This is a genomic window from Microcoleus sp. w2-18bC1 (assembly GCF_036700365.1).
Classification (GTDB): Bacteria; Cyanobacteriota; Cyanobacteriia; order Cyanobacteriales; family Microcoleaceae; genus Microcoleus.
On sequence record NZ_JAUBOS010000019.1, the window covers coordinates 59,616 to 100,789 of the forward strand.

Sequence of the window (41,174 nt, forward strand, 5' to 3'; positions counted from 1 at the left end):
AACACGAGTTTCAGCAACAGCTAGCCGAAAAATCCAGTGCTTTGGAATCTTTGCAGCAACAGCTAGGCGAAAAATCCAGCGCTCTGGAATCTTTGCAGCAGCAATTGGCCCAAAGAGAACACCGGGAACACGAGTTTCAGCAACAGCTAGCCGAAAAATCCAGTGCTTTGGAATCTTTGCAGCAACAGCTAGGCGAAAAATCCGGTGCTCTGGAATCTTTGCAGCAGCAATTCGCCACCGAAAAGCAAAATCTCGAAAGCCAATTCCAGGAAACCGTGTCAAAGTCGAGTTACGAATCTTTACAGCACGAGTTAGCAGAAAAGTCAAGTGCGATCGGCGACTTCCAAGTTCAACGAAGCAAGTTGCAATCTCTAGAAAATCAATTGAGCCAGAGTGCGGCGATACAGCGAAATTACGACGCTTTGCAACAACAGTCTCAAGAACAGCTAAGAACCATCAAAGCTTTACGGGAACAGTTAGCTCAAATGCAGGCTGTGGCTGGGATTGGCGAAGCTTATCTCAACAAGTGGCGCCGTCCCTGATTTTCTCATCAGCACGGCACAGTCTAACGCTCCGGGTGCGCCCGGATCACTTTATCCCTAAAAAGTCCTCTAAACTCGGTCTCCTTCCTCTTGTAGCGATAGATTTCAACCTGTCGCTACAAGAGCTTTTTATTGCAAAATATGAGCATACTATTAAGAAATATTACAATAAATAAATTTATGACAGGCGATCGCACCCCTGAGAGCAAATCCAATCCAGCAGACACTAAGGGCCGCGTCACGGTAATTGGAGGCGGAATCGGCGGGCTAACAGCAGCAGCCCTGCTAGCCCGCAGAGGATACAAAGTGCTAGTCTTAGACCAGGCGATCGTCCCCGGAGGATGCGCTTCCACCTTCAAACGCAAAGGCTTTACCTTCGATGTCGGCGCCACGCAGGTTGCAGGATTGGAACCCGGAGGCATTCATCACCGAATTTTTTCAGAATTAGACATAGAACTTCCGGCCGCGACACCCTGCGATCCCGCCTGTGCGGTGTTTTTGCCGGGAGAAACCGCACCGATTAGCGTGTGGCGAGATCCGCAAAAGTGGCAGGAAGAAAGGCAGCGGCAGTTTCCCGGAAGTGAACCTTTTTGGCAATTATTGTCTGCATTGTTCAAAGCTAGCTGGAACTTTCAAGGGCGCGATCCAGTTTTACCGCCCAGAAACTTCTGGGATTTCTGGCAATTAATTCAAGCAGTTCGCCCCGATACTCTAATTACTTTGCCTTTCACTTTTATGACAGTGGGAGATGCTTTGCGGCTTTGTGGGTTGGGCGACAATTTGCGCTTGAAAACTTTTCTGGATTTGCAGTTAAAATTGTATTCTCAAGTTGATACCGAAGAAACGGCGCTACTTTACGCGGCGACGGCTTTAGGAGTTTCGCAAGAGCCGCAGGGATTGTATCATCTACAAGGAAGTATGCAGGTATTGAGCGATCGACTGGTAGAGGCGATCGAACGAGACGGCGGCCAAGTCTTATTGCGGCATACAGTTGAAAGTATTGTCACTGCCAACGGCAAAGCCACCGGTACAGTGATTCGCAATCAAAAAACAGGCGAAGTTTGGACAGAAACAGCCGATCGCATTGTTGCCAACGTGACAGCGCAAAATTTAGTAAAATTGTTGTCAAGCGAGCCGATGGTCGGAAATTTAACAGATAATTTAACAGATAATTTAACAGATAATTTATCGGTTAAATCAGAGACTTCAGAGACAACAAACCAACTCCCAAATCAAATGGCAGGCTACAAATATAGAGTCGATAAACTGCCGCCTGCATCCGGTGCATTTGTCATATATTTGGGAGTCCATGAAAGCGCTATTCCAGAAAATTGTCCGCCCCACCTTCAGTTTCTCTACGATTACGAAGGCGAGATTGGTGAGAATAATTCATTATTTGTTTCTGTCAGCCATCCGGGTGATGGCCGAGCACCGAAGGGAATGGCGACAATTATCGCTTCCTCATTTACTGATACTCGAATGTGGTGGAATTCGGTTGATTATGAAGGATTAAAGCAAAAATATACCGCAGGGGCGATCGCCCGTTTGAGCGAATATTTCAATTTGACGCCAGAGTCGATCGTACACCAAGAAGCCGCCACACCCCGCACCTTTGCCCGCTACACAGCGAGAGATAGAGGCGTTGTGGGTGGCATCGGCCAGCGAATACCAACCTTCGGCCCCTTTGGATTTGCCAATCGCACACCAATTAAAAACTTGTGGTTAGTAGGTGACTCCACCCATCCCGGAGAAGGAACTGCCGGCGTTTCGTATTCAGCTTTAACAGTAGTGCGGCAAATGGAAGCCGCCTCTAAAATCTAAGAGGACACGGCAATGCCGCTTCCCTACACCAAAAACAATTAATCGCGCGAGAGATGTAACTATCGCGCGATTAATTTTAGGGAACAGTCAACCGTCAACAGTCAACCGTCAACCATCATTCCGGTGTCACCGGAATAGACACCAACTACATTCTCTGACTACTTGATAGAAATCTTTGCGCCCACAGCTTCAAGCTGTTTCTTCATTTCTTCAGCAGCTTCCTTAGCAATAGCTTCCTTAACTGCTTTCGGTGCGGCTTCTACCAAATCTTTTGCTTCCTTCAGGCCCAGACCGGTAATTGCGCGGACTTCCTTCAGAATTGCGATTTTCTTGTCAGCAGGAACTTCTTCGAGCATGACAGTAAACTCGGTTTGCTCTTCTACGGGTTCAGCAGCGGCTCCACCACCTGTACCGGGCATCATCATCATGCCGCCGACAGGAGCAGCAGCGCTGACGCCGAAAGCTTCTTCAATTTGCTTGACCAATTCAGAAGCTTCGAGCAAAGTCAGAGACTTAAGTTTTTCCAAGATTTCGTCAGTTGCAGTAGACATTCGTTAAACTCCTAGTTCGATTGTAGATTGGGGATTTGGAATTTGGGATTGCTCCTCCATCATTAGTTTGTCGTCTCCAGCCTTCAGCCTGTGGATTAACACTAATGACTGATGACTAATGACTAATGACTAATGACTAAGCAGATACGCTTTCTGCTTCAGGTTGTGCTTCTGCTTCTGCTGCTACTTCTGCTGAATCGCCGTCTTTTTCAGCATAAGCTTTAAGACCGCGAGCGATCGAAGTAGGAACTTGATTGATACCCACAGCCAACTTGGTTGCGACACCGTTGATAGCGCCAGCAATTTGAGCCATGAGTTGTTCTTTCGACGGCAGATCGGCTAATGCTTTAACATCAGCTTCTTTCAGTACCCGTCCTTCCATCACGCCGCCGCGAAGTTCAGTCTTCTTAGAGACTTTTTGGAATTCTTGGTAAGCTTTAATCGCGCCGCCAATATCTTCTTGCACGAACAGAAACGCCGACGTACCAGTCAGCAATTCCTGTAGCGGCTGCCAGGTTTCGTTGCCTTCAACAGCAATTCGCATCAGCGTGTTTTTTGCCACTTGGCAACTGCTGCCTTTCGGACGCAAACGCCGACGCAAATCTGTGATTTCAGCAACAGTTAAGCCCGTGTAGTCAATCACGATCGCCAGTTGAGATTCGCTCAAGGTTTGCTTGAGGTCTGCAATAATCTCATTTTTTACTGCTAAACTTTTGCCCATACTTATTTCACCTCCTTTTAGGATCGAAAACTGCCCACCAAAAACCCCGACCTTAGAGCCGGGGCAGAGAATTAAAAATTAACAAGTCAGAATTAAAAATAGAAAATTTCTAATCTTTGAGTCTTGAGTTTTTATTTCTTCAGCCTCGGCAGGAAATTAAGCGATCGGCACCTGCGGTCTTCAGCTTATTGATTTTTGATTAGGCTATCACTAGAAGGCAGACATAGCAAGGCCATGACGCAAATCTTGTGAGAGATTTACACAGACAGCCGAAGCTGTCTTTTACCTTCTGCCTTCTGCTTAATTCTTTCTACGCGGCATCAAGTTTGGTATCGCGCAGAGCACTGATATCGATTTCGATAGACGGGCCCATTGTTGCGGATACGTACAAACTGCGCCAGTAGCGGCCTTTAGCACCAGAAGGACGGTTGCGATCAACAGTTTCTTGCAAAGCATGAAGGTTAACCAGCAAATCTTCCGCTGAGAAAGCTGCCTTGCCAAACATAACATGAACGATGCCAGTTCGATCGGCACGGAATTCTAGTTTACCACCTTTAAACTCGTTGATCGCCTGAGCTATGTCAGTCGTCACCGTGCCACCTTTCGGAGAAGGCATCAAACCGCGCGGGCCCAACAACCGACCCAATTTTGCCACCAACGGCATCACGTCTGGGGTAGCAATCAGGCAGTCGAAGTCCATCATGCCCTTCTGAATTTCATCGATCAACTCTTCAGAACCAGCAATATCTGCGCCGGCATTTAGAGCTTCTTTAACTTTTTCGCCCTTAGCAATCACCGCAATTCTGACTACTTGACCAGTTCCTTTTGGTAGCGATACAGTTGTCCGCAACTGTTGGTCAGTATATTTCGGGTCAATTCCCAAACGGATGTGAGCTTCAGCAGCTTCGCCAAACTTAGCGGTTGCTGTTTCTTTCAAAAGTTGCAGAGCTTCCAGCGGTAAATAAGGTCTGTCTTCAACTTTCTTTTGAAGTTCTTGCAGTCTTCGCGATACTTTCTTTGCCATTGTTATCTCCTGGGGTCAGTCGATTTTAGATTTTAGATTTTAGATTTTAGATTGAACCTATCGGACAATCTTAAAATCTATCATTTTTCGATTCCTAGCGAAGCTTTGCTTCTCCCCCTGAACCGATCGATTTTGGATTTTGGATTTTGGATTGAAGATTTTACCTTCAAAATCCTGAATTACTAACAACTGCCAACTGTCAACTGACAACTGACAACTGGCATCAATCCGCGATCGCCACGCCCATATTTTTAGCCGTTCCTGCCACAATTTTCATAGCAGCCTCAACATCATTAGCATTGAGGTCAGGCATTTTGGTTTCAGCGATTTCTCGTAACTGAGCCTGTGTAATCGTCCCTACTTGCTTGCGGTTAGGTTCTCCCGAACCTTTAGCAATGCCAGCAGCTTTTTGAATCAAAACCGACGCCGGCGGGGTTTTGAGAATAAACGTAAAACTGCGGTCTTCAAAAACCGAAATTTCTACCGGAACCACCAGACCTGCTTGGTCTGCGGTTCTAGCATTGTACTCCTTGCAAAACATCATAATATTGACGCCGTGCTGACCCAAAGCTGGGCCGATCGGAGGAGCTGGGTTGGCTTTTCCCGCCGTAATCGCCAACTTAATTACTGCAACAACTTTCTTTGCCATTAGTTAGTTCTGTTTCTGAACCTGATTGAACTCCAATTCTACAGGCGTATCGCGCCCAAAAATCGAGAGTAAAACTTTGAGCTTGTTTCGTTCCGGGCTAACTTCAATCACATCACCTTCAAAATCTTTAAATGGCCCGGAAAGTACCACAACGTGGTCTCCAGTAGACATCGATACTTTGACAACTGGTTCTGATTCCTGAGCGTTTCTGAAGATCCGTTCTACTTCCGAATGACTCAGAGGTAGCGGTTTGACGTGACCCCTGCCGCGCCCGTAGCGGCGTTTCTGCTCTGCCCCGACAAAATTAATTACATTCGGGGTATTCTTGATCACCTGCCACGTATCCTCGTCCATAAACATACGGATGAGTACGTAGCCGGGAAAGATTTTTTCATCTGACTGCCGCCTGGAACCGTCTTTGCCGACTTTGATTGCCGGAGTTTGCGGAATTTCTACTTGAACGATGCGATCGGCAACATCCAAAGTTTGAATCCGCTGCTGCAAGTTTGCCTTCACGCGCTTTTCGCAGCCAGAGGCAACTTGAACAGCATACCAGCGAGCATCAATCTCCGGCACATCTGGCGATGCTGCCTGTCCCGTCGCTTCTGTGGAATACTCAGATTCTTCTGATGCAAAAGTCATGGCCCAAACACCTTTCCCGCGCCCCAGTTAAAGAAATTATCCACCAAATAAATCAGGCTTGCTGAGAGGATTACCATCAAAAGCACGGCCAAAGACTCGCTGATTAGCTGCTGCCTGCTGGGCCAAACCACTTTGTCGAGTTCTTCTCTAGTTTCCTTAAAAAAACCCGCAGGGTTAAACCCAGGCGCCGTTATTTCTTGAGTTTCTTGAGCTTCGTCTTTTTTCGCCACGATTCAATCCCCCTTGCGATTTTAGATTTTAGATTTTAGCTGGTGTGAGTGGCTCGCGGCTCTCAGATTTTGTGACACTAACCACTTACGCCCAAGTCCCAAATCTCAAATCTAAAGCCACGACTTTTTTACAAGCCCAACCAATCAACGGCGTAAATGCCGATCGCCTAAACCGACGATCGAGAAGCCACACCGAGCATTTGTTGATGGCATTTTTTGCGAACCGCCCACAAAAATTAATTCTACCCGAAAGTTTGCGGTTTTGACTGTTGCCAGCCAATAATCCGGGCGCTTTCGGGCAGAATTTAAAGTTTGGTGATTCAGCGCGCCCTGGAGGACTTGAACCCCCGACATCAGGTTTTGGAGACCTGCGTTCTACCAACTGAACTAAGAGCGCACAGGTGAGGTTGCTGAAATTCGCTTAACCTCTAGATTTCTATTTTAACACAGTGCGCTCCTAAATGGGAAACTTTTTTTTTAAATTTCTCAATTTCCCATGAACCATGAACCAAAGGGAAGCTGGGTGCATTCCTACAGGGAGCGATCGAACCGCTGTTTGACACGAGTAGCTTTGCCCACCCGATCGCGCAGGTAGTAAAGTTTTGCTCTGCGGACTTTCCCGCGGCGCATCACTTGGATCGTAGCGATGCGGGGCGAGTGAATCAAAAACACCCGTTCCACGCCGACGCCCTGAAACACGCGGCGGACGGTGATTGTTTCATTAATCCCGCCGTTACGCATGGCAATCACAGTCCCTTCGTAGGGCTGAACCCGTTCTTTGTTACCCTCTTTAATTCTTACGCCGACTCGCACTGTGTCGCCGACGTAAATTTCGGGAACTTGTTTATTGAGTTCTTGCTTGACTCTATTTATTTCTTCCGTTTCGATAGAACGGATTATTTCTGCGCCTTTCATCGGATTTACCAAAACTCACAATCCCTTATCATATATCGAAATGCCCGTTTTCTGTCAAAAAAATTCTATGTTAGATACCTCCGGGGTCGTATTTCTGCAACTAGGGGCAATGGCCGCACTGGCCTTGTACGTCGCCGCCAACTTGGGGGCCAACGATGTCGCTAACTCGATGGGGACATCCGTAGGCTCTAAGGCTCTAACGCTGCGGCAGGCAATAATCGTTGCAGGCATACTGGAGTTTTCCGGCGCAGTGCTGTTCGGCCAAGGAGTTTCCGAAACTCTGGCAACAGGAGTTGTGAATGCACAAGTATTCGCGGCTCAACCACAAGTATTTTTAATCGGGATGGTGTCAGTGCTGATTGCTTGCGGGATATGGCTGCAAATCGCTACCAGTCGAGGTTTGCCGGTTTCTTCATCCCATGCAGTGGTAGGCGCGATCGCGGGTTTTAGCTGTGTTGCAGCCGGAATTAATGCAGTTGATTGGCGCACCATCGGCACCATCTCCCTAACTTGGGTGGCGACACCTGTTGCCAGCGGTGCTTTAGCCGCACTATTTTACAGTGTGGTGAAGTATTCGATTCTCGATCGGCCAGATCCTCTATCTCAAATGCGCGAGTGGATACCTTGGCTGAGTGCAGCAATGCTGAGCGTATTTGGGATAATTGTACTGCCGTCTGTTGTGAATGTCGCTTTGGTGCAGACAGGGGCGATCGCCGCCGCGCACGATCGATTTGGCTGGAATCTTCCAACTCACGATATTGTCATTGGCATCGCGGCAATAGCTGCGATCGCCTTGACACTCAATAGCTGGAAAAAATTAGAATCAGTTGAGAAGGAAGAAGGTTCGGCAGCGGATTTTGTAACGGATGTAACGGATGCAAGGAATAAGAAAGAGGGAATATTTTCCCACTCTCCCACTCTCCCCCTCTCCCCCTCTCCCCCTCCCCGCCACTCTCCCATCGAGCAACAAATGGCGAGATTTCAAGTCTTAAGCGCCTGTTTTGTAGCATTTTCCCACGGTTCCAACGACGTAGGAAATGCAGTTGCTCCCCTAGCTGCGATCGCCTACATCCGGCGCACAGGTTCCTTTCCTTCAGGGGATTTCAGCGTTCCCCTGTGGATTTTAGTCCTCGGAGGCGCAGGAATAGTCATCGGTTTAACCATCTGGGGCAAAAATGTAATAGCCACAGTCGGCGAAAAAATCATCGAACTCCAACCAAGCGGCGGATTTTGCGCGGAATTAGCCACAGCCACCACAGTCTTGCTAGCATCCCGCTTCGGTTTGCCAGTTTCCACATCCCACGCTTTAGTGGGTGCAGTTGTCGGAGTCGGGCTGATCAAAGCTTGGAAAACAGTACGCTTGGAAACTTTGCTGTCAATTGGTTCGGCTTGGCTGGTGACAATTCCGATCGCAGCAGGTTTGGGTGCTATCATCTTCAGCATCGCGCAATCCATTGGGCAGTTTTAGATTTTAGATTTTAGATGGATGGTGCAACCGGAATTGATAGAATTCATCTGCGTTAATCTGTGTTTATCTGCCCTCATCTGCGGTTTTAAAAAGAGAATGTAAACCGCAGATGACAATGGATGGACGCTGATTCACGCAGATAAAGATCAGATTCAGGACGAATAGCGCTTTCGCACATCAATCCCGGTTGCAGCGCACAAGTAAGCCAAACGGCCACTCAATCACTTAATTCCTTCTCCAAGCAATGCTTTAGCTTTTGAGCCAGCACCTCAACGTTGGGCTTTCTCAGCATAGTCAGGTGATTCCCAGGAATTCTAATCACCTCTACTTTTTGGGCCGTTAATTCGCTCCAGCCAAGAGTCGGATCTTGATGACTCATGCTTAGCTGTTCCCTCGATCTAAACAGAGTAATCCGCTGCGGATAAATTTTCGGTACATAGTTGAGAGTTGCTTGACTATTAGCCTGAAATACAGTAAACATCGAGGGAATTGCCAGCTCGCGCCAGCTTCTTTCTTTTGACTCCTGAGATAGGATGCTAACCATAACGGTCTGTTTCCAATTCCAGCGATGCAAAAAATTAGCTGCCAAATTAAGCATCTTATTTAATTTCGGAAATTTGGCAGCAATACCGCCACTTTGAACATTTTCTGCACCAGCCACCAAGCGAAAATAATCTACTACAAAAGGCCAGATAGAGCGCGAAACAGTAGTCAGAATAAACTTGCAACCGTCCCAAAAAGAAGGTTTGTTAGCAGAAACGGGCGCTAAAGTATCCAGCACAGCAAGTAAAGCCACTTCATCCCCCGCTGCGAGCAACTGTTGAGCCATCTCAAAAGCAACCAAACCTCCAAAAGACCAGCCTCCTAAAAAATAAGGCCCTTTTGGTTGAACGGTACGCAAGGCTGCGATGTAGTCAGCCGCCATGTCTTCAATGCTAGTTAACGGAGAACTTTCGCCGTCAATACCCTTTGGTTGCAGCCCGTAAAACGGTTGATTTTTTCCTAGCTGAAACGCTAACTCGACATAAGGAAATACGACGCCAAAGATGGGATGGACGCAGAAAAATGGGGGATTTTTACCGCGAGGCTTAATTGCAACTAAAGGCGACCATTCCAGAGAATTTGTTTCTGAAGATAGCCAATCTGCTAAACCTTCAATTGTCGGATTTAAAAAAAGAGCAGACAGCGGCAACTCGCGCTCAAATTGCTGATTAATCTCATTGATGAGGCGGATTGCCAGCAGGGAATCTCCACCCAAATCGAAGAAGTTATCGCGAATGCCAACGCACTCTGCGTTGAGGATTGTGGCCCAAATGTGGGCGAGGGTTGACTCGGTTGGTGTGCGAGGTGCAAGGCAGCTTTTATCTATTGAATTGCTAGTTATAGTTCCGGGTGCAGGTAGGCGCAGGCGGTCAATTTTGCCATTGGGAGTTAGGGGCAGAAAATCCATCGCCACAAAAGCACTGGGAATCATGTAATTGGGCAGTTGTTGTTTGAGGAAATTGCGTATTTCCACAGGATTAATTGTCTGATTGTGATTGGGGACGATATAAGCAACTAGGCGTTTGTTGCCAGACAAATCATCCACAGCAACCGCCGCTGTTTCTTTGACTGCTGGATGCTGAACCACCAGCGCTTCAATCTCTCCCAATTCTATTCGATAACCGCGAATTTTTACCTGTTCGTCAGTGCGGCCTAAAAACTCAATATTGCCGTCGGGAAAATAGCGAGCTAAGTCACCAGTTTTATAAATTCGTTCTCCTGCTTTCTGGCTAAACGGATTAGCAATAAATCTCTGGGCGGTTAATTCGGGGCGGTTCAGGTAGCCTCGCGCCAATCCGCTGCCCCCGATGTACAATTCACCGGGAATTCCAACGGGTACAGGCTGTAAATTTTTATCTAAAATATAGAGTTGAGTGTTAGCTATTGGGCGGCCGATGGGCGGTTTTTTGCGCTCGCCAATTTCGGCCAAACTTGACCAGACTGTCGCTTCTGTAGGGCCGTAAGCGTTAAAAAATCTGCGCCCAGAAGCCCAGCGTTTAACAACATCGGGGGAACAGGATTCGCCAGCACAGATGATTGTTTGCAGTGCGGAAAGTTTGGCGTTTGGAAGGACAGCTAGCAGCGAGGGCGGGAGGGTAGCGTGGGTAATAGCATTGTCCTGCAAAAATTGGATTAATGTTTGTCCTGGCAACAAAGATTCTTTCTTGGCACAGTAAAGTGTTGATCCGGTTCCCAATGCCATGACAATCTCAAAAATTGAGGCATCAAAACTCAGAGAGGCAAATTGCAAAATGCGGTGATTTGAGTTTAAGTTAAAAGCTTCTTTTTGAGCTAGTGCTAAGTTGTATAGTCCCCGATGTTCGATTAGAACGCCTTTGGGTTTTCCGGTTGAACCAGATGTGTAAATGACGTAGGCTAGGTTTTCTGGTAGGATATTTGTAGTTGGGTTTTCTGGGCTTTGTCGGGCGATAATTTCTCTGTCGGATTCCAAACACACTACTGAAAAAACTCCGTAATTTTCCGGCTGCGTCAAGTTTTTTACTAAGTGCTGCTGAGTTACCAAAATCGACACCTGAGCATCTTCTAACATGAAGTTAAGCCGCTCTTGAGGATAAGTTGGATCTAAAGGCAGGTAGACTGCGCCTGCTTTGATAATGCCTAGCAATCCGACGATCGCATCTAAGGAACGTTCTACACAAAGGCCCACTAAAATTTCTGGTGCTGCTCCCAATTGCTGCAAGTAACGTGCAAGTTGGTTGGCTTGGCTGTTGAGTTGGCGGTAGGTTAACTGCTGGTTTTCAAAGACGGCGCCTACAGCATCGGGCGCGAGCTCGACTCGCTCTTCAAATAGCTGATGGAAACACTGGTTTTGCGGATAATCTCTCTGAGTGTCATTCCAATCGATTAATAATTGCTGGTATTCTGGCGCTGTCAGCAAAGCCAAGTCGCTGAGGCGCTGTTTGGGATTGGCAACAATGGCTTCGAGCAGGGTTTGGAAATGTCCCGCCATGCGCGCAATTGTGCCGCTATCAAATAAATCTGTGCTGTAGACAAATTGCCCTTGAATACTTCCTGCATTTTCCCACAAGTGGCACTCTAAATCGAGCTTGGCGGTTCCCGCGTCAAAGTCGATCGCCTCTCCAACGATTCCCGGCAATTCTAGCGCTGCTACAGGAGTGTTTTGCAGGCTAAAACTAACTTGAAATAGGGGGTTGCGGCTCAACTCGCGATCGGGGTGCATTTCCTCAACCAACTTCTCGAAGGGCAAATCTTGGTGGGCGTAGGCTGCCATTGCGACGTTTTTTACCCGATGCAATAGTTCCCGAAAAGTGGGGTTTCCTGATAAATCTGCACGCACCACCAAACTGTTGACAAAAAAGCCGATTAATGCTTCTACTTCGCTCAGGTTGCGATTGGCGATCGGCGTTCCTACTGCAATATCTACTTGTCCTGTATAGCGGTACAGCAAAGTTTGAAAAGCGGCTAGTAGAGTGATAAATAAAGTCGCGCTTTCTTGCTGGCTCAATGACTTTAGCGCCTCGCTCAAAGCAGGTGATAGTGTTATAAATTGTTTAGCGCCGCGGTAGGATGGAACGGCTGGTCTTTGCCTGTCTGTTGGTAGATTGAGTGTGGTAATTCCGTTTAACTGCTGCCGCCAATAAGCTAACTGGGTTTCTAATACTTCGCCCTGCAACCATTGGTGCTGCCATTCTGCAAAGTCGGCGTACTGCACGGGCAATGCTGGTAAGTGCGAGATCCCATTTTTTACAAATGCTGTGTAGAGCGTTCCCAGCTCTCGAATTAGCACTCCAATCGACCAACCATCAGCCACAATATGATGTAAATTCAGCAACAATATATGTTCTGTTTCACTGAGTTGTAACAGCGTTACTTTGAATAACGGCCCAGCCCCTAAATCGAAAGGGCATTGCGCTGCATCGGTTGCGAGTTGCAGCGCTGCGGTTTCCTGCTGAGCTGGCGAAAGATTTTGTAAGTCGATTGTGGGGAGAGATACGGTTAAAAAGGGAGCAATAATTTGTACGAGTTCCCCTTCCAAAAGCGTAAAAGTAGTGCGTAAAGTTTCGTGCCGCTGCACAATTTCATTGAAGGTTTGCTCTAAAGATCTTAAGTTGAGCGAACCAGTTAAGCGGAGCGCTGTTGAAACATTATAGAAAGGATTATCCGGTGCTAATTGATTGAGGAACCAAAGCCGCTGCTGAGCAAACGATGCTGGAAATACAAAAACTTCTGTTTCTTGCTGCATATTTATCGAAATTGCATCCTGTTCAACAGCCATCCTTTTCATTTACTTTCTCGATTCAACATCTTGCCCAAGCCAAAAACCATCTTAAAATTATCTGCGTTTATCAGCCTTAATCTGCCCTTCATCTGCGGTTGCTCTATCAATCAAAAAATTATGCAATAGATCCATTAAAAGACGATAGCTTCCGCCGCCGACTATCGCGCGAAATCGGCACTAAAGCCGGAGCATCACTTTTAGCATTCTTATCTTTCAAACTCTCAACAATCTTAGATAATTCTGCAATTGTCGGCGCTTCAAAAACCCGGCGCAAAGGCAACTCTACCCCGAAAGCATCTCGCACTCTAGAAACAAGCTGAGTCGCCAGCAGCGAATGGCCTCCCAATTCAAAGAAATTGTCCCGGATACCCACTCGCTTTATCCCCAAAACCTCAGCCCAAATTTTCACTAAAACTTCCTCAATAGAAGTATGAGGCGCAACATAACCGCCAGCCCATTCTAACTTAATCGGCTGCGGTGCAGGCAAAGCGAGCCGATCGACCTTTCCGTTAGCCGTCACCCGTAGCGACTCCAGCACCACAAAAGCCGACGGAACCATATATTCCGGCAGTTTTTCTGCTAGAAAAGCCTGCAACTGCGGCACTAATTTACGCGCTGCTTTAGCTTGTAAGGGATTGTTAGCATAAGAGCGCCAAGGACGCAAGTTATCGCTTCGGGTTTCTCGCACAAAATCTCTAGTTTCGCCCCTTGCAAACACTACATCGTAGCGCCCTTGACTGTCGGAATTAGACCAACTAATATTAACATTATACGGAACTTCCAAAGCATACCACGCTTCGGGATCGACTCCTAAATCCTCGACTTTTTCCACCGCTTTCTGCAACTGACCTGCTGTTGGAAATTTATCGACAACAGACAGCAACTCTGCCGCCTTAACTGCTGCCGTTAGCCGCGCATTAGGCACATTAGCAATTCTTAAAAGATCGAGTTGATTTTGCAATAATATTTGTTGCACCTTAGTAACAGTCAGATTCTCATTTTCATCCAACCAATCCAGCCGTTTTTCTGCGCCCCACTCCCCTTTTGGCGATGATTTTGGGCGTGCTGTTTCAGACGCAATATGCAAAATAGCATTGTACCGAAAATCAGTTAACTCATTGCGATCGCTACCGCGAATTAATTGAATTTCTACGCCCCAAATCTGCGGAAAGCGCTGCTTTAATGCGCTAAAAAAATCTGGTTCAATAACTAACTCTGTTTCTTGAAAAATTTGCATTTGTACTCGCTGCTGCAACTGTTCGCCCGCGAGAGAAGGTTCGGCTTGATACAGTTGTACCGAAGCGTGAAAAGCTGCCAGCAAAGGCAAGCTGCGGACATCTCCGATGAATATAAAGCCGCCGGGAGCAGTTGCTTTCACCGCACCTTCTAGCACCTGCACGAGATAGTCGATAGTCGGGAAATATTGCACGACAGAATTGAGAATTACTGCGTCAAAAGCTGCTGTCTCTACTCCTTCAAAGTCTGTCGCCATTTTCTGAAGCAGCGTTACATTAGTTAACTCTTGATTTGCCAAGTGCTGCCGAATATAGTTGAGCGAAATAGGTGAAAAGTCTGTGCCGCAATATTGAGTGCAGCGAGAGGCAATTTGGAACAGCAACAAACCTGTGCCGCAGCCAATTTCTAACACTCGGCTAGGCTGCAAAGCTAAAATTTGGGCGGCTTGATTGTTCGCCCAGTCGCGCATCTGTTCTGCTGGGATTGGTTGATTAGTATAGCTGCTATTCCAGCCGACAATATTAAAGGTTGGATCTGAGTCAACAGCAGGTTGATTGTATGTTTCATTGTAGAGCATTTGCCACTGCAAAACCTGTTCGTCCTGCAATTGCATTATTTGGCTTTTTTCGCGGGCAACGCTATATTCTGGATTCAGGGCAATATAAGCTACTAAACGTTTATCTCCCTGTCCATCTTCCGCAGCTATTGCTACAGTTTGCTGCACGGCGGGATGTTGAGTTAATACTGTCTCGATTTCTCCTAATTCGATGCGGAAACCGCGAATTTTTACTTGTTCGTCAATGCGTCCTAAAAATTCAAGGTTGCGATCGCCTCTGTAGCGCACTAAGTCGCCGGTTTTGTAAATTCGCTCTCCTGAATTTGGTTTAAACTCAGATGTTGCACTATTATCGAGAACAGGCAAGATGCCTGTTCCACAAAGAGTGGGGTGGGCATCATTATCCAGAACAGGCAAGATGCCTGTTCCACAAAGAGTGGGGTGGGCATTATTATCGAGAACAGGCAAGATGCCTGTTCCACAGGAAAATTCATCTCTTGTGGAACAGGCAAGATGCCTGTTCCTAAACAAGTCATTGAGAATGGTGTCTGAATTGGGTTTAAAAGGATTGACAATAAAGCTTTGTGTGGTTAAATCTGGGCGGTTGAGGTAGCCGCGAGCGAGTCCGTTTCCGCCGATGTACAATTCGCCAACAACCCCCATTGGTACGGGCTGCAAATATTTGTCTAATATGTAGATTTGAGTGTTAGCAATGGGGCGACCAATTGTCGGGGCGATGTCTGTTTGCTCTGTTACAGGAATATAACCGGAAGTTGTGACGACGGTGTTTTCGGTTGGGCCGTAATTATTTACTAGCTTAAATGGATGGGATTTTAAAGGATGTTGTTGCAGCTTTTCGCCGCCTGCGAGCAAGATTCGCAACGCTGTTGTTTGAGGCCAATCTAATAGCAAAACTTTCTCGGCTAAAGGTGTTGGCAAAAAGCTAATTGCGATCGCGTTTGATACTAACCAGTTTTGCAGTTTTTCAGGATCTCGCCTGATGTCATCTTCTGGAAAGTAGATGCTAGCTCCCGCGGCGAGATAAGGCCAAATTTCCCACCCGCAAGCATCAAAGCCGATCGCAGCAATTTGCGTTGCTCGATCGCCCGCTGACACCCCAAACTCTCTTTGATGCCAAAAAACCAGATTTAACAAGCTCCCATGCTCAATTTCCACTCCTTTCGGTTTTCCCGTGGAACCGGAGGTGTAAATCGCGTAAACCAGATTTTCGGCTGTGGCTGCGCTGGTGGGATTGTCGGCGATTTCTTGGGAAATCATCTCCCAGTCTGTGTCTAGAAAAACAACCCTTGGATGGTGAATTTTATCATCTGACTGTGTTTCTAAATTTTGCACTTCGCCATCATCCACCAGGGAATAAATTCCCTGGCTCATAGCTGAAGTCGGCTGAAGCCGACTGGAAACTTGTCCTCCTTCAGTCGTCTTTAGACGACTTTCGCTATTAGACAGGGAATTTATTCCCTGGCGGGTAAGCAATACTGACTGTGTTTCTAAATTTTGCACTTCGCCATCATCCACCAGGGAATAAATTCCCTGGCTCATAGCTGAAGTCGGCTGAAGCCGACTGGAAACTTGTCCTCCTTCAGTCGTCTTTAGACGACTTTCGCTATTAGAGAGGAAATTTATTCCCTGGCGAGTAAGCAATACTGACACTTGAGCATCTTCTACCATAAAGCTCGATCGCTCAGCAGGATAGCTCGGATCTAAAATTAAGTAAGCTCCTCCCGCTTTCAGGATACCCAACATCCCCACGATCAGATCGAGCGATCGCCCGCAGCAAAGCCCGACTAAAACTTCCGCCCCAACCCCCATTTTTTGCAGATAACGTGCTAGTTGGTTGCTGCGGAGATTTAGATCTCGATAGGTGACTCGCTCATCTCCAAATACCAGCGCCACCGCATCCGGTGTCCGATCGGCCTGCATTTCAAATAGCTGATGGATGCACAAATCTTGCGGATAATCCGCCTGAGTATTGTTGCATTCAACTAACAAATGATAGCGCTCTTGGGCGCTCAAATATTGCAAGTTTGCTATGCGCTGTTCCGGATTTGCCACAATGCTTTCTAACAAGGTTTGAAAATGCCCGATCAGGCTGGTAATCGTAGCTTCATCAAATAAATCGGCGCTGTAAATAACCATGCCGCTGATGCCCTCTGAGCTATCAACCCACAGCTTATTGCTGGGCGATTGGTTGCTTCCCGAACTGTTGGGCGATCGCTCCCACAAATGAAACTCCAAATCAAACCGCGCTGTACCCACATCTAACGGCTGCGGGCTGAGTGTTAATTCTGGCAATTCTAACTGATTCCCCGGCGCGTTTTGCAGCGCAAACGCCACCTGAAATAAGGGATTTTGGTTCAACGCGCGATCGGGGTGCAGTTCTTCTACTAACTTCTCAAACGGCAAATCTTGGTGAGCGTAAGCTCCTAATGCTACCTCTTTGACTCGGTTTAAAACTTCCCGAAAAGTTGGATTTCCCGACAAATCTGTACGCAACACCAAACTGTTGACAAAAAAACCGATTAATGCTTCTATTTCACTGCGGTTGCGATTGGCGATCGGCGAACCTACAACAATATCTTCTTGCTGCGCGTAATGGTAAAGCAACGTTTTAAAAGCTGCCAGCATTGTCATAAACAGCGTCACTCCTTCGCGCTGGCTCAACATTTCTAAAGCCTCGCTCAGTTGTTTTGGCAGTTGCAAAAATTGCCTTTTGCCTCGGTAACTTTGAATTGCTGGTCTGGGTCGATCCGCAGGCAAATTTAGCATAGAAATGCCGTTTAACTGCTGTCGCCAGTAAGCAAGCTGCCTTTCTAAAACTTCCCCTTGCAGCCATTCGCGCTGCCATTTTGCAAAATCAGCATACTGGATCGACAAATCCGGTAAAGGCGAAGGTTTTTCGCTAGCAAATGCCGTGTAAAGTGCGCCTAATTCCTGAATTAGCACTCCGATAGACCAACCATCGGAGACAATGTGGTGCATATTCAGCATTAGTAAATATTCGGCATCATCTAACTGCAATAATGATACTCGCAGCAACAAGTCATTGGACAAATTGAAAGAGCGTTGAGCTTCCTGGGCGGTGAGTCGGTTTGCTTCAGTTTGTCGAGATTCCTTTGGCAAGTTTCGCAAGTCCACTACATTAATCGGGAGGTGGAAAGCAGCAGCTATTCTCTGAACAGGTTGCCCCGAAACTACTGCTAAAGTCGTGCGTAAAGCTTCGTGGCGGCGCACAATTTCATTGAAGGTTTGTTGCAGCGCCGAAAAATTGAGCGAACCTGTCAAACGCAAAGCTGCGGGAACATTATAGAAGGGATTGTTCGGTACTAATTGGTCGAGAAACCACAAGCGCTGCTGTGCAAAGGAAAGCGGTAGATTTCCGTCCCGCCCCCTAGGAACAATCGGTGTAGGTGTGAAACTAGAAGTCCGATTAGCTGCTTTTAAAAATGAAACTATTTCGGCTTTTTTATGAGAAATTTCGGCGCGCAGTTCGGGTGTAATAATTCCTTCGGGAGCGTTGCAGCGCAGGCGAGACCCCTCAACAAAAATATTAATATCTAGACTGCGAAGGTAAGATAAAAACTCAACTAACTCCACCGTGACAGAATCTCTGGCATTTGGCGATGAACTCGATATTTTTGGATCGGGCATTTTGAGTCATCCTGTCATTAGTTGGGCAAATCAATAAAATAAATTCTACCAGCGCACAAATTAAGAGCTTAACTTACCGCTTGCCGACTGTGGCCTAACCTGAGTATGATTCTGTTTGAATCCGCAACCAAAATCCTACCCAAGGTTTCAGCTTATGCCGTTCATGCCCTTCAATTTCGTGTTCCTCTGGCTGGTGGGACTGCTGTCCATCGGCGTACTTGGCGGAGGTATATACATTCTCTATGAATGGTACATAGGCGAACTTATAGGGACTTCTTACTTAGTTAGCGGAGTGTTGATGCTTCTTTGGTCTGTTGGCGGCCGCTTTATCAGTTTGCCGCTGTTCCGCCGCCCCGGTGCTGACGAACCGAAGGCGACGCGGACGGGTACGGTGCAGCGGGTAGAGAGGCCTGATGGCACTATTTTACAAGTAGAATTCTACGGCCCAGAGGACGGACAGCCGATTATTCTCTCCCACGGTTGGGGGCCCAACAGTATGGTTTGGTATTACGCGAAACGACAACTAAGCGATCGCTTCCGAGTGATTGTTTGGGATCTTCCAGGTTTGGGAAAATCAACTCGACCAAAAAACAGCGACTACTCCCTAGAAAAATTTGCCCGCGATCTCGAAGCCGTCATTGCCATAGCAGGAAATAAACCTGTTATCCTACTCGGACACAGCATGGGCGGCATGATTTCTCTAACATTCAGTCGGCTTTTTCCAGAACTTCTCGGTAGTCGAGTAGCTGGTTTAATTCTGGTAGATACGACTTATACTAATCCCGTCAAAACCGCTATTTTTAGCGGTTTATTACGCGCTTTGCAGAAGCCGCTGCTTCAACCTCTGCTCTACCTCACCATAGCTCTTGAACCGATTATGTGGGGAATGACTTGGCTGAGCTATCTCAATGGTTCACTGTACATCAGTGTAGAAGTATCGGGATTTAAAGGCACTGAAACGCGCGGTCAATTAGATTTCTCAGCTTTCTTATCAGCCTTGGGTTCTCCCGGCGTTCTCGCTCGCGGCACTCTGGGAATGCTCAAATATGATGAAACAAAAACTTTGCCATCAATTGACATTCCTGTGTTGGTGATCTGCGGCGATTCAGATATTGCCACTACGCCCCCAGCTAGCCTGCGAATGAAAGCAGAATTACCTCAAGCAGAGCTAGTTACTATACAGAAAGGAGGACACATGGCATTAATGGAGCATAACCAGCAGTTTGCAGAAGCTGTCAGGGCATTCTGCACTGAAATTTCGTGACTAAAAATGTGAGTTAAAATCCTGTAGGTTCTGGCTGGGGATACCCTATTTTTCTTCTTAGTCTTAATGTTCCAAACTAAAGAAGAATCTTTGATAAAGTGATAATAAAGCTGGTCCCCTTGCCCTCTGCACTTTCAACCGCAAGTGTCCCTCTATGGGCTTCAATAATACTCTTTGATAAAAATAATCCTAATCCCCAGCCGGTTTGCTCCTCGGCACAGATGGTTCGACGAAATTGTTGAAATAGGATGGATTGAGCGTCTAGGGCGATCGGATCGCCTTCATTATGGATAGTAAGGCTGATCTGCGTTTCAGTTTGCTGGAGCGTGAGTGTAATTGGCGTAGTAGGCGCACCATATTTCACAGCGTTAATTGCTAAATTTTCAATCACCCGCCGTATTTCTTTACGGCTGCAAAAAGTCCTCATATCAGAATCAGAGACTACAACAAACCGCTCTCCATACGCGAAGCTCAAATCTTCTACCACCTCTTGGACTAGCATCACAAAATCGCATTCATCAAATTCTATCTTTAAGCTCTGCCCTGACCGCAGCCGACTCGCATCAAGCAGATTTTGAATCATCGAATCCAGCCGATTGATCGCACTGAGCATCCTCGCGGCCACATCCGTGTGGCTATCTCCTCGTTCCAGCCGTCGCAGAGTCAGTTGAGTTCCCATTTTTACGACATTCAGAGGCCCTCTGAGGTCGTGAGTTAGCGTCACCATAAATAGTTCTTGAATATCTCGCAGCGTTTCGGAGAATTGAGTAGCCGCGTCATTAACGGCTTGCTCAATGGAGCCGATAATAATGTCTCGATCCTGCACTCCTAAAGGTGCTTCTTCTTCTAAAACTTGAAATATGACTTGACGGAGGAGATGATACTCGAAAATGAGGTGAGTCATAGAGTAGTCAGCATACCCCGCCCGTTCATGCCCATGCAGCTTGCCAATCCGCGTACTTTCTACCTCATCGGCTGTGATTCGGGCAGATGTCCTGACAATTCGGTTTGAGAGTTCATCTACCAGTTGGTTTAAGTACAGAGGTAGGGAATCTTGCAAGACAAGAGAATTTTGATGCGTTGATGCACCGACTTCATCACGCGCCCGCTTCTCCCACATCCGCATAATTTTTTCAGAATTTTGTTTAAGACGGTCAGACGCTTGGTTGGACATCGTTTCGGAGTTTCTGGATGAGTGGCTGTTGAGAGAACCTTTTCTCCCTTATTTGTAATGCCCCGCAAGCAATCTTGCAAGTATATAGGCAGCCTCAGCCTTTAGCAGGTTAGCAAGTAACAGGTCTAAATCTCCTCGTGAAACAGGCTTGAATATCAGTTCCCATTGCGGTAATTTCTACCGACAGGGCAGATGCCAATTCCACAAAACAATCAAAATCCTCCCGCAATTATGTAAGGGCTTAGAATTCCACATTTTCTCGCTCATTTTCATCTGTTCTGCGAGTATCCAAACCAGTCGCAGCCCAGCGCATTGTCTCAATGTATTTTGCCAGACTCGCCACAGTCGGAGCCTCAAACAAACTGCTGACCGATAACTCGACTTGCAAAGCGTCTCGGATGCGAGAAATCAACTGAGTTGCTAGCAGGGAATGCCCGCCTAGTTCAAAGAAATTATCGTAGATACTAACCTGCTGTTTTCCCAAAACTTTAGCCCAAATTTTCCCCAGCATTTCTTCGAGTTCAGTCCGAGGCGCTACATAATTTTCTGTTATATCCTCGCTGTCTGTATCTATATCAGGCAAGGCGCGGCGGTCTACTTTGCCGTTGGGCGTCAGTGGCATATTCTCCAAAACTGCATAAGTTGCAGGAACCATATATCCTGGTAACTTTTCTTTCAAAAATTGGCGCAAGTCACTTGATTTGAGATTGGGAATTTCTAATTTTTCATTAATGCGGTCAGGAACAACATAAGCTACCAAATGTTTATCATCGGGGATGTCTTCCCTGACAATTACTACTGCTTCGCGTACTTGTGGATGCTGGTACAAAGCCGCTTCAATTTCTCCCAATTCGATGCGGTAGCCACGAATTTTTACTTGGTCGTCAATGCGACATAAAAACTCGATGTTACCGTCAGCTAAATAGCGGCCTAAATCACCTGTTTTATAAAGACTACAACCTGATTTATTGCTAAAAGGATTAGGAATGAATGCAGCAGCAGTTAAATCCGGCTGGTTGAGGTAGCCTTTCGCCAGTCCGTCACCGCCGACGTACAATTGACCCATAACACCGATCGCCACTGGCTGCAAATCCGCATCGAGGAGATAAATTTGCGTGTTGGCGATCGGGCGGCCGATGGGGATAGATGTTGCGGTTTCGGGTACGTCTTGCACGCAATAATAAGCCGAAAATGTGGTATTTTCTGTAGGCCCGTAAACGTGAATTAATTGAGTGGTTGTATTTTGTTGGAGAACTTTTTTAACCCATCTCAGATCGACCGCTTCTCCGCCAAACAGCAAGCAGCGCAGCGAATCAAAAGCTTGCGGTAAAACTCTAGCAATTTGTTGAAATAAGGCAGTTGTTAAAAACAAGACGGTGATGCCTTGTTGGCGCAGTTCTAAGGCCAAATCGTGAGGCGAAAGGGTAATATTTGTGCTAATCCCCACGAGTTGAGCGCCGTTAAGCAAGGCTCCCCAAATCTCGAATGTGGCTGCATCGAATGAAGCGTTTGATGCTTGGGCAATTTTATCGGTAGGTTCTATTTTTATATAGTTGGTGTTGAGTACCAGCCGATTTACTGCTTTGTGGGTGACAGCAACTCCCTTGGGTTTTCCTGTTGAGCCAGATGTGTAAATAACGTAAGCTAGGTTGTCTGCTGTTACGGTGTTGGCGGGATTTTCGGAGCTTTCTTTGGCTATGTGTTCCCAATCGCGATCGAAGTAAATCACCGAGTTTGAGAAGTCTCGGAAATTCTCAATCAATTTATCCTGAATTAGCAAGACTTTAACTTGAGCATCTTCCAGCATCAAGTTTAGCCGATCGCGCGGATAGCTCGGATCTAACGGTAGGTAAGCCCCTCCCGCTTTCAGTATAGCCAACATCCCGACAATTAGGTCGATCGCTCGCTCTGCACAAAGCCCTACTAAAACCTCCGCCCCCACGCCCAGTTTTTGTAGGTAGCGCGCCAGTTGGTTGCTGCGAATGTTGAGTTCTCTGTAAGTGAGGTGCTGGCTGCCGAAAGTTAGGGCGACATCCTCCAGATGCTGCCGGGCTCGCTCTTCAAATAACTGATGAATGCACTTATTTTGAGGATAATCTGTCCGAGTATCGTTCCATTCTCTGAATAATTGATTCACTTCATCCTCGCTCAATAAAGGTAAATTAGCGATTCTTTGTTCTGGATTAGCCACAAGGCTTTCCAGCAGCGTTTTAAAATGTCTCAGCATTCGGGCGATCGTAACTTCATCAAATAAATCTGTATTGTACACAGCTAAGCCTCTGAGCCCTTCCAAATCTTCCCAATGTTCGCCGTACCTGCTCCTAAAATTATCGGAAGCTTCCCACAAATACAGCTCTAAATCAAAGCGCGTTGTTTGAGTCTCCAAAGGGAAAGAACTCAACTTTAATTCTGGCAATTCTAGCTCGTCCAGCGGCGCATTTTGCAGACCAAATACAACCTGAAACAGCGGGTGACGATTCAACGATCGCTCTGGGTGCAATTCCTCGACGAGCTTCTCAAAAGGCAAATCTTGGTGAGCATAAGCTCCCAGGGTTACTTCCCGCACCCGGCCCAAAAAATCTCGAAATGTCGGGTTTCCCGAACAGTCTGTTCGCAGCACTAAAGTGTTGACAAAAAAACCGATTAATGATTCGATTTCGCTGCGGTTGCGATTGGCGATCGGCGAACCTACCACAATATCTTCTTGCTGCGAGTAACGGTAAAGCAATGTTTGAAATGCTGCGAGCAGTGTCATAAATAAAGTCGCTCCTTCTCGCTGCGAGAGTGCTACAAGTGCGTCCTTCAAGTTTTTTGACAGTTCTAAATATTGAGTTTTTCCGCGATAATTTTGCCTAGCTGGTGCAGGGCGATCGGTGGGCAAATTTAATGCCGAAATCCCGTGTAATTGCTGCCGCCAATAAGCTAGCTGGTTTTCTAATACTTCACCTTGCAGCCATTCGCGCTGCCACTCGGCAAAGTCGGCATATTGAAGTGATAATTCTGGGAGGGGAGATGGCTGTTGATTTATAAACGCTGTATAGATAGCCTCCAGTTCTCGAATTAGCACACCGATCGACCAATCATCGGAGGCTATGTGGTGCATATTTAGCAAGAGAATATGCTCGCTTTCTGTCAGCCGCAGGATGGTTACTCGCATCAGTGGCCCGGTGGATAAATTGAAAGGGCGAAGAGATTCTGCTGCGGAGAGTTTCTTTGCTTCTGTTTCCCGTTGTTCTGGCGGTAAATCTTGCAACTCTAATATTTTTAAATTAGTCTTGAAAGCGGCAGAGATGATCTGCACTGGTTGACCTGATACCGCTGCAAAAGTTGTTCGCAAAGTTTCGTGGCGCTGCACTATTTCGTTGAAGGTTTTCTCTAACGCTGTTAAGTTGAGGGAACCAGTTAAGCGCAGTGCGGTTACTACATTATAGAAAGGGTTTTCCGGTGCGAATTGGTCGAAAAACCACAAGCGCTGCTGGGCAAATGATGCCGGAAAGACAAACACTTCGGCTTCTGAGGAAATATTCAGTTTTTGTCGATCGCTTGTAAAGGAATTGTCATAAATTTCGGATGCCATATCTGTTGCTCTTGGGGGATGGGATATGTTAATTTTTTGATGGCGCGGGGTTGCTTTTTGACGTGCGATCGCCTCTTAAAACTTTCGCGAGCAAAAGATCGGAACCTTTAATATAATAAATCCGGGTGCAGGAGTGCGGGAGAGACGCGGGGAATAGAAACGGGGTTTCTGCCTGCAGGATCAAGTTATCCATTGAGGGGCTAGGAGTGCCACCCCCCAATCAAATTTAGTCGCGGAACGGGCTCTTAGGCTTGTGATTCGGGTGCAATCGGGTGAGTTAGATGCGAGAAATTCCGGGAGCAATCCGTAGAGAGGTCAAGGTGTAGTATGATTTCTAATTGCACAAAGTGTTCTTGGGGCGATTCCCTGCCGGATAGCTTTGCTTCACGCAATTTTCTCACATTTGTAGCTTAGCGACTACTATTGATTCAACAGTGTTCGCAATCTTTTAGATCAATTCACTAGAACTTGCGACCTAATTTGTCACAATACTTAAGAACACTGAACGTGCAGTTTAAATTAGAGGTTATAGGCTAATGGCGCAGCGGAACGTATACTCGTCAAAGGGCGAGCCAGAGGATGCACAATCAGCAGAAGAAGTCCTTCACTCAGTAATGCAAGAACTGGACGCTTTGCATGAAAATGTCAAAGGCCAGTTAAATCAAGACATTACTCGGCTGCAAACTGAAAAAAATCACCTGATTGAAGATATTGAAGACCTCCGGGAGCAATATCGCAAATTGCAGTCTCAGCAAATGGAATCTCTATCTGGGCGATACATTCAGCAGCAGCAATTGTGGCTGAAGCAGTTGGCTCAAGTTTTGGCTCACAATTTGCAGGATTTGTTGGTGCAGCGGTTCAACGAACTCAGCGCTAATTCGGGAAATTCTCTCAGCAGCCCTATTCCCAGTGGCGAGTTCCCGATACCCTTACCGCCGAGCAACTACGACGAACGCGCCTCGCAGTTACTGGCGGCGCTGGATGAAAGGATCGATCGCAGTTTCCAGATGCTGGAACAAGATTTAACCAGTTACGAAAGCGAGCTTTCTGTGCGGCTCAACAACATGAAAACCCTGGAACTGCAAGGGGAAGAGCTGTTACAAAATCTCGTAAACCGCATCAGGGAAGAACTCGAAGAAGAAGAAGAATATCTTGAGAATCCTTTCGATGCTCAAGATTCCTATGTCGAGGAATCAAATAATTCTGTTAATTCTGTCCGCCCGCAATTTCTGCAGCCAACACCTGCGGATGCGCCGCGGGAACCCGTGCCACAGCCTTCTTCAGTCTCCTCTCCAGCAACCGCTAAACCAGGTTCTCAAGTACAGACAGGTTTGGTGCTGGCGTTGTCTTCGGCTGTTGTATTGTCGCTGTTTAATGTTTGTTTAAGAATTTTGATTAAAGCCAAAAATCCTCGGGTGGTTTTTGGGTTGTTTGAATTTCCGGGGGTGGTGACTCCAGGTTTTGGAAATTCTTTGTTGATTTTGTTGATGCGGCTGATCGTGGTGATGGCTTTGATGCCTATATTGGCAACATTTCTGTATCCTTCTGTGTGGAAAGATATTAGGCGGTTGTTCGAGTCGGGCGATCGAGCTTTGTGGAGTAAGGTTTTAGGAAGCGCATTTTTTCTGTTTTTGTCTCAGGTTTTGATTTATTTGGCGATCGGCAATATTCCAGCGGGGATTGCGATTACGATTTTCTTTATTTATCCGATCGTCACCGTACTAGGTTCTTGGATATTGTTTGGCTCTCGCCCTAGCAAAGTCGGCTTTTTCGCGATCGTCGGGATTACCGCAGGTCTGATTTTAGCTGGGTGGCCGAGTTTTGCTGCCCCAGCTCCGGGCGGCGGCAATGTGGGAGTGGGAGTCGCAGCAGCACTGGCTTCTGGGATTACCTTTGCAGGTTACGTATTGCTGACGCAAATGGCCGCGGGCAAGCTGCACCCAATTCCTTTTAGTTTAGTTAATTTCGCCGCGATTTTTGTATTTTCCTCCCTGAGTTTGTGGGTGCCGCTGTCGGACAATTTTTCTCCTAAAATCGACCAAAATGTTTGGCCTGGTTTGATTATCGGAGGCGTTATTTTAGGGGTGCTGACGCTGTTTAGCTATCTTTTGAATAATTTTGCCATCCGGTTCGCGGGGGCAGCCTTAGCGTCAGTAATTGGCACTTTGGGGCCGGCAATGACCGCACTCTTCGGTTTTCTAATTATCAATGAGAAGTTGCAGCCTGTGGCAATTCTCGGCATGGCTGTGGTGACGTTGAGCGTGGCTGCTATGAGTGTGGAACGCATAGTTGCTCCTCAAAAGAAGGCTAGTTAACGCTTGAATTTGGGCGATCTGTCATTCAAAAACCCGGTTTATTCAAGAAACCGGGTTTCTCTATGCGGGCACAATATCAATAGACTTATTGCATAAATCTTTGATTGATAGGGAAACCGCAGAGGCATTTCAAGATAGGATAACGAATGCCTACAATGGGAGTCTAAACAACACAAAGAACCACTCTAAAACCCACAATACTAGCCTTACAATCCGGCTGATATCTGAGGCGACACGCGCTGCGACAATTCGGAGGATGATCGTTCCAAGAACCCCCCCGCAACAACCTCAGCGAAGACTCCCCGTCAGACTCCCAAACCCTACCATCAGCAGGCGCACCGTTATAATTATTGTGCCAAGAATCCGCGCACCATTCCCAAACATTTCCGTGGAAATCGTACAATCCGAAAGCATTAGGTTTAAAACTGCCAACATCTGTCGTTTGAAAGCGATACACTCCCTTCGGCGCATCAGCGTAATTAGAATTTCCGTTGTAATTGGCTAACTCGCTGGTAATCGTTTCCCCAAAGTGAAACGGCCCCGTAGTTTGCCCCCGGCAAGCATATTCCCATTGGGCTTCGCTAGGCAAGCGATAATTCTTACCAGTTTTGCGAGAAAGTCGATCGCAAAACTCCACAGCCTCGTACCAAGATACATTTTCTACAGGTCGATTTGCACCTTTAAAACGGGCAGCATCGGGATTGAGAAATATTTTAATTTCTGGCAGCGCCGCCACTGCTGTCCACTGGGTCTGAGTGACTGGAAATTTGCTAATATAGAAAGAGCCTAAAGTTACTGGGTGCTGGGGTTTTTCGTCGCTGTCACCCCGATTTTTGGGGGAACCCATGAGGAAAGTACCGCCAGGAACAGATACCATTTCCAGCACTGTACTGCTACCAAGATGTTCTTCAAAAAAACGCGCTTTGCCGCTGTTAACATTAGTTTGCTTCCCGCGCTTGTCTACTGTCACAAACTGAAAGTCAAAAGTGCTTTTGACAGCAGCAATTCTCTGCGATGCCTTGTTCGGAGGCGGGTTGGCGCTGAATTTTTCCCTGGGATTGACAGAGAGATTGCTATTGATTTGCCCGCTTTGATTGAGCGAGAGATTGATAGCAAGTTGTCCTTGTTTTGTCAGAAAAGAATTTATAGCAAGTTGTCCTCCATTAACACAATGGGGTTGGGGAGGTAAAGAATAGAGATTTAAAGCTTTGATTACTTCATCAGCCGATTGATATCTATTTTTGAGATAATCTTGAATTAATTTATCTAAAATATTTGCCAACTCGCTGCTGATTTTTGTGCCGGGAGGCAACCGTTCTCTCCACATCCAGCCGCCGTTGATCGGGTCATAAAGGTCATCGGAACCGTCAATTTTTGGCAAACATTGAGTTAGCAGTCTCAGGCAAGTTATTCCCAAACTGTACAAATCGCTTCCGGGGAAAACTTGACCGCGCATTTGTTCTACAGGCGAATATCCGGGCGTTCCTACCGTCGTGCCTACTTTGCTCATCAGGGAGCCCGTCACTTGTTTGGAAATACCGAAATCTATCAAAACCAACTCTCCTCGCCCGCCCCTTCGGAAAGGTGAATTCCGAAAATTTCCCGCCTTTGGCAGGGAGGAACTAACAGAGGTGCGGCGCCGCATGATATTCTCAAGTTTGATGTCTCGGTGAATGACATGGCGATCGTGCACAAATTTCAGAATCGGCAAAATATCTGCCAACAACTGCCAAATTTTTTCTTCGCTAAAAACACCCTGCTGAGTTAATTCTGCTAGTAAAGTTTGCCCCTCAATCAACTCTTGTACTAAATAAAGTCGCTTGTCTTGTTCAAAATAAGCAATTAATCGAGGAATTTGGGGATGTTCGCCGAGTTCGTAAAGTCGTTTCGCTTCTTCTTTAAACAATTGTGCGGCTTTTTCAAGTGCTGAGGTTCCTTGAAATTGGGGTACAAACTGCTTAATTACGCAGGGATCGTCCATGCGATCCGTATCTACCGCTTCATAAGTTCTGCCAAATCCCCCTTCGCCCAACAGTCGAATCACGCGGTAGCGGTTTCTGAAGAGAGGGTTGAGGCCTTGCGATCCGCAACTTTGACAAAATTTAGAGTTGTCGGGATTGAAAGGATGAGAACACGCGGGATTAGAACAGTAGAACATATCTGGGAAGAAATGATCCGGTTAAGGTTATGATATACCTTTTTGGCTTCCTCATGGAATATTAACAATTAATAATTGATTATTGACAATTGACCGCAGCGAGGGCATTACCCCCCCGTTTGTGTGGCCCCAACAAAGAAAGTATAAGGCAGAATTTAAAAAGTCAATTAATCCAAAGAAAGCGATTTGAGGGCAGAAAATACCAGCGCGATCGCCCGATTTTACCAACCCGCTTACCGCCGATATTCGTCTGGGGAGCTTGGTAATTGCTTTACAGGGGCCAGTATAGTACAACTTGGCGATCGCCCAACCAAAATGCGATCGCACTCAAAGAACTATCGGACTATAAAGAAAGAAAGCAATTCCATCGCTTCATCGGGGCGTAAGAGTTATACAAGCTCGATCGCCCTTAAATGCGATCGGGGTAATTTCAACCTAAAATGTCATATTTATGCTGCTTTTTTAACCAATTGGCGAGTCCCGCTAAATAACTTTATTCTTGAATACTTTGACTACTAAAATAAGTAATAAAAACAGACCACAGCATGATACTGACACTATTGTTTCGGTGATATTTGGTGATATGAATATGATAAATCCCTGATCTTTAATCAAGGCAGAGAAGCTTGAGACACAAAATGGCATGAGATATAACCTGAATGCCTGCCAATGATCTCTTTTGCCTTTACTAGAAGAAACACTTAGCATCAGACCCGTACCGATTACAGCACTTATACCAATTGAATTAATCCATATCTTAACCGAAGGATCAAAATGAAAACAAACTACTATAACATACCAAATGAGATAGCACCAGAGAATAGCTTTATCTAATTTGATTTCGTAAAGATATTGAATTAAACCTTTCATAGCTATAAAAATAGTTAAAATTTTTCAATTTTAGTGAGGATTGCTATAACTCAATTAACTGTTTTTCCGGGCAAGTTCATTTTGTTGATTGACGGCTTCAATCCAAGCCTAAACAGCATCTTCAAGCCTCTCTAACAATTGTTCATAACTCTCTCTCTATGTGTGACAACCTGGAAGTGCTGGAACTGAGTCGCACCATAAGCCATGTTCTTGCCAGATAATCGCCTTAATTTTCATCATTAATCTATAATAGCTATCTAGAGAAGATTTTAGTGCATCGCTTTAAAACTTGCTCCGGCGCGATCGACCGCAGGTAATTTTGAAGTATTGGGTATTGAGTATTGCGATCGCTAACGGTATATTAAACAAAGTGAAAAGACTCTATTGAGTCCGTGTCAACTGAGATATTGCACCATTCTCGCTTAACAGGCTTTTCGGCCTGTTCCACAAAAAGTTAAAGTTAATTTTTTTGTGGACTGTTGCTCTTCTAGTCCGCCCGTGAAAAGGTTATTGCAACTGGTGCAAGATATCAGTTCCAACGAGTTATTCTGCTCAAGATAGCGATCGCTGGCAACCTCAACTGATTGCCTCAATCTTTCACCGCTACATCAGATCGAGCTGAGAATTTTCATCCCTAGAAGGAAACACTAGGTATTTGTTTTTTATTGACTGTAAAAATTGCAATTGTATCACAATAGGATTACCCCTATCTGCTTGTTATGGAAATAGATCGTGTGCCATTTCTGAATCGCCTCCGGCGCACCATGTCCTCTGCGGAAGCTTGGGGGTTTAGTGTGGTTGGATATCTGATGTGGTTTACCTTAGCGCCCTTGATGCAAGCAGAAATTGGCTCTGCATCGCTGTTGGTCTGGATTCCTGGTGTGATCGTCGGAATTCTGTTTAACCTTCAAGTTCAGAGTTTGGGTGAGAAATATCCAGATGTATCTGGGGGAACACCCAATTACATCACGCGACTTCTCCATCGTTACCCTGCCCTTTCCCGCTACTTGGGGATTGCCTACTTCTTGGGGTGGGTTTCCTTTCCGCCCATTAATGCGATCGTCCTCACAAATTTGATTCAATTCCATTTAGAACCGATGGGGCTGAATATTCCAGAAAAAGTGTTTGAGATCGGTTTTACTACGATCGCTTACTTTTTAGCATTAAGTGGCACCCGCGCCGTCGCCATTCTGCACCTCTTTTTTATCTTTCCTTCGATCGGCTTTTTACTCCTCTTCTGCGTTCAGGGTTTAGGCTGGCTTGCCTTTTCGCCCCAAAGCCCCGGACTCTTGCCCAGCAGCATTGATGCCATCAGCGTCCATGACTGGCTGAAATGGTTCTTGTTTGCCGCTTATAGCTTCTATGGCTGTGACACAGCTTCATCCTTTGTAGCAGACAGTCTCCGCCCAAAAGACACCCTCAAGGCGCTGTCTTGGGTTGCCTGGTTCATGCCTCTGGTGTTTGTGGGTGGCACTTTAGTGTTGGTGCAGTTGGCAACCCCTGCCGGTTTAGAAGGCAATTTGTACGGCAAATTCCTGGTGGCTGCCAAGCCTTTCTGGGGAGACGCTGCCCCTGTCATCGTCACATTGCTGGTTGCGGCTAGCTGTTTGTTGGGATCTGCGACTAGCGTTTGCAATACGCCCCGCATCCTTTTTCAACTCGCGCAGGATGGGCTGTTGTCTCCAGTGTTTGGCGCAGTATCCCGTCGGGGTGCCCTAGAACCCGCGCTGCTGCTAACCTTTATCTGTAGTTTAGGATTTTTAGTATGGGGCAACACCACTCGAATTGTCGTGGTGTCAGGGGTGAGTTTTTTCATTTCTATCATGGGGTTCCACTTGGGGCTGTGGATGCAGCGCAACGATCCAGTCGTGCGTTGGGGGCGACTATCCTTAGCATTACTGGTGGTTGAGTTCATTTCTCTGGTGGTGGGTGGCCTTGCCTGGGGATGGATGGATTTTGGTATCGGGTTGCTGTTGCCATTAGCAGTGATAGCGATTGACGCTGCGATTCTGCGGATTCCTTGGGCATCTTTGCATTTACCGTGGTGGGATCGACTCCATACCAAGCCAGTAACTCCTCCTAAAAATGAATACTTTGTGGTGCTTCAGGTCGCAATTTTGATTGCGCTGATTTGTGGTACAGCGACGATCAGTTGGCTGATTCGCTCCTGGCTGCTGGTAGAAGCCGGAACCAACAATCCCTATCTGCTGATTATTGTGTTGATGACGTTGGCATTTGTGGGAGTGGCAATTGCTTGCTGGACAAGTCTGCCCCAGGTTGCTGCGATCGAAGAACTAGCAATCTCCTCAACCGCGCAAGCTCAAGAACTGGAGACAACCCTAAACGAACTGAAAACAGCTCAGATGCAAGTTATCCAAAGCGAAAAAATGTCAAGCTTGGGACAGTTGGTTGCGGGAATTGCCCATGAAATCAATAACCCGGTCAACTTTATCCACGGTAATCTTACCCACCTGGACGAATATACCCAAAATCTGCTGCAGATGATCGAACTCTATCAACAGCGCCATCCCAGCAACGATCCAGACGTGCAAGCAATGGCAGAGGAAATCGATTTGGAATTCCTCACTGAAGATATCCAAAAGATAATTTCATCTATAAGGGTAGGAACCGAGCGAATTCGCGGTATTGTCGTCTCGTTGCGAAACTTTTCTCGTATGGATGAAGCAGACTTCAAAGATGTTGATATTCATGAGGGAATTGAAAGTACATTGCTGATTTTGCAACACCGGCTCAAAGATAAACCAGAGTGTCCAGGCGTGGTAACGATCAAAGACTATGGCACATTGCCCAATGTGGAATGTTTCCCCGGACAACTCAATCAGGTATTCATGAATATATTAGTCAATGCCCTGGATGCCCTAGATGAGATGAATACTAAACGCTCCTATCAGGAGCTTAAAGACACCCCGAACCAGATTACGATTCGGACTTCTGTGATTGACAATCAATGGGTGGAGGTTGCGATCGCTGACAATGGAATCGGTATGCCAGACTCAGTGACGCAGCGCATTTTTGATCCCTTTTTTACCACCAAAGCCATCGGTAAAGGTACGGGTTTGGGGATGTCGATTAGTTATCAAATCATTACTGAAAAACATCGCGGTAAAATCAAGTGTTTTTCTACACCTGGCTCAGGCACTGAGTTTGTAATTCAGATCCCCATTCGGCAACAGCCAATTTCAGCATTCCCGATCGCTGCTGAATCTTAACCACTTCGCGTTCAGTGCAGCCCTCAAACAATCTGAGGCGGTACAATAATCAATCAGGGTGTCAATTACCGCCAACTGCTCGATCTGAAGCCGTAAGAATCTTAGAAGTGCGATCGCCCTTTCCAAATCGCCCAATCAAAAATCGCACTCTCCCCAGGACAAAAACGCTAGAAACTAAGAGAGCGATCCTCTTCGAGGGCTTCGCTAACGCACGTGAATTGAAGGGCGATCGCCCGCAGGTAATTTTGAAGTATGGGTTATTGCGATCGAGTGTGCGAAACTAATATTCATCAAATGAATGATTACATATTAATTTGTAGTTTTGGGCAACAATTGATTTAGCGCACCGCACAAGTATCGCTTCACGGTATCCCTACTTGCGCCCACGCCGCTGGGAATGGTAAAGATCATCTCGACAGTTAATAGATTTCCGTCGGGTGAGGCAAAAACATCGATCGGCAAAGCACGCTGAAATGCTGTTGCGGGATTTTCGGCTTTCATGACACCTGTGCTCACATCGGTGCTGATCGTTCTGATGCTCTCGCGGGCTAAAATGGGTCGTAATTGGGAAAATGCTCTCTCTATCGATAACCCCTCAACCTGAACACGTGCAGAAAAGGCGGCACCATTCAAAAAGTCCCCCTTTTTTTGAAAGCTTTCCTCGCAGGTGGTGGCAACAGCGGGGGTGGCTAAACATATGAGAGCTAGAGTCAAGACAAGCGATCGCATATTAGCTTAGTTAGAAGAATGAAACAATCACCAAGATCATGATGCACCATCATAGGATTATTTGGCAAGTGATGCAAATGCCTTCAATGGTTTTTAGCATGAGTTGCAGTCCGGTTAATATTCGCTGCTATTCTAGCAACTACAGCAACTAGAAGAATTAAGGGTAAAGACTAAAAAGGCGATCGTACTGAATAGAGGGTCGATTTAATCCTGGATTCTCATCTTCCAACAACATTTCACTCGCTTCACGTAAGTGCGCTTGTATGTCGTCTAAAGTTTCTCCTTGAGAATGCGCTCTCTTAGAAACCTGGAACATAGACTACATATAAATTCGTGTTAGGGTCTTTCGGAACCACCGCAGTCTAACGTCCTCATAAATTTCAACTCAAACAGCTTGACTTTCAAGCAAAATCCAATAAAATTAAGTTTAGCATATCTATCACATACAATACGTGAAATCACTTAGAAACAAGCTCAATAACACTACCTAGAGATGCAGCAAGTTTATATCCAATACCGATACCCAATAGCCTAGCATTTTGATGTTTCGCACTCAGGTAATCAGCAGCATATAAACCATTTTCATCAGCTTTATAGTCGCCTGTTTCTATATCCATGATGACGATCTTGCTAACATTCTCTTCTAAGTCACTTTTGGGGCGGATGCTGATCTCATACAAATGTTGGGCACGAGGCGGGACTTCTTCACGACTCCAAAGGAGGGTTTGCATACATTCCCCCTTTTTTGTAACTTTTTATCCTATTACTGACGTGGGCTGTATTACGCGAATTCACCATGTTTCTGGAGCGAGTTCTTGCGTTTTACCTGCGTGATACTCAGTCCGTGGCGCTGCAAGTTTGGCAACAGCGTCGGGAGAACGAGTATTTGCTGGTTCCGATCTGGGATCATCTTTAACTTATTCCATAATCTCATCTTGCTCACTTACAGACTAGGTGTTCAACTTAGCGATGATCGCGCGCTCAAGTAACTCAGTTTTGGCTAGCAAACTCTTACAATGTACCTGTTAAAAAATTAGGCAAGGCGATCGCGACTTGTACCCTGTTAAGAGCAACGATCGCGCCCGGTCGAAGTGCTGCAAACATTTTTTAGTAGAATGTATAATCCTAAGTGATAATAATTTAGGCACAGCCACATAATGAGCTACTGGGATGTAAAAAACCTGAGCTATGAAAACTTTAAGCGTCTGTGCGGAGTACGTCCAGAGACATTTAAACAGACGGTGGAGTTAGTGCAATCACCTAATTTATCTGGAGGCGCTGGGACAAGCGCCAATTCTTGGTTTCCCAACTCCAGCACAGGTCTTATAGTTATAGTTAAAGATTAAGCCATCATGCACTTTAGCATTGAATGAGTGGACAAAATATTGGCACTTATTAACAAGCTGAGGCCCGGCTAGTTGAAATTCTTCCCAACAGGCGATCGAACATCGCTGTCTCAGGTTCCCATCCATCAATTCCACACCCGAATAATCGTACTCATCGAAAAAACGAATATGAAAACCCCGCTACCCGGTTACAAACTCTCATCGTTGCCGCTTCATGAAGGTGTCAATACAGTTATTTATCGCGGCGTTAGGGAGTCCGAGCCAACTCCGGTTATAGTAAAAACCCTTAAAGCTGAGTATCCCACAATAGAAGAAATCGCACGATTGAGGCATGAATATAAAATTCTCACAACTCTCGACATAGCCGGAATTATCAAAGCTTACTCTTTAGAAAAGCATAATAACGGTCTGGCGCTGATATTAGAAGATTTTGGCGGAGACTCCCTGAAAAACCTAATCACAGCTAAACAACTTGAAATCAGCAAATTTCTGAGTCTGGCAATTTATCTAGCAGAAACCCTAGCTCAACTGCATGAAAATAAGATTATTCATAAAGATATTAAACCGCAGAATATTATTGTCAACCCCAAAACCAGTCAAATCAAAATCATCGATTTTAGCATTGCCACGCACCTAGAGCGAGAAAACCAGACCCTCAGCAATCCCAACTTGCTAGAAGGTACCCTTGCCTATATGTCCCCAGAACAAACCGGGCGGATGAATCGCTCAATGGACTACCGTACCGACTTTTACTCATTAGGTGTCACCTTTTACGAAATGCTAACTGGAAAGCGGCCACATCAAGCCACCGACATCCTGGAATTAATTCACTGCCATATCGCTAAAACACCCGTGCCACCCCATCAGCAAATCGGTGAGATTCCCCAAGCAATTTCTGACATTGTAATGAAATTATTAGCTAAAACTGCTGAAGACAGATACCAAAGCGCTAGGGGACTAAAAGCTGACCTAGAAATATGCCGTCATCAACTGCAAACCCATGGGAAAATTGACAACTTTCCAATCGGTAAGAGGGATAAATGTGGACAATTCATCATCCCGCAAAAGCTCTATGGTCGTGAGCAAGAAGTAGCCACTTTGATGGCAGCCTTTGAGCGAGTCTCCGGCGGTACCAGCGAAATGATGCTAGTCAGCGGTTACTCAGGAATTGGCAAATCTTGCTTAGTAAATGAAGTTCAAAAACCGATTGTCAGGCAGCGCGGGTATTTTATCTCCGGTAAATTTGACCAATTAAAACGAAATATTCCTTATGCTTCTTTGATTCAAGCCTTTCAGGGTTTGATGCGGCATCTTTTAACAGAAAGTTCGGAAAAACTAGCGATTTGGAAAGAGCAACTTTTAGAAGCTTTAGGCTCAAATGGCCAAGTCATAGTAGATGTCATTCCCGAAGTCGAACTGATTGTCGGGCCTCAAGGAGGGGTTCCGCAATTGGGGCCATTTGAATCCCAGAATCGCTTTAATCGGGTGTTTAAAGAATTCATTCATGTATTTACTAAACCCTCACACCCGTTGGTCGTCTTTTTGGATGACTTACAGTGGGCAGATTCGGCATCACTCAAGTTGATTCATCTGCTTATTTGTGACCCGGACAGCCAATATTTACTGCTGATGGGAGCCTATCGAGATAACGAAGTGAGTCCGACGCATCCGTTGATGGTGACGTTGGATGAGATTCAAAAGAATGGGGCGGTTGTAAATAATATCACCCTCCGTCCTTTGGATATTGGCAACGTCAGCTTGCTGGTAGCGGATACCCTGAATGAGTCTTCTGTTCCGAGACACCGGGTTTCTGAATTGTCTGAGCTACTTTTCAATAAAACCCAGGGCAATCCTTTCTTCTTGACTCAGATGTTCGCTACTCTGCATCAAGAAAAGCTATTGACCTTTGAATTCAGTGCTGGGTGCTGGCAGTGGTCATTGAACCAAATTCAAGCAGTAGGCATCACAGATTATAATGTCGTCGAACTGATTGCCAGAAATATTCAAAAACTCTCGGAGGAGACGCAGGATGTCTTAAAGCTAGCCGCCTGTATTGGAGACAAATTTAATTTAGACGTTCTGGCTATTGTCAATGAAAAATCTCAGTCGGAAACGGCGGCGGATTTGTGGGAATCTCTTCAGGCTGGCTTGGTTTTGCCCCTCAGCGAAGCCTACAAAATTCCTCTCGTTTTTACCTCCGATGAAATGAGCAGGGAAGTAAAGGAGAGAATAGTTCCAGATTGTCATCTGCTATCATGCTCACCGGGTCCTTTGCCTTACAGCTATCACGCGCCTATCGCTTATAAATTTCTCCATGACCGGGTGCAGCAAGCGGCGTATTCTCTTATTCCCGAATCTCAGAAACAACAGACTCACTTGAAAATTGGTGAACTGCTACTGGATCATACTCCTGCAGAGGAGATTGAAGAAAATATCTTTGAGATTGTCAATCAGTTAAATGTTGGGGCTGACTGCATCACGGATCAGGCAGAAAAAGATCGTCTAGCCCGATTAAATTTGATAGCCGGCAAAAAAGCTAAGGCAGCAACAGCTTATGAAACTGCCGCCAGACAACTACGGGTGGGGCTAGAACTCCTCAGAGAAGATAGCTGGGAAACTCAGTATGACCTGACGTTCCCTCTGTATGCGGAAGCGGCGGCCGTGGAATTTCTAAACATCAACTTCGAGCGAGCAAAAATCCTTTCTGAGGAGGCTCTCAAACACGCGAAAACTCTGCTCGAAAAAGTCAAAGTTTATGAAATCCAAATGCAGTTTTATTCCCAGCAAAACCAGATACAAGTCGCGTTTGATATTGGGCTGCAAGTTCTGGGGATGCTGGGTGTCTCTCTTTGTCCGGAACCTCCACAAGAAATGAATACTGAAGCGTTAGCTAATCTGCCAGAAATGACGGATATCAATAAGCTAGTGGCGATGGGGATATTATTGAAATCTGCTCCTCTTTCTTATCATGTGGCTCCTGCCTTATTTCCCCAATTTGCATTTACAATGATTGATCTGTCTATCCAATATGGTAATTCGCCCCAGGCCACTGCTGGGTATGCGGTTTATGGCTTACTTCTATGCGGGCCATTCGGTGAAATAGATGCGGGATATAGATTTGGACAACTAGCCTTAAATTTGTTGGATCGCTTTGATGCCAAAGAACTAAAATCTTACGTATATGTAGTTTTTAATGCTCATATTAGACACTGGAAAGAGCATGGCAAGGAAAGTTTAGCGCCAATGATTGAGGGAATTAAAAGCGGTCTGGAGACTGGAGATTTAGAAGATGTGGGTTATAATTCTATCTACTATTGCGATCATATATTTTTTACAGGTCAACCGCTGGAATTAGTTGCTCAGAAGCAGGCGCAATATCTTGATTTACTGCTGAATCTTAAACAAGATTCGCATATTCCTTACTTAAAGACGTGGAGAGTAATGGTATTACAATTACTCGCCGCATCTGAAGAGGAATATATGCTCAATGGCGAATTGTTGAATGAAGAAGAACTCCTCCACCAGTCAATTGCCGATAATAAACATATGTTTATTTTTTTGGCTCACCTGACAAAATTGATTCGACTTTATTTGTTTAAAGATTACGCTCAGTCACTCAAGAGCGCCCGCTCAGCAGAAAAATACAAAGATGGTGTGCCCGGTCTGATGAGTGGTGCGGAATACAATTTCTACTATTCTCTGGCTCTCCTTGCTCAATATCCCCAAGTTTCCAGCAGTGAACAAAAAGAATCCTTGAAGCAAGTGGCAAAAAATCAGAAAAAAATGCAGCAATGGGCTATACATGGGTCGATGAATTATCAACACAAGTACGAGTTAGTGGAGGCAGAAAAAGCACGAATTTTGGGAAAAATTGGCAAAGCGATGGAGTATTATGACGCTAGCATTCAAGGAGCCAGAGAACAGGGATACATTCAGGAAGAAGCCCTAGCTAATGAACGGGCTGCCGAGTTTTATTTCTATCGCGGGCGGGAGAAGATAGCGGAGATTTATTTGACGGATGCTTACTATGGCTATATTCGCTGGGGAGCGAAAGCAAAAGTGCAATATTTATCAGAAGAATATCCTGAATTCTTCTCGCGAATACTGACTAAAGAAACTCCCAGCTTCGACGTATCACGGACGACCAGCTCGACGACTACGGGGAGTTTTGCAGCACTTGATTTCGCATCTGTGATGAAATCTTCTCAAGCTATTTCTGGCGAAATTGTTCTGGAAAATCTGCTTTCTAAGTTATTGAAAATTGCAATTGAGAATGCTGGGGCTGAAAAAAGCTACTTCATTTTAGAAAAAGATGGTCAACTTGTGGTAGAAGGGACGGCAAGCATAGATAATGATGAGGTAGTAGTGCTGCAATCCACACCAATACAAACGAGTCATAAATTGCCGTTTTCTATCCTCAATTATGTGGCTAGAACGCAGAAAAATGTGGTATTAAATGATGCAAGCCAGGAGGGTATTTTTACCAGGGATAGCTATATTGTTAACGCCCAACCGAAGTCAGTTTTATGTATGCCAGTCGTCCATCAAGGAAAGCTCATTGGTCTGCTTTACTTGGAAAATAATCTGACAAGGAGTGCGTTTACTCCCGATCGCCTGGAAGTTTTAACCGTGCTCTGTTCTCAAGCGGCGATTTCGCTGGAAAATGCTCGACTCTATGCCAATTTGTCTGAGGCGACTGACAGCCTGAAACAAGCCAATGAGCAATTAGAAGATTACAGCCGGACTTTAGAACATAAAGTGGAAGAGAGGACGCAGGAATTAAAGGAAAAAAATCTGCTCCTGAGCCAGGAAATTGGCGATCGCGTGCAGATAGAGCAAGCTCTGCGACAATCAGAAGCGCAATTAAAAAAACAAGCCGAACAACTAGAGCTTTCTTTCCAAGAACTCAAGCGCACCCAGACCCAGCTAATTCAGACTGAGAAAATGTCCTCACTGGGACAGATGGTGGCCGGGGTGGCCCACGAAATCAATAACCCGATTAATTTCATATATGGCAACCTGAGTCACGTCAGGACATACAGTGAAGACATACTAGGATTGGTAAAACTCTATCAAGAACAATACCCCCATCCCACAGCAGCGATTGTTGAGGATATTGAGGCAATCGAATTAGATTTCTTGATGGAAGACTTACCCAAAGTGCTGGATTCGATGAAGGTGGGGGCAGACCGAATTCGCGAAATTGTCCTCTCCCTGCGAAACTTCTCGCGATTGGATGAAGCGGAAATGAAACAGGTCGATATCCATGAGGGCATCGATAACACCCTACTGATTTTGCAGCACCGACTGCAAGCTAAATTAGACCAGCCTGCTATTCAAATCATTAAAGAGTACGGCCCGCTGCCGCTGGTGGAGTGCTATGCGGGCCAACTGAACCAGGTGTTCGTAAATTTACTGGCGAATGCGATTGACACTCTCAATGACCAAAGGGGGCCGCGGGCGATCGCAATTCGCACCTCAGTGGGGTATGGGGAAGAAGAAAAATCCCCGATTTCCAATCCCGCCCTTGCGGAAAGCTCTACAGTTTCTTCGGCTGAGGTGGATTCCCCCAACCTCAACCCGACCCGGAAAGCTGCCCAATTTGTTGTGATTCGCATTTGCGACAATGGCCCCGGTATGACAGAGGAAGTGAACCGCCGGCTGTTCGACCCGTTCTTCACGACGAAACCCGTAGGGAAAGGCACCGGTTTGGGGCTGTCAATCAGCTACCAGATTGTGGTAGAAAAACACCGCGGACAGTTGAAGTGTGTTTCTCATCCCGGTCAGGGAGCAGAGTTTATCATTCAGATTCCTATTAAACAGGACTATCAAAAATTGGCTTTGCAAAGCCAAACCAGATGAGTAGTTGTTATTGGTATTTCCTGTAGTCCTAAACAGACAATGATCAGTTCTAGTGATGAATAGACATCTTGAAAAAGTCTGGGCGCACTTCCTTCTCTGCGCCTCTAATTCTATTCATATTTATGAATATTTTAAACTGGAGTAAGTTCATAATTATAAATTATAGCTATCAGTTACACTGTAAATATGATACCTCACTTACTCCGGGCGATCGCTCTTAACAAATATCGCACTCTCCGTATAACAACAATACTCCGGACAGTTTTTAAGCAGCCAGAGTACCATAAGACAAGACTGAAGGAAGGTTAGGGTGATTTAAAAT

22 protein-coding genes, 1 tRNA gene, 1 pseudogene and 1 other annotated feature are annotated in these 41,174 nt (G+C 46.0%); of the genes and pseudogenes, 8 read left to right on the plus strand and 16 right to left on the minus strand.

The window, feature by feature from the left end:
• Nucleotides 1–542: pseudogene (locus QT979_RS13085) on the plus strand (CopG family transcriptional regulator); the annotation flags it as partial.
• A 180-nt stretch (nt 543–722) separates the two neighbouring features.
• The gene (locus QT979_RS13090; RefSeq protein WP_333310404.1) at nt 723–2,363 is read left to right on the plus strand and encodes an FAD-dependent oxidoreductase; all 1,641 of its coding nucleotides are present in this window, start codon (nt 723–725) and stop codon (nt 2,361–2,363) included.
• Between the two features lie 158 nt (nt 2,364–2,521).
• Here the strand turns inward: QT979_RS13090 and rplL are convergent, their stop codons facing one another.
• The 9 genes from rplL to rplS form a co-directional block, all read right to left on the minus strand.
• The gene (gene rplL, locus QT979_RS13095) at nt 2,522–2,914 is read right to left on the minus strand and encodes a 50S ribosomal protein L7/L12 (protein ID WP_333037133.1); all 393 of its coding nucleotides are present in this window, start codon (nt 2,912–2,914) and stop codon (nt 2,522–2,524) included.
• Between the two features lie 136 nt (nt 2,915–3,050).
• Nucleotides 3,051–3,635 (minus strand): 50S ribosomal protein L10, encoded by a 585-nt coding sequence (gene rplJ / locus QT979_RS13100; protein WP_333209415.1) that lies wholly within the window; start codon nt 3,633–3,635, stop codon nt 3,051–3,053.
• A 29-nt stretch (nt 3,636–3,664) separates the two neighbouring features.
• Nucleotides 3,665–3,837 (minus strand) — a sequence feature (ribosomal protein L10 leader region).
• A gap of 108 nt (nt 3,838–3,945) precedes the next feature.
• Complete coding sequence (gene rplA, locus QT979_RS13105) at nt 3,946–4,659, minus strand: 50S ribosomal protein L1 (RefSeq protein ID WP_333310377.1); 714 nt, start codon at nt 4,657–4,659, stop codon at nt 3,946–3,948.
• Between the two features lie 223 nt (nt 4,660–4,882).
• On the minus strand, nt 4,883–5,308 hold the full coding sequence (gene rplK, locus QT979_RS13110; RefSeq protein ID WP_006635588.1) for a 50S ribosomal protein L11: 426 nt from the start codon (nt 5,306–5,308) through the stop codon (nt 4,883–4,885).
• Between the two features lie 3 nt (nt 5,309–5,311).
• Nucleotides 5,312–5,950, minus strand: a complete 639-nt coding sequence (nusG, locus tag QT979_RS13115; protein WP_333054359.1) for a transcription termination/antitermination protein NusG — start codon at nt 5,948–5,950, stop codon at nt 5,312–5,314.
• Entirely contained in the window at nt 5,947–6,180 is a 234-nt protein-coding gene (secE, locus tag QT979_RS13120; protein ID WP_172186534.1) for a preprotein translocase subunit SecE, read from the minus strand. The genes nusG and secE overlap by 4 nt, the downstream gene beginning before the upstream one ends.
• 144 nt (nt 6,181–6,324) lie before the next feature.
• Complete coding sequence (locus QT979_RS13125) at nt 6,325–6,534, minus strand: hypothetical protein (protein WP_333166852.1); 210 nt, start codon at nt 6,532–6,534, stop codon at nt 6,325–6,327.
• A tRNA-Trp gene (locus QT979_RS13130) sits at nt 6,505–6,577 on the minus strand. Before QT979_RS13130 ends, QT979_RS13125 begins: the two co-directional genes overlap by 30 nt.
• 134 nt (nt 6,578–6,711) lie before the next feature.
• A complete protein-coding gene (gene rplS / locus QT979_RS13135) occupies nt 6,712–7,095 on the minus strand; it encodes a 50S ribosomal protein L19 (RefSeq protein WP_242721249.1) in 384 nt (127 codons plus the stop codon).
• A 40-nt stretch (nt 7,096–7,135) separates the two neighbouring features.
• On the opposite strand from rplS, the gene QT979_RS13140 reads away from it, so the two are divergent.
• The gene (locus tag QT979_RS13140) at nt 7,136–8,563 is read left to right on the plus strand and encodes an inorganic phosphate transporter (RefSeq protein ID WP_445304781.1); all 1,428 of its coding nucleotides are present in this window, start codon (nt 7,136–7,138) and stop codon (nt 8,561–8,563) included.
• A 217-nt stretch (nt 8,564–8,780) separates the two neighbouring features.
• Here QT979_RS13140 and QT979_RS13145 read toward each other — a convergent pair whose 3' ends face one another.
• Together QT979_RS13145 and QT979_RS13150 are read right to left on the minus strand one after the other, a co-directional pair.
• Nucleotides 8,781–12,863 carry an amino acid adenylation domain-containing protein gene (locus tag QT979_RS13145; RefSeq protein ID WP_333310381.1) on the minus strand — a complete coding sequence of 1,361 codons (4,083 nt, stop codon included), beginning with the start codon at nt 12,861–12,863 and terminating at the stop codon, nt 8,781–8,783.
• A 118-nt stretch (nt 12,864–12,981) separates the two neighbouring features.
• Nucleotides 12,982–18,327 (minus strand): condensation domain-containing protein, encoded by a 5,346-nt coding sequence (locus QT979_RS13150; RefSeq protein ID WP_333310383.1) that lies wholly within the window; start codon nt 18,325–18,327, stop codon nt 12,982–12,984.
• A 163-nt stretch (nt 18,328–18,490) separates the two neighbouring features.
• Here QT979_RS13150 and QT979_RS13155 point away from each other — a divergent pair, with 163 nt between their 5' ends.
• The gene (locus QT979_RS13155) at nt 18,491–19,591 is read left to right on the plus strand and encodes an alpha/beta hydrolase (RefSeq protein WP_333310385.1); all 1,101 of its coding nucleotides are present in this window, start codon (nt 18,491–18,493) and stop codon (nt 19,589–19,591) included.
• 76 nt (nt 19,592–19,667) lie between these two features.
• On the opposite strand, the gene QT979_RS13160 is transcribed toward QT979_RS13155, so the two are convergent.
• Nucleotides 19,668–20,765: a HAMP domain-containing sensor histidine kinase gene (locus QT979_RS13160; protein ID WP_333310387.1), complete on the minus strand. Its 1,098-nt coding sequence runs from the start codon at nt 20,763–20,765 to the stop codon at nt 19,668–19,670.
• A gap of 241 nt (nt 20,766–21,006) precedes the next feature.
• Nucleotides 21,007–24,342: an amino acid adenylation domain-containing protein gene (locus QT979_RS13165; RefSeq protein WP_333310389.1), complete on the minus strand. Its 3,336-nt coding sequence runs from the start codon at nt 24,340–24,342 to the stop codon at nt 21,007–21,009.
• Between the two features lie 536 nt (nt 24,343–24,878).
• Between QT979_RS13165 and QT979_RS13170 the strand changes: the two genes are divergently transcribed.
• Nucleotides 24,879–26,657 carry an EamA family transporter gene (locus QT979_RS13170; protein ID WP_333310391.1) on the plus strand — a complete coding sequence of 593 codons (1,779 nt, stop codon included), beginning with the start codon at nt 24,879–24,881 and terminating at the stop codon, nt 26,655–26,657.
• A 163-nt stretch (nt 26,658–26,820) separates the two neighbouring features.
• Here QT979_RS13170 and QT979_RS13175 read toward each other — a convergent pair whose 3' ends face one another.
• Nucleotides 26,821–28,815, minus strand: a complete 1,995-nt coding sequence (locus QT979_RS13175) for a bifunctional serine/threonine-protein kinase/formylglycine-generating enzyme family protein (protein WP_333310392.1) — start codon at nt 28,813–28,815, stop codon at nt 26,821–26,823.
• Between the two features lie 186 nt (nt 28,816–29,001).
• On the opposite strand from QT979_RS13175, the gene QT979_RS13180 reads away from it, so the two are divergent.
• Both QT979_RS13180 and QT979_RS13185 read left to right on the plus strand, forming a co-directional pair.
• The gene (locus QT979_RS13180; protein ID WP_333310394.1) at nt 29,002–29,334 is read left to right on the plus strand and encodes a hypothetical protein; all 333 of its coding nucleotides are present in this window, start codon (nt 29,002–29,004) and stop codon (nt 29,332–29,334) included.
• Between the two features lie 1,070 nt (nt 29,335–30,404).
• Nucleotides 30,405–32,915: an ATP-binding protein gene (locus QT979_RS13185; RefSeq protein WP_333310396.1), complete on the plus strand. Its 2,511-nt coding sequence runs from the start codon at nt 30,405–30,407 to the stop codon at nt 32,913–32,915.
• A 309-nt stretch (nt 32,916–33,224) separates the two neighbouring features.
• Here QT979_RS13185 and QT979_RS13190 read toward each other — a convergent pair whose 3' ends face one another.
• A complete protein-coding gene (locus tag QT979_RS13190) occupies nt 33,225–33,416 on the minus strand; it encodes a hypothetical protein (RefSeq protein WP_333209441.1) in 192 nt (63 codons plus the stop codon).
• Nucleotides 33,417–34,102: 686 nt separating this feature from the next.
• A complete protein-coding gene (locus QT979_RS13195) occupies nt 34,103–34,375 on the minus strand; it encodes a hypothetical protein (RefSeq protein WP_333310398.1) in 273 nt (90 codons plus the stop codon).
• 783 nt (nt 34,376–35,158) lie between these two features.
• On the opposite strand from QT979_RS13195, the gene QT979_RS13200 reads away from it, so the two are divergent.
• Nucleotides 35,159–40,852, plus strand: a complete 5,694-nt coding sequence (locus QT979_RS13200; protein WP_333310400.1) for an AAA family ATPase — start codon at nt 35,159–35,161, stop codon at nt 40,850–40,852.
• Nucleotides 40,853–41,174: the final 322 nt, after the last annotated feature.

What these genes read in the sequence shown, in the direction of transcription:
- nusG (WP_333054359.1), bottom strand. Translation starts at nt 5,950, where the DNA reads ATGACTTTTGCATCAGAAGAATCTGAGTATTCCACAGAAGCGACGGGA.
- QT979_RS13160 (WP_333310387.1), bottom strand. Translation starts at nt 20,765, where the DNA reads ATGTCCAACCAAGCGTCTGACCGTCTTAAACAAAATTCTGAAAAAATT.
- QT979_RS13175 (WP_333310392.1), bottom strand. Translation starts at nt 28,815, where the DNA reads ATGTTCTACTGTTCTAATCCCGCGTGTTCTCATCCTTTCAATCCCGAC.
- rplJ (WP_333209415.1), bottom strand. Translation starts at nt 3,635, where the DNA reads ATGGGCAAAAGTTTAGCAGTAAAAAATGAGATTATTGCAGACCTCAAG.
- QT979_RS13145 (WP_333310381.1), bottom strand. Translation starts at nt 12,863, where the DNA reads ATGGCTGTTGAACAGGATGCAATTTCGATAAATATGCAGCAAGAAACA.
- QT979_RS13090 (WP_333310404.1), top strand. Translation starts at nt 723, where the DNA reads ATGACAGGCGATCGCACCCCTGAGAGCAAATCCAATCCAGCAGACACT.
- QT979_RS13170 (WP_333310391.1), top strand. Translation starts at nt 24,879, where the DNA reads ATGGCGCAGCGGAACGTATACTCGTCAAAGGGCGAGCCAGAGGATGCA.
- rplA (WP_333310377.1), bottom strand. Translation starts at nt 4,659, where the DNA reads ATGGCAAAGAAAGTATCGCGAAGACTGCAAGAACTTCAAAAGAAAGTT.
- QT979_RS13195 (WP_333310398.1), bottom strand. Translation starts at nt 34,375, where the DNA reads ATGCAAACCCTCCTTTGGAGTCGTGAAGAAGTCCCGCCTCGTGCCCAA.
- rplK (WP_006635588.1), bottom strand. Translation starts at nt 5,308, where the DNA reads ATGGCAAAGAAAGTTGTTGCAGTAATTAAGTTGGCGATTACGGCGGGA.
- QT979_RS13125 (WP_333166852.1), bottom strand. Translation starts at nt 6,534, where the DNA reads ATGTCGGGGGTTCAAGTCCTCCAGGGCGCGCTGAATCACCAAACTTTA.
- QT979_RS13155 (WP_333310385.1), top strand. Translation starts at nt 18,491, where the DNA reads ATGCCCTTCAATTTCGTGTTCCTCTGGCTGGTGGGACTGCTGTCCATC.
- QT979_RS13165 (WP_333310389.1), bottom strand. Translation starts at nt 24,342, where the DNA reads ATGGCATCCGAAATTTATGACAATTCCTTTACAAGCGATCGACAAAAA.
- rplS (WP_242721249.1), bottom strand. Translation starts at nt 7,095, where the DNA reads ATGAAAGGCGCAGAAATAATCCGTTCTATCGAAACGGAAGAAATAAAT.
- QT979_RS13185 (WP_333310396.1), top strand. Translation starts at nt 30,405, where the DNA reads ATGGAAATAGATCGTGTGCCATTTCTGAATCGCCTCCGGCGCACCATG.
- rplL (WP_333037133.1), bottom strand. Translation starts at nt 2,914, where the DNA reads ATGTCTACTGCAACTGACGAAATCTTGGAAAAACTTAAGTCTCTGACT.
- QT979_RS13150 (WP_333310383.1), bottom strand. Translation starts at nt 18,327, where the DNA reads ATGCCCGATCCAAAAATATCGAGTTCATCGCCAAATGCCAGAGATTCT.
- QT979_RS13140 (WP_445304781.1), top strand. Translation starts at nt 7,136, where the DNA reads ATGCCCGTTTTCTGTCAAAAAAATTCTATGTTAGATACCTCCGGGGTC.
- QT979_RS13200 (WP_333310400.1), top strand. Translation starts at nt 35,159, where the DNA reads ATGAAAACCCCGCTACCCGGTTACAAACTCTCATCGTTGCCGCTTCAT.
- QT979_RS13190 (WP_333209441.1), bottom strand. Translation starts at nt 33,416, where the DNA reads ATGAAAGCCGAAAATCCCGCAACAGCATTTCAGCGTGCTTTGCCGATC.